A 57,363-nucleotide genomic window follows, 5' to 3' on the forward strand; every position below is an offset into this window, starting at 1 on the left:
GAAACTCGAGATCACCGACCTGACGATCATCCCGGTCTCCGCGCTCAACGGCGACAACATCGCCTCCCGCTCGGAGAACAGCCCCTGGTACGAGGGCCCGTCGCTGCTGCACCACCTCGAGCACGTGCACATCGCCTCCGACCGCAACCTGGTCGACGTGCGCTTCCCGGTGCAGTACGTGATCCGCCCGCAGTCCACCACGGTCACCGACTACCGCGGCTACGCCGGCCAGGTCGCCTCCGGCGTGCTCAAGCCGGGCGACGAGGTGATGGTGCTGCCGTCCGGGCTGACCAGCACGATCGCCGGGATCGACACCGCCGACGGCCCGGTCACCGAGGCGTTCCCGCCGATGTCGGTCACCGTCCGGCTGTCCGACGAGATCGACATCTCCCGCGGCGACATGATCTGCCGGCCGCACAACGCGCCGGCCGTCGCCCAGGACATCGAGGCGATGGTCTGCTGGATGGACGAGACCGCCCCGCTGCGGGTCGGCGGGAAATACGCCATCAAGCACACCACCCGGACCGCCCGTACGGTGGTTCGCGGCCTGCAGTACCGGCTCGACGTGAACACCCTGCACCGGGACGACACCGCCGGCGAGCTTCAGCTCAACGAGATCGGCCGGATCCGGCTGCGCACCACGGTGCCACTGCTCGCCGACGAGTACCGCCGCAACCGCACCACCGGCGGCTTCATCCTGATCGACGAGAGCACCAACCGCACGGTCGGCGCCGGCATGATCATCGAGGCCCAGTAAGAGGCTCAGCAGTCAGTAGGAGGCGGTTCGGCGAGGCGGCCCTGCACGGTCGCCCAGACCACCTTTCCGGTACGCGTGGGGAGCCACCCCCATGCGGCCGCGGCGGCCCGTACCGTCCGCATGCCCAGGCCGCGCTCGTCCAGCGGCCGGCCGGGCCGCGGACGGACCGGCTCGAGCAGCCGCGGCGGCGCGGCCACCCCGTCCGAGACGGTCAGGTGCACGCCGCGGCCGCGCAGGCTGACCTCCACCACGATCGGCGTGCCGGCGTGCTCGACCGCGTTGGTCACCAGCTCGCTGATCACCAGCCGGCTCCGGTGCATCAGGTCCGGCAGGCCCCACGCCAGGCAGGCGTCGCCGATCAGGATGCGGGCCAGGCTCGGCGCGTCCGGGTCGGGCGGCAGGGTCACCGACAGCCGCTCGGTCAGCGGCAGCCGGGCGGCGATCGCCACCCGCGCCTGGCGGACCCGCGCGTACACCGGCATGAACCGCCGGATGCCGAGCCGCTGCATCTTGTCGGCCAGCGGCAGGTGCGGCGGGATGCACAGCGCCATCTGCACGGCGGGCTCCCGGGCCGCGGCGGCGCGCTGGGCCGAGATCCAGATCGGCGCGCTCGCGCTGTGCGGATCACGCAGCCCGGTCAGGTCCACGATCAGCGCCTCGGGGTGCTCGGCCAGGCACTTGTGCAGCTTGGTGGTGACGGCCTGGCCCAGGGAGAGATCCCAGTGGCCGCGGACGGTCACCAGGGCCACCGCGGCGTCCAGGTCGCCCTCGATGCGGACCTCGCGGTCCTCGCCAGCCGGAAACTCTCCGCTTACGGACATGCCGTCACGGTAATCGGGTGGCGGCCCCACGGACGGGTGGCTTAGCTCCCCCGGGTGATCGGCCTTAAGTCCTGCAACGTTGTAAAGTCCTGCCGTGCCGCCCGGCCTGAAGGACGTCGCCGCCCGGGCCGGCGTGTCGATCAAGACGGCGTCCAACGTCGTCAACGGCTACGTGCACGTCGCCCCGGAGACGCGCGCCCGGGTCCAGGCGGCCATCGACGCACTCGGCTATGTGCCCAATCCGGCCGCCCGCCGCCTGCGCGGTGGGGGTTCGGGCGTGATCGCGCTGGCGGTGCCGGAGCTGCGTTCGCCGTACTTCGCGGAGCTGGCCGGCCACGTGGTGGAGACCGCCGCGCCGCGCGGCTGGACCGTGCTGATCGAGCAGACCGGCGGCCGGGGGAACCGGGAACGTGATCTGGTCGCCGGGTTGCGCCGGCACGCGATCGACGGCATCGTCCTCTGCCCGGTCGGCCTGGCCACCGGCGAGCTCACCCGCCGGCACGGCATTCCGGCGGTGCTGCTCGGCGACTGGACCCGTGGGGTCCCGGGTCCTCCGCGCCGTCCGGAAGACCAGGTGCCGGTCGCAGCGCAGGCCCGGCACGGCCCGGTCGACCATGTGGGGATCGACAGCGCCGCGGCGGCGGCCGAGGCGACCCGGCACCTGCTGCGGCTGGGCCGGCGGCGGATCGCGGCCATCGGCGCGTCCGGCCGACCGGACGCGATGCCCCGCCCGCAGCGGCTGGCCGGCTACCGGGCGGCGCTGGCCGGCGCCGGCCTGGTCCCCGACCCGTTGCTCGCGGTGGCGGTCCGCGGCCAGGGCCGATCGCACGGCGCCGCCGCGATCGAGGAACTGCTCGCCCGCGGCGCGGATTTCGACGCGGTGTTCTGCTTCACCGACCTGCTGGCGCTGGGGGCGATGCGCGCCCTGTACGAGCACGGCGTCGACGTGCCCGGCGACGTCGCCGTGATCGGCTTCAGCAACATCGAGGAGGGCCGCTACAGCACGCCCACGCTCAGCACGATCGACCCGGACACCAAGCGGATCGCCGAGATCGCGGTCGACATGCTCGCCGAGCGCCTGACCGGCAACGCGGCCGCCATCGCACCCCGCGAGATCCGCGTCGAGCACCGGCTCCTCGCCCGGGAGAGCACCCTGGGTCGGCCCCAGTTATGAGGAGGGCTCCTCGTCCTCGTCGTGGTCGGTGGCGTCCTCGATGGCGTGCGTGATGGCGCCGGTCAGGTCGCCGGCCGGGACCGCGATGCTCTCGCCGTCGACCTCCTGCGCCGTGCGGTGATCCGGCTCCGGCTCGGGCGCGGTGGCCCCGCCGGCGAAGCCGAACTCGTTGGGCTGGTCGGTTTCCCGCTCGCTCGTCATGAATCCGTGGTTACCCCGGCGGGGGCCGTTTCAAAGCCGTGCGGCGCCCTCGCTGGCGACCGCGATCCAGCAGGTCGGGGCGGTAAAACCGCGGTTGCCGTACGCGTTCTCGACCGCCTCGGTGACGGCCGGCGCGCGGTCGGCGTCGATCAGGGCCAGCACGCAGCCGCCGAAGCCGCCGCCGGTCATCCGGGCCCCGTAGGCGCCCGCCTCGAGCGCCGCCTCCACCGCCACGTCGATCTGCGGCACGGTGATCTCGAAGTCGTCCCGCATCGACGCGTGCGACGCGGTCAGCAGCGGGCCGATCTCGCGCACCCGCCCGCCCTCGAGCAGCGCCACCGTGTCGAGCACCCGCTGGTCCTCGGTGACGATGTGCCGCACGCGGCGGCGCATCACCTCGTCGTCCAGCCGGTCGAGCGCGTCGGCCAGCCCCGCCAGCGGCACGTCGCGCAGCGCCGGCACGCCCAGGATGCGGGCCGCCTCCTCGCACGACTTGCGCCGGGCGCCGTACTCGCCGTCGACGTGCTGGTGCGGGGCGTTGCTGTTGATCACGAGGATGGCCAGGCCCTCGGCGGCCAGGTCGAACGGGATCTGCTTGATCTCGTACGAGCGGCAGTCCAGGAACAGCGCCCGGCCGGCCCGGCAGCGGATCGACGCGGACTGGTCGAGGATGCCGGTGGGCGCGCCGACGTAGACGTTCTCGGCCCGCTGGGCCAGTGCCGGGCGCCGCTCGAGCGGCAGTTCCAGGCCGCCCAGGTCGATCAGCGCGGTCAGCACCGACGACTCGAGGGCGGCCGAGGAGGACAGCCCGGAGCCGACCGGCACCTCGGAGTCGAGCGCTATCCGCGCGCCCGGCACGTCGAAGCCGGCGTCCCGCAGCGCCCAGACGATGCCGGCCACATACGCCGCCCAGCCGGTCACCTCGCCCGGCTCGGTGGCCCCGAAGGAGATGCCCTCGCCCTCGAAGGTGGAGCAGACCGTCCACTCGCCGGCCGGGGCCGGGCCGACCGCGGCGATCGTGCGTTGCGGCAGCGCGAAGGGCAGCACGAAGCCCTCGTTGTAGTCGGTGTGCTCGCCGATCAGGTTGACCCGGCCGGGCGCCGCCCACAGCCCCGCCGGCTCGGCCCCGAACTCCTTGCGGAACAGGTTCAGCGCGCTCATGCGACGTGCGCCCGGTAGAAGGTCCAGGCGTCGCCGATCATCGCCTGCAGGGTCGGCTTCTGCGGGACCCAGCCGAGCTCGGCGCGGGCCTTCGCGGACGAGGCGACCAGGGTGGCCGGGTCGCCCTCGCGGCGCGGCGCGACCTCGGCCGGCAGCTCGGCGCCGGTGACCTCGCGGGCCACCGCCACGACCTCCTTGTTGGAGAAGCCGTTGCCGTTGCCCAGGTTGTAGATGCGGTGCTCGCCGGGGGTGGCCGCGTCCAGCGCCAGCAGGTGCGCCCGGGCCAGGTCCTCGACGTGGATGTAGTCGCGCACGCAGGTGCCGTCCGGGGTCGGGTAGTCGTCGCCGAACAGCTGCAGTTTCGCCCGCTTGCCGGCCGCCACCTGCAGCGCGATCGGAATCAGGTGGGTCTCCGGGTCGTGCCGCTCGCCGATCTCGTGGCCGTCCCGGATGTACGCGCCGGCCACGTTGAAGTAGCGCAGCGACACGGCGGCCAGCTTGTGCGCGTACGCCTCCGAGGTCAGCGCGTGGTCGAAGGTCAGCTTGGTCGCGCCGTACGTGTTGGTCGGTGCCTTCGCCGCCGACTCGGTGATCGGCAGCTCGACCGGGTTGCCGTAGACCGCCGCCGTGGACGAGAAGATCAGCCGCGGCACCCGGGCGGCGCGCACCGCGTCCAGCAGCGCCAGCGACTTGACCACGTTGTCGTGCCAGTACAGCTCCGGCTTGACCATCGACTCGCCGGCCGCGATCAGGCCCGCGAAGTGCAGCACCGCGTCGAAGCCGGCCTCCGGGGTGAGCACGTCCGCGGCGTCGCGGATGTCCTTCTCGACGAAGGTGGCCTCCGGCGCGACCGCCTCGCGGAAGCCGGTGACGAGATTGTCGAGCACGACGACCTCGTGCCCGGCGTCCAGCAGAAGGCGGCTGGTGACGCTGCCGACGTAGCCGGCGCCCCCGGTGACGAGCAGTTTCACGTGGTCTCAGGCCTCTCGGGATCTTTGGCGGGAATCGCGCGGTAGCCTATCTTTCCAGAAGTCTCGCTCGGAATCGATCACGAGTCAACAAGAATGAACATAGACTTTCATGTGATCGCGCTGTGTGCCGTCACGCGGCGTGCGACGGGGGCGTTGGCCATCCAGTGACGACGACTGACAGAATGGCGCTCATGTCCGACCTCGCCCGCCGACCTCGCGTGCTCTCCGGCATCCAGCCGACCGCCGACTCGTTCCATCTCGGCAATTATCTGGGTGCGGTGCGCAACTGGGTGGCGATGCAGGACACCCACGACGCTTTCTACTGCGTGGTCGACCTGCACGCGATCACCATGGGGCACGACCCGATCGCGCTGCGCGCCCGCACCCGCGTCTCGGCCGCCCAGCTGCTCGCCGTCGGGCTCGACCCGGAGCGCTGCACGCTCTTCGTCCAGTCGCACGTGCCCGAGCACGCCCAGCTCGGCTGGGTGCTCAGCTGCATCACCGGCTTCGGCGAGGCCGGCCGCATGGTCCAGTTCAAGGACAAGTCGGCCAAGGCCGCCGACTCGACCACCGTCGGGCTGTTCACGTACCCGATCCTGCAGGCCGCCGACATCCTGCTCTACCAGGCCGACCAGGTCCCGGTGGGGGAGGACCAGCGGCAGCATCTGGAGCTCACCCGCGACCTCGCCCAGCGTTTCAACACCCGGTTCGGACGTACGTTCACGGTCCCCTCGCCGTACATCGTGCGGGACACCGCGAAGATCACCGACCTGCAGGACCCGACGGCCAAGATGTCCAAGTCGGCCTCCTCGCCGAACGGCATCATCGAGCTGCTGGAGGATGCGTCCCGCTCGGCCAAGAAGATCAAGTCGGCGGTCACCGACACCGGGCGCGAGATCCTCTACGACGAGGAGAACAAGCCCGGCGTGAGTAACCTGCTCACCATCTACGCCGCGCTGACCAACCGGGCGATCGACGAACTGCTGGAGATGTACGAGGGCCGCGGCTACGGCGACCTCAAGAAGGACCTCGCCGAGATCGTCGTCGACTTCGTGAAGCCGATCCAGGAGCGGACCCGGGCGTACCTGGAGGACCCGGGCTACCTCGACAAGGTGCTCGCGATCGGCGCCGAGAAGGCGCGCGCGGTCTCCGCCGTGACGCTGGCCGCGGCGTACGAGAACGTGGGTTTCCTCCGCCCGGCCCGCGAGGCCTGAGCCGAGGTGGCCGGGGAGACGACGCGGATCGGGGTGGCGATCGACATCCCGGCGCCCTGGGGCGCCCAGCTCACCCAGCGCCGGGCCGACGCCGGTGACCCGCAGGCCGCCTACACCCCGGCGCACGTCACCCTGCTCGGCCCGACCGAGGTGGCCACCGACGCGCTGCCGGCGATCGAGCGCCACCTGGAGAAGGTGGCCGCCGCCCAGCAGCCGTTCACCATCCATCTGCGCGGGACCGGCACCTTCCGGCCGGTCACCGAGGTGGTCTTCGTGACCCTGGCGGTCGGGATCAGCGAGTGCGAGCTGATGGCCGAGGCGATCACCAGCGCCGACGACATCGACCGGGACGCCCGGTTCCCCTACCACCCGCACGTGACGGTCGCCCAGGACGTGCCGGCCGAGCAGCTGGACGCGGTCTTCGACGACCTGGCCGGCTTCTCCGCGAAGTTCCATGTCACGTCATTCACGCTCTTCTCGCACGGCGGCGAGGGCCCCTGGCGCCCCCGCCGCGACTTCCCCCTGGGTGCCTAAGTTTCCGAAGCTCCGATTTCGGTTACGGTGCGGCCTGTGAACCCGATCGACCGCGCCTATGAGGCCGCGGAGAAGCGCATCATGCGGTTGCGGTTCCGGTCGCGGTATTTCGACCACTTCAGCCGGGCGCTGATCCGGTTCTGGGACGTGCAGGGCGGGCGGCTGGCCGCGGCGATCGCGTACTACGGGTTCTTCGCGATCTTCGCGCTGCTGCTGATCGGGTACTCGATCTTCGGCATCCTGCTCACCAACAACACCGAGCTGTTCAACATCGTCCGCGACTTCCTCGCCCAGAACCTGCCCTTCCTCGACGTGCAGGCGATCCTCTCCAGCGGCAAGACCGTGGGCATCGTGGGCATCATCGGCCTTACCTTCACCGGCATCGGCTGGGTCGAGGCGATCCGCTCCTCGCAGCGGCTCATCTGGCGGGTGCCCGAGCAGCCGGGCTACATCGGCGTACGGCAGACTCTCGACCTGCTCGTGCTGATCGGCCTCATCCTGCTGCTCGCCGCCTCCCAGCTCGCCGTCTACGGCCTGGAGCTGGTGACCGACTGGCTCGCCGACGGGTTCGTCCAGGGACTGATCGAGTGGGTGCTCACCGTCGCGGTCAACATGCTGCTCGCTGCGGCCCTGCTCGCCGCCGTGCCCCGGCTGCGGATGACGCTGCGCCGGATCGCCCCGCCGATGCTGCAGGTGGGCATCGGCATCACGCTGCTCAACACCGTCGGCAAGTCGTTCGTCGGGCTGGTGCAGCGCAATCCCGCCTACGGCCTGGTCACCTCGGCGGTGGGCGTACTGATCTATCTCTACGTCTTCAATCAGCTGCTGTTGTTCGGCGCGGCCTGGGCGGCGACCAGTCCGCACGGCCGCGTGGTGGACCTGTCAGCTGACGATAAAACTGCTCCGGTGGGGCAAAACAGCTGGATTCGGCACAGCCGCCCGGAATGATGTCCCCGTGGGCACTCTCGTGACACTGGACCTGCCGGCCGGCTCGCCGGTGGCCGACCTCCCCTGGGTCATCACGATCGGGTCGCTGGGCGACGAGGAGGACTGGGAACCGGTCGTCTGCGGCCCCTACGAGCGGGCGCACGCCCTCGCCCTCGCCCAGGCCGTGGTGGCCGATGAGGACCTCATGGCGGTGGTCGAGCCGCTGCTGCCCCGGCCGGACGCCGAGGCGATCCGCGACGAGATCGAGCTGGCCCGGGCCGCGGTCGACGAGACCCAGGGCGCCGACGACGGCGTGAGCCTGGATGACTACGAGACCCGGCGGGTACGCCCGGGGCGCGCGCCGACCGAGGCGGAGGTCCGTGCGGGCTGGGCCCGGATCGCCGCCAAGCTCGCCGGTTAACGGCGGCTGATCAGCGCGCGGACGCCGGTCATGTAGGTCGCCTTGTCGGGGAGGCCGGTGAGCATGCGCTGCAGCGCGTACCCGGGGAGCATGCCGTACAGCACGGCCGTGGTCGCGTCGACGTCCGTCTCCGGGGCGAGCTCGCCGTCCTCGACCGCGTGCACGACCAGGGCCCGTATGCTCGAGCGCAGCGCCTCGTAGCGGTCCTTGACGATGGCGCCGATCGTCGGGTCGATCGTCGCCTCGCTCCACACCTGCAGCGCGACCGGAAGGAAGCCGCCCGGGCCCAGCTGCTGATCGATGGCCTCCAGCACCACGGACATCGAGTCGGCCAGCGGCAGACGCCGGCCGGCCACCTCGTCGATGTGCTCCTGAACGGTGCCGACGACGGTGCCCGCGATGGCGACGATGATCTCGTTCTTCGACTTGAAGTACCGGTAGACCGCGCCGACCGACAGGCCGGCCTCCTGGATCAGATCCTGCATCGACGTGTTGTGCAGGCCCTTGCTCAGGAAACAGACCCGGGCCGCGTCCAGGATCTGCTCGCGGCGGGCGATGAGGTGTTCCTCGGAGACGCGTGGCACATCCCTCATGGTAAACGAACGCTCGTTCTCCTATGCTGACCGATAAAAGAACGAGCATTCGTTTTAGGAGAGTCGAGATGCACCGCAAGCCGCTGACCTTGGGCGTGCTCATCGCGATCGCGGTGGTCGCCGGGCAGGCCCTGCTCATTCCGCTGTTCGCCGCGCCGGCCGCCAACCTGGCTCCGCGCGACCTGCCCTTGGCGGTGGCCGGGCCGCCGCAGGTCACCGCCCGGCTCGCGGCCCAGCACCCGGGCGCCTTCAAGATCATCCAGGTGAGCGCTCCGGCCGCGGCCGACACAAAGATCAAAGACCGTGAGGTGTACGGGGCGATCCTGGTCACCGCAGCCGGGCCGGAGGTGCATGTCGCCTCGGCCGGCAGCCCGGTGGTGGCCCAATTGCTGACTCAGGCCGCGGCCGGGCTCGGCACGAACACTCCGGTCCGTGACGTCGTGCCGGTCGATCCGGACGACCCGCGCGGCGCCGGGTTCGGGGCCGGCTTCCTGCCGCTGGCCATCACCAGCCTGCTCGCCGGGGTGCTGGTCTACTTCTTCGTGCCGCGCCGGGGTGCCCGGCTGACCGCGCTGGTCGCCTTCGGCGCGCTGGCCGGCCTGGCCGGGGTCGCCGTCCAGGTCGAGTGGCTGGGCATCCTGCCCGATCACTACCTGGCCGTCGCCGGGTCGCTGGCGCTGTTCACGCTGGCCGTCTCGGCGGCGATGACCGGGCTGGCCGCGCTGGTCGGCCGGGAGGGGCTGGCGCTCGGGGCGGTGGCGATGTTCCTGGTCGGCAACGCGCTCTCCGGCATCGCCGCGGCGCCGGAACTGCTGCCGCGGCCGTGGGGCGCGGTCGGGCAGTGGTTGCCGATCGGGGCCGGCGGCACGTTGCTGCGCTCGGCCGCCTACTTCGACGGGCACGGCGGGTTCTTCGCGGGGACGGTGCTCACGGCGTACGCCATCGGCGGTTTGCTCTTGGTCTTGATCGGTCGCAGCCGGATCGTCCGCAAGACAGAATCGGCGCCGGTCGAGGCCACCCCGGAGCTGATCCCGGCGCATTGAGATAGTTGGCGGATGGTGCTTTCGAAGCGGTGGGCGGTCTTCCTGGCGGGCGTCGGCGTCTGGACCTGGGTGATCTGGCCCCGGTTCGGGCTGGCGATCTGGAAGGACGACCGCTCCTTCGTGGATGGGCGGCCCACCTCGTTCCTGGTGGTGCACGCGGTGCTGATCGCCGCCTCGCTGGCGATCGGCACCACCGTCGGCGTCCTCGGTGTACGGGCCGTTATGGCGAGTCGCCGCCAGACCGAAGAATCGGTGGTTTCTGCCCGTTCCGGGCCGCAAGATTAACGGCATGTTACGCAATTGACCGGTAAATTGCAGGTCAGATCGACCTAAACCGACGTTCAAAACGACTGGCGGTTGCGGCCGTATAACGGTGCGCCAACAGTCCGGGTCAAACGCCCGCCGCCGCCCTGGCCTGCGGCTACGCTCCCCAACTTGAAGACTCACCGACGCGTGTCGGTGTGCGTGGGAAGGAGGGCGTCTTGCGCCCAGTACGTGGGAAGCGGATCCTTGCGGTTCTCGCGGTGGGTGGGCTGGCGCTCACTGCCGCGGCGTGTGGCAAGGCCCCGGAGACCCCCAGCGGTAGCAGCTCCAGCGCGGCCACCGCCGCTGCCTATAAAGCCTGCATGGTCACCGACACCGGCGGCATCGACGACAAGTCGTTCAACGCTTCCGCGTGGGCCGGTATCCAGGCCGCCAAGACCCAGGCGCCCAACGTCGACCCGAGTTACGTGGCGTCGACCGCCGAGGCCGACTACGAGCCCAACCTACGCGGCTTCGTCACCAAGAAGTGCAACTTCATCCTCGCGGTCGGCGGCCTGATGGGCGACGCCCTCAAGAAGGTCGCGACCGACAACGCGAGCTCGCAGTTCGCGATCGTCGACTCGGGCAGCACCGGCGCCAACGTCTACCCGATGCAGTTCGCCACCGACCAGGCCGCGTTCCTCGCCGGCTACCTCGCCGCGGGCTACTCGAAGACCGGCACCGTGGCGACCTTCGGCGGTCTGAAGATCCCGCCGGTCACCGTCTTCATGGACGGCTTCGTCGACGGCGTGGCGTACTACAACAAGCAGAAGAGCAAGAGCGTCAAGGTCCTCGGCTGGGACAAGGCCAAGCAGGCCGGCAGCTTCACCGACGACTTCGCCAGCCCGGCCAAGGGCAAGGCCCTGGCCAACACCTTCGTCGGCCAGGGCGCCGACATCGTCTTCCCGGTCGCCGGCGGCACCGGCCTCGGCGCGGCCGAGGTGGCCCAGGGCTCCAGCGGCAAGGTCTCGATCATCTGGGTCGACCAGGACGGCTGCAAGAGCGCGGCGCAGTACTGCAACGTCTTCCTGACCACGGTCGTCAAGAACATCACCGACGCCGTGCAGAAGGCGGTCGTGACCGGCGCCGGCGGCCAGCCGCTCAGCCCCACCCCGGGCTACCTGGGCACGCTGGAGAACAACGGCGTGCAGCTCGCGCCGTACAACCAGTTCGACAGCAAGGTCGACGCGGGTCTCAAGTCCGAGGTCGAGCAGCTGAAGCAGGACATCATCTCGGGCAAGGTCACGGTCGAGTCGGCCAACGCGCCCAAGTGAGCTGGTCATAGGTAACATCCAGGCCGCCGTCTGACCATGAGATTCTCTCGTGGTCGGCGGCGGCCAGTTGTCATCGGTTGCTTCAGGGCAGGAGATTCCGCTGAGACTAGAACTGCGCGGCATCACCAAGCGCTTCGGCGACCTGGTGGCCAACGACCACATCGACATCACGGTCGAGCCCGGCGAGGTGCACGCCCTGCTCGGCGAGAACGGCGCCGGCAAGTCGACGCTGATGAACCAGCTCTACGGCCTGCTGCAGCCGGACGAGGGCGAGATCCTGGTGGACGGCGAGGCCAAGGTCTTCCGCAGCCCCCGGGACGCCATCGCGGCCGGCATCGGCATGGTCCACCAGCACTTCATGCTGGTCCCGGTCTTCACCGTGGCGGAGAACATCGCGCTCGGCGCCGAGGACGTGCGCGGCGGCCCGCTGGGCATCCTCGACCGCCGGCGCAACCGCCGCGACGTGCTGGAGACCTCCCAGAAGTACGGCCTGCCGGTCGACCCGGACGCGCTGGTGGAAAACCTCCCGGTCGGCGCACAGCAGCGGGTCGAGATCGTCAAGGCGCTGACCCGCGACGTCGACCTGCTCATCCTGGACGAGCCGACCGCGGTGCTCACCCCGCAGGAGACCGACGAACTGCTCGCGGTCATGCGCAGCCTGGCCGAGACCGGCAAGTCGATCGTCTTCATCACCCACAAGCTGCGCGAGGTCAAGGCGATCGCCGACCGGATCACGGTGATCCGGCGCGGTCGCACGGTGGCCACCGCCTCGCCGGACACCTCCGAGGACGAGCTGGCCGCGCTCATGGTCGGCCGCGACGTCAGCCTCGAGGTCAGCAAGGGCCCGGCCGAGCCTGGTCGCGACGTGCTCAAGATCTCCGGCCTGATCGTCGACGACGACCGCGGCGTGCGGGCCGTCGACGGCGTCGACCTGACCGTACGGGCCGGCGAGGTGCTGGGCGTCGCCGGCGTGCAGGGCAACGGCCAGACCGAGCTGGTCGAGGCGATCATCGGACTGCGCGGCATCCGGGCCGGCTCGATGGAGCTGGACAACGAGAGCCTGGCCGGCATGGGTACCAAGAAGATCCTGCATTCCGGCGTCGGCTACATCCCCGAGGACCGCAGCCACGACGGCGTGGTCAAGGAGTTCTCGGTGGCGGAGAACCTGGTGCTCGACATGTACGACCGGCCGCCGTTCGGCAACGCGTTCCGGCTCAACGCCAAGGCGGTCGCCGACAACGCGGGCGAGCGGGTCGGGCAGTTCGACATCCGGACCACGTCCGCCGAGCACGCGGTCAGCACGCTCTCCGGCGGCAACCAGCAGAAGGTCGTGGTCGCCCGGGAGATGTCCCGGCCGCTGCGGCTGATGATCGCCAGCCAGCCGACCCGGGGCGTGGACGTCGGCTCGATCGAGTTCATCCACAACCAGATCATTCACGAGCGGGACAGCGGGACCGCGGTGCTCGTGGTCTCCAGCGAGCTGGACGAGGTGGTCGGCCTCGCCGACCGGATCGCGGTGATGTACCGCGGCCGAATCCTGGCGACCGTCTCGCCCGACATGCCCCGCGAGGAGATCGGTCTGCTGATGGCCGGCATCACCTCCGCACCGCAGGAGGACGCAGAGTGAGCACCGAAGTCGCGGAGAAGCCGGCTCCGCCGAAGCCGAAGCAGGACTCGTTCCTGGCTCTCTTCCTGAAGAACCTGTGGTCGGCGAACACGGTCACGGTCACGGTCCTGTCGATCTTCCTGGCCCTGGTGATCGGCGCGGTGCTGATCGTCATCTCCGACTCCGACGTGCTGTCGAAGTTCTCCTACTTCACCGCCCGGCCCAGCGACGCCCTCAACGCCAGCTGGGATCTGATCAGCTCGGCCTACGCTGACCTGTTCAAGGGCGCGATCCTCGACCCGGCGTCCATCCAGGCCTGGGCCGACGGCACCGGGACGTGGCAGGCGGCGCTCAACCCGATCTCCGAGACCCTGACGTACGCGACCCCGCTGGTCTTCACCGGCCTGTCCGTGGCGATCGCCTTCCGCGGCGGCCTGTTCAACATCGGCGGCCAGGGCCAGGCCGTGATCGGCTGCGTCCTCGGCGCGGTGGCCGGCTTCGCGTTCAGCCTCCCGGCCGGCATCCACCTGATCGTCGCGCTGCTCTTCGGGCTGATCGGCGGCGCGCTCTGGGGCTTCCTGCCCGGCCTGCTCAAGGCCCGGGCCGGCGCGCACGAGGTGATCACGACGATCATGCTCAACTACGTGGCCACGCTGTTCCTGGGCTGGCTGATCCTGCAGAAGGGGGTGCAGGACCCGAACCGCAGCGACGCGATCAGCAAGGCGGTCAAGAGCACGGCCGTGCTGCCGGCGCTGCCCTCGCCGCTGCGGGTGCACCTGGGCATCGTGCTCGCGGTGCTGGTCACCGCCGGGGTCGCCTGGCTGATCAACCGGTCCTCGTTCGGGTTCGAGCTGCGCGCGGTGGGCGTCAACCCGCCGGCCGCGAAGACCGCCGGGATGAGCGTGGCCCGGACGTACACCCTGCTCATGGTCGTCGCCGGCGGCCTGGCCGGGCTGGGCGGCGCGGTCCAGGTGCTCGGCACCGCCGACAAGCTCACCGCCCAGGTGGCCGGCAACATCGGCTTCGACGGCCTGCTGGTCGCGCTGCTCGGCCGGAACAAACCCTGGGGCACCCTGCTCGCCGCGATCCTGTACGGCGCGCTGCGGGCCGGCGGCAACCTGATGCAGGTCGACGTGGGCATCTCGCTCGAACTGGTCACCGTGCTGCAGGCCCTGATCGTCATCTTCATCGCCGCCCCCGCCCTGGTGAAGGCGATCTTCCAGCTCCGCGCCGCCCGTGCCGCACGGCTCGGCGCCTCGTTGGCGAAGGGCTGGTGAGCCGCGTGTCGACGGCAACCGTGGAGGAAACGACCGTGGTCGACGCGCCGGAGCCGTTCTGGATCCGGGAGCGGCGGCTCGGCGCCGGCATCACCGTCATCGGCCTGATCGCGACGTTCGTCTTCGGCTCGCTGGCCGAGTCGAAGACCGCGCGGTTCACGCTGAGCGCGGACGCGAGCGGCGCGGCCATCTCGATCAACGGGCAGGTCGGCGCGATCCTGTTCGGCCTGATCACCGTGGCGCTCGGCGTGGTCATGCTGACCGGCCGGGCCCGCCGCTGGCAGACCCTGCTGCTCAGCCTCGGCATCCTGGCCTTCGTGCTGTCGTTCCTGTGCTGGCAGGTGGCCGGCAAGTTCCTGCCGCTGGTCGACACCCTGGACGGCAGCCTCGAGTACGCGCTGCCGCTCATCCTGGGTGCCCTGGCCGGCGTGCTGGGCGAGCGCTCCGGCGTGGTCAACGTGGCGATCGAGGGCCAGTTCCTGATGGGCGCGTTCGGCGCGGCCCTGGTCGGCACCCTCGCCACCAGCGTCTGGGCCGGCCTGATCAGCGCCATGGTCGGCGGTGTGATCATCGCGGCGATGCTGGCCGTGCTGGCCATCCGCTTCCTGGTCGACCAGGTCGTGGTCGGCATCGTGCTCAACCTGTTCGCGCTCGGCATCACCGGCTTCCTCTACGAGCGGCTGATGCAGCCGAACGCGCTGAAGTACAACCAGCCGCCGAAGATGCCGGAGTGGAAGATCCCCGGGCTCTCCCACATCCCGGTCATCGGCCCGGTGCTGTTCGACGCGAACCTGCTGGTCTGGCTCGCCCTGATCCTGGTCCCGGTGATCCACCTCGCGCTCAAGAACACCCGGTGGGGCCTGCGCACCCGGGCGGTCGGCGAGCACCCCACCGCGGCCGACACGGTCGGCGTGCGGGTGCGCGGCCTGCGGTACGTGAACGTGCTGCTGGGCGGCGTGATCGCGGGGGCCGGCGGGGCGTACTTCACGCTGGTGTCGACCGGCGCGTTCAACAAGAACATGACGGCGGGCGCGGGCTTCATCGCGCTGGCCGCGCTGATCTTCGGGCGGTGGACGCCGTTCGGGGCGCTCGGGGCGGCGCTGTTCTTCGGGTTCGCGCAGAAGCTGGCGTACTACCTGAGCGTGGCCGGCAGCCCGGTGCCCAACCAGTTCCTCAACATGCTTCCGTACATCGCCACGATCATCGCGGTGGCCGGGCTGGTCGGGCGGGTGCGGGCGCCGGCCGCGGACGGTGTGCCGTACGTGAAGAGCTGAGAGGTTTCGATGGGGCAGAATCGCCTCATGGAGATCGACTGGGCTGAGCTGCGGGCCGCCGCCATCGAGGCGATGCGGCACGCGTACGCGCCCTACTCCGACTTTCCGGTCGGCGTGGCGGGCTTGGTGGACGACGGCCGGGTGGTCGTCGGCTGCAACGTGGAGAACGCGTCCTACGGCGTCGGGCTCTGTGCCGAGTGCGGGCTGGTCAGCTCGCTGCACGCGACCGGCGGCGGCCGGCTGGTGGCCATCTCCTGCGTGGACGCCACCGGGGAGCCGCTGATGCCCTGCGGGCGCTGCCGGCAGCTGCTCTACGAGCACGGTGGCCCGGAGTGCCTGGTCGAGGCGGTGCCGGCGCCGCTGCGGGTGCACGACCTGCTGCCGTACGCGTTCGGCCCGGCCGACCTGGAGAAGGTGAACGGGCCCTTCAACGGCCAGGAGGTGCCTTCGGACCTGGCGAAGTGGCGTGGTCGGGGCACCGTGTTCGTGCACCCCGACCTCGCCGGTGGCGCCACGGTCTGGACCGGTTACTGGGAACGGTCCGGCGGCAGCCCGTCCGAAAGCGATGCTGACAAGGGCGTGCTCGAGGAGGGTCCGAACTTCCCCACGGCTGCGGAGGCGGTCGCTTGGGGTCAGGTCCGCACGCCGCGGATCGTCGTGGTGGACGCGTCCGGCGGCCTGGCCTGGGCCGGCGAGGGCGAGCCACCGGAGGGTATTCCCGCGCGCTGGGAGCCGTCCGACCACCCCACCCGCCGCCCAAAAAACGACTGAAGGCAACCAAATGTCAGAATTCGCCGCAGTTGACGTCATCCGGGCCAAGCGGGACGGGCACGTGCTGTCCGACGCGCAGATCGACTGGGTGGTCGACGCGTACACCAAGGGTGTGGTCGCCGACGAGCAGATGTCGGCGCTGGCCATGGCGATCCTGCTGCGCGGCATGACGCCCGCCGAGATCGCCCGCTGGACCGCCGCGATGATCGCCAGCGGCGAACGGCTCGACCTCTCCTCGATCACCCGGCCGACCGCCGACAAGCACTCCACCGGCGGCGTCGGCGACAAGATCACGCTGCCGCTCACCCCGCTGGTGGCGGCCTGCGGCGCGGCCGTCCCGCAGCTGTCCGGGCGGGGGCTCGGCCACACCGGCGGCACCCTGGACAAGCTCGAGTCGATCGCCGGCTGGCAGGCCGCCATCTCCAACGACGCGTTCAAGCGGCAGCTGCAGGAGGTCGGCGCGGTGATCTGCGCGGCCGGCGAGGGCCTCGCGCCGGCCGACCGCAAGCTGTACGCGCTGCGCGATGTCACCGGCACGGTCGAGGCGATCCCGCTGATCGCCAGCTCGATCATGAGCAAGAAGATCGCCGAGGGCACCGGCGCGCTGGTGCTCGACGTGAAGGTCGGCTCCGGCGCCTTCATGAAGGACCTGGCCACCGCCCGGGAGCTGGCGAGCACCATGGTGCGGCTCGGCAAGGACAGCGGGGTCACCACGATCGCGCTGCTCACCGACATGAACACCCCGCTCGGCCTGGCCGTCGGCAACGCGATCGAGGTGGCCGAGTCGGTCGAGGTGCTGGCCGGCGGCGGGCCGGCCGACGTGGTCGAGCTGACCCTGGCGCTGGCCCGGGAGATGCTGGCCGCCGCCGGGATCGACGCCGACCCGGCGAAGGCGCTCGAGTCGGGCGCGGCGATGGACGCCTGGCGGCGGATGATCGCGGCGCAGGGCGGCGACCCGTCCGCGCCGCTGCCGGTGGCACGGGAGAACGAGGTCGTGCGGGCGACGGCCGACGGGGTGGTGACCGCGGTCGACGCGTACGGGATCGGGGTGGCCGCCTGGCGGCTGGGCGCCGGCCGGGCCCGCAAGGAGGACCCGGTCAGCTTCGGCGCCGGGGTGCTGCTCAAGGTCAAGCCGGGGGACCGGGTGCGGGCCGGAGATGTGCTGTTCGAGCTGCGTACGGATGAACAGTCCCGAATTCCCGCGGCGCGCGACCTGGCGGCCGACGCGGTGATTGTCGGAGATGTCGCGCCCGGCCTTACCCCACTGGTGCTCGACCGCATAGCCTGACGCACCATGACGAAGGCCGCACCCGACCCCCGGGCGGTGCGTGAGGCGAGCCTCGACGAGGTCGAGCGGCTCGGCCTCCCGCTGCCCCCGCCGGGCTTCCCGCTGATCTGGGAGCCCGGCGACACGGTCGAGCTGCGCCCGACGGTCGACATCGAGGCCCGGGCGGCGGTGCTGCACGTCGTGGTGGCGCGCTGCTTCGGCATGCCCACCGAGCTCGCGATGGGCTGGCTGCTCGGGTCGCACCTGGTCGATCTGGTCACCCCGCCGGAGTGGCAGTTCGTGATCGGGGCGAAGGGCGACCACCGCTCGTTCGTCCTGCATCACGACGCGGTCTTCGCGCTGGCCTGGCTGCTCGGCCTCAGCCGGCACCTGGATCCGACGGCCCCGCCCGAGGACCGGCTGATGTCCCAGATGCCGGATCTGCCAGCGGGGGAGACCTTCGGCAGTTGGCGGTCGCGGTCGCTGATGTCGCCGCGCGATCCGATCGAGGCGGCCATCCTGCTGGATCTGTATTACTGCCTGGACTGGGCGTTCCAGGAGGCGGACCGGATCGGGCTCCGGCTGCCCGGGGAGATCGACGGCAATGCGATCGGGCAGCGGCGTTGGGCGCTGGAGTGGGCGATCGTCTTTCACGGCCCGTATCACGACAAGCCACCCGAGTGGGAAGAAGTCGACCTCTCGGTATGAACCGGGATATATATGCTTAGCGTGACCTCGGCGCTTACCGTCACGTCGTTTTCCGGCGCGGTAACGCCGTGGTGGGCGCTCGGGGTCATGCCGATCAGCGTTCGGGCCTCGGATGCGGTCAGGTGCAGGGTCTGGCTTAGGGATTTTGTCGCTTTTAGCGCGAAATAGTCGTCCAAGCTGTCCCGAACCCTTTGTGATTTGTCCGGATCAACCCCGATCATCCCGTACGCGGTGACCAGCTCCCGCAGGTGCCCGGCCGTCGGCGTGACCACCAGCAATACCCCGTCCGGCCGCAGCACCCGGCGGAACTCGGCGCCGTTGCGCGGCGCGAACACGTTCAGAATCGCCGCCGCGACCCCGTCCACGATCGGCAACGGCCGCCACAGGTCGGCCAGCACCGCCGCCGCCCTCGGGTGCGCGCGGGCCGCCCGGCGCAGCGCCGGCTTGGACACGTCCAGCCCGACCCCGCTCGATGTTTCGCCCAGCGCCCGGGACAGGTAAAAACCGGTGCCCACGCCCGCGTCGATCAGGAAACCGCTCGGCGCCGCAGCGGCGAGCGCGTCGGCGATGAAGTCGTAGTGCCCGGCGGCCAGGAACGTCTCGCGGTCGGCCACCATCCCGGCCGAGTCGCCGGTGTGCGGGAGGCGGCCGGCGCTGAGATCGGCGTACCCCTGCTTCGCCATGTCGAAGCTGTGGCCACCGGCACAGCGCAGCGTCCGCTCCCGCCGGACCAGTGGCCGCGCGCAGATCGGGCACCGCAGGTACGGCAATGCTCCGTCGATCATTCGTTTTCGACCTCTACGCTCGGCTGATGGCGGCCATCACGCACTCCGACATCCTCAAGGCGCCCAAGGCGCTGCTGCACGACCACCTCGACGGTGGCCTGCGCCCCGAGACCATCCTCGAGCTCGCCGACGCGGTGGGGCACCCGTTGCCGGCCGCCGACGCCGAGGCGCTGCGCAACTGGTTCGTGGCGGCGGCCGACTCCGGCTCGCTGGAACGCTACCTGGAGACGTTCGCGCACACCGTGGCGGTCATGCAGACCGAGGCCGGGCTGCACCGGGTGGCCCGCGAGTGCGCGCTCGACCTGTCCGCCGACGGGGTCGTCTACGCCGAGGTGCGCTACGCCCCCGAGCAGCACCTGGAGAGTGGCCTCTCGCTGGACGCGGTGGTCGACGCGGTGCAGGCCGGGTTCGTCGACGGCTGCGCCGAGGCGGCCGCGCTGGGCCGGCCGATCCGGGTCGGGGTGCTGCTGACCGCGATGCGGCACGCGGCCCGCTCGCAGGAGATCGCCGAGCTGGCGGTGCGCTACCGGGACGCCGGCGTGGTCGGCTTCGACATCGCCGGGGCCGAGGCGGGCTTCCCGCCCACCCGCCATCTGGACGCTTTCGAATACCTGCAGCGGGAGAACTTCCACTTCACCATCCACGCCGGGGAGGCCTTCGGGCTGCCCTCGATCTGGCAGGCCATCCAGTGGTGCGGGGCCGACCGGCTGGGCCACGGGGTCCGTCTGGTCGACGACATCACCGGATCGCCGGCCGCCGGCGACGCGGTGCTCGGCCGGCTGGCGGCCTATGTGCGGGACAAGCGGATTCCGCTGGAATTGTGTCCTTCGTCCAATGTGCAGACCGGCGCGGCCGCCTCGATCGCCGAACACCCGATCGGACTCCTGCACGATCTGCGCTTCCGGGTGACGGTCAACACCGACAACCGGCTGATGAGCGGAACCTCCATGTCGCGGGAGATGACCCTGCTCTGCGAGGCGTTCGGCTGGGGCTGGACCGAGCTGCGCTGGCTGACCATCAACGCGATGAAGTCGGCGTTCATCCCGTTCGACGAGCGGCTGGCGATCATCGATGAGATCATCAAGCCGGCGTACGCCAAACTGCTCGGTTGAGTGCCGCTTCGGTGAGCGTGCTCATCCGTTCGGTCAGAATGGTCCCAACAAAAACTGCAAAATCGGGCATCTCACCTTGCTCTGCGGCCGGGACCGCGCCATCGTTCCTCCTGCCGCGATCCACTACGATCGGGCCCGATCGGCCAGCGCCACCCCCACGCCGTGCCGATCGGAGCGAGTGACTCTGAGAAACGCACACAGATACACGCAGTTACATGGAACCGGCGATCACGGTCCCGGACGGGACAACATCGCATCACACAACGGGTCCGTGTCCGACTGCTCTTTCTCTTTGACACTCGTCGTGATGGAATCTCGGGGGCCCGACGCGGTAGTCGGCCGTGTGCGGCGTCCGGCGATCCGAGGCCGGGCCCGAATCAGGAGGACGGTGACGTGAGCAAGCGCCCCAAGACGGCGACCGGCGTCATGTCGCGTCTCCGTCGGCCGGCCGATCGGCTGCGAGATCTGCCGATCTGGTCGAAGCTAGGCTTGATCATGCTGGTGCCTACCCTGGCGACGATCATCGTCGGCGTCAGCGGCCTGGTGGACCACATCAATACGGCCAGCAACGCGGAGCGCGCACGTAATCTTTCCGCCCTGTCGGAGGCCGCCGGTGGCCTCGTCGACCGTCTGCAGAACGAACGCGCCTACGGCGTGATGATCTGGGAGTACGCCAAGACGCCGGTCGGCCAGGCCGCGACCACCGCGTACCTCAAGGAGAACGCCGCCACCGACCAGGCGAAGGTGCCGTACTCCCAGCAGAAGGCCTCGCTCGACGACGTGCCGCCCAAGGTGGCCACGCTGCTCCTGCGCCTCGACCGCAACCTCGAGGAACTGCCGGCCAAGCGCACCTCCATCGCGAAGGGCAGCCTCTCGTCGGCCGCGGACGTCGAGGACACGTACAACGTCCTCATCAACGACCTGCTGACCGTGCGCGACGTCTCGGCCCAGCTCTCCAGCGACCCCACGCTCGCCGACCACCTGCGCACCGTCGCGGCCGTGGCGCGGGCCAAGGAGTACATCGCCGAGCAGCGCGACATCGGCCACGAGGTGCTGCACGCGGGCGACTTCAACGCGAACCTGCGCCAACAGTTCCTGCTCACCGTCACCGGCTTCCAGCTGGCGTCCGACACGGTCCACTCGATCGGCACCGACTCCGAGGTCCAGCTCTTCGACCGGATCCAGAACGTGCCCGACGGCCGCGCCGCCACCAACCTGACCGTGCAGCTCAAGTCGCTGCAGGGAGCGAACACGCACAACATCCCGTACGACGCTCAGTCGTGGGAAAAGGCGATGATCGGCTACAACAACCTGTTCCGCCAGGTGGAGCAGAAGCTGGACGCCGACGTCGTGGCCCAGGCCACCTCGCTGCGCAACGACGTGAACCGCCGGGTCTTCATCGAGACCAGCGTGCTGCTCGCGATGCTGCTGCTGGCGATCCTGTTCGCCTGGCTCGTCGCCCGGTCGATGGCCCGCTCGCTGCGTGAGCTGCGGCAGGGTGCGCTCTCGGTGGCCCAGTTCGGCCTGCCGCACGCGGTGTCCCGGCTGCGCGACCCGGCCCTGGCCACCTCGCTCACCCCGGCCCAGGTCGCCGACCAGATCGCCGAGCCCCTCCCGGTGCGCAGCCGGGACGAGTTCGGGCAGGTGACCGAGGCGTTCAACGCGGTTCACCTCGAGGCGGTGCGCACCGCGGCCGAACAGGCCGCCCTGCGGGCCTCCGTCGCGACGATGTTCGTCAACCTCGCGCGCCGTTCGCAGATCCTGGTCGACCGGCTCATCGGTCACCTGGACCGCCTGGAGCGCGGCGAGGAAGACCCGGACCGCCTGGCCGAGCTCTTCCAGCTCGACCACCTGGCCACCCGGATGCGTCGTAACGACGAGAACCTCCTCGTCCTCGCCGGCGCCGACTCGACCCGCGTGCAGCGCGAGCCGGCCGCCCTGATCGACGTGCTCCGCGCCGCGCAGTCCGAGGTCGAGCACTACACCCGCATCGAGTTCGGCATGATCGACCGGGACATCGAGGTGGCAGCGCACGCCGTCAACGACATGGTCCACCTGGTCGCCGAGCTCTTCGACAACGCGACCGCGTTCTCCCCGCCCAACTCGACGGTCACCGTCGAGGCCCGGCGGCTCGGCGACGGCGCCCTGCTCTCGGTGGAGGACCGCGGCATCGGCATCAGCCGGGAGCAGCTGCGCGACCTCAACGATCGGCTCGCCAACCCGCCGATGGTGGATGTCGCCGTCTCCCGGATGATGGGCCTGGTCGTGGTCGCCCGGCTGGCGAACCGGCACGCGGTCAAGGTCGAGCTCCGCCCGGCCGACTCCGAGCGCGGCACGGTGGCCGAGGTCGGCCTGCCGATCCAGGTGCTGATCGCCGGCGCGATGGCCGGCCGCAGCGTCCAGCCCGGCGGCTTCGAGAGCCTGCAGCAGGGCGGCCGTCCGGGCCTGCCCGAGCCGCTGGCGCTGGAGAGCGGCCGCGGCGGCTACACCGGTGGCCGCCCGTTCGACCCGAACCCGCCGATGAACAACGGCGGCATGCTCGGCGCCGGCGGCCGGTCGGTGCCGGCCTGGTCCGACCTGACCGGGGCGCCCGCCAACGGCAGCAACGGCCAGGGTGGCTACGGCGGCAGCAACGGCTTCGGCCCGGGCAACGGCCAGGGCGGCTACGGCGGCAGCAACGGCTTCGGCCCGAACGGCTCGACCAACGGCAGCAACGGCAACGGCACGGCGAACGGCTTCTACGGCCCGCGCAGCAACGAGATGATCCCGCCGCTGCCGTCCGGCCCGCAGGGCTTCGCCGGCCCCGACGGCCTGCCGCAGCGCCGCAACGGCGAGCAGCCCCGGCCCGACGGCGACACCGGCTACGGCGGTACCATCCCGCGCCAGCTGCCGTCCAATCCGGAGAGTCAGCGCGGGTTCGTACCGCCGGTGTCGGCCCCGCCGGTGCCGCCGGTCTCCGCGCCGCCGGTGTCCTCCCCGTACGCCCGGCCCACCTCGGTGCCGCCGGCCAACGAGCCGCCGGTCTCCGGGCCGCCGACCACCGGCGCGCCGGTCGCCCCGCCGGCCTGGCCGCCGGTCGCCCCGGAACGGGACCAGACGGCGGCCCCGCACGTGCCGGAAAATCTCGCCGCGGCGCTCGACATGACCGCCGAGATCCCGCGCTACCGGCCGGGCGGCGTCGACCAGCAGCCCGAGGTCGAGCGTCCGAACAACCCGCAGACCGCGCCGATCCCGTCGTCCGCGCCGCCGGCTCGCCCGGTGTCCGGCACGCCGATCTCCGGCGCCTCGCCGATTGACGCCCAGCGGGCGGCCGCGGCGGCCCGGGCGGCCCACGAGATCGCGGCGGCACAGGCCGCCGAGGCGCAGGCCACCGCGGCGGCGCAGATCGCCGCGGCGCAGGCCGCGGCCCGCCAGCGGGACAGCGCGCAGGGCCAGTTCGCCGACGAGACGATGGAACTGCCGATCTTCCGCGAGCTGGAATCGGCCTGGTTCACCACGGCGCACCCGGCCGAGCAGAAGCCGGCCGGTGACGATGTGGCGGCCCAACGCATTCCGACCGGCGAGCCGGCTCGTACGGTCGGCGTCCCGCAGCAGGCCGGATCGCCCGAATCACGCGACCAGGACCCCGCTCCGGTGGGCGTCGGGGCCGCGAACGGCTACGGTACTTCCAATGGGAACGGTTCCAACGGCGGCGGCGTGGCGACCAACCCGTGGCGCACCGCGGCCGACGAGGGCTGGCAGGCCGCCCGTGCGGCTGCCGAGCACACCGTTGACACCACCACCACAGCCGGGCTGCCCAAGCGGACACCGATGGCGCAGCTCGTCCCCGGCGGTGTCGACCGCGGCGGAAATCCCGCCCAGAAACGCACTCCCGAGGGTGTCCGCGGCCTCCTGTCCGCGTACCACCGGGGTGTGCAGCGCGGTCGCACCAAGGAACAATCGACCAACCCGGAGGAGACTCCGGGAGGGCAGCAGTCCTCGCAGGCTGGCAAGGAGCATGAGGCATGACATCTACGCAGGATCTCGGTTGGCTCCTGGCCAACTTCGCCGACCGCGTTCCCGGAGTCGCACATGCGATCGCGGTCTCCGCCGATGGTCTGCTCCTGGCAGCCTCGCGGGACCTTCCGCGTGACCGCGCCGACCAGCTGGCGGCCATCGCCTCCGGCCTGGTCAGCCTCACTCAGGGTGCCGCACGGTGCTTCGAGGGCGGTGCGGTTCTGCAGACGGTCGTCGAGATGGACAACGGGTTCCTCTTCCTGATGTCGATCTCCGACGGTTCGTCGTTCGCGGTCCTCGCGGCGCGCAGCTGTGACGTCGGGCAGGTCGGTTACGAGATGGCTCTTCTCGTTGACCGGGTCGGCGAGGCACTCACTCCGGCCCCGCGGTCCGCCGCCGGGGTACTCGGCTGAACGGGCCGTGTGCCGGCTCAGCCAACGGGGTTCACCGGACCGTTCCGCCGAGGGTTGGTCCACTCGGCGGCTGTCCAAAACAGTTAAGACACATACACTTCTAAGGGTTCGAGGAAGGGGTGAGCGGTGACGATGCCCGAGCGCGATGAGCCGACCGGCGCGCTGGTCAGGCCGTACGCCGTGACCCGCGGTCGGACCCGGCCGAAGCTTGAGATAGCGCTGGAAGCGCTGGTCGAGACAACCGTGCGCGGCCGATCAGGAATGATCCGTGCAGGGCAGGGTGGAAGCGAGCATCAGTACATCGCGGCTATGTGCGACGGCGGCCGTGTGCAGTCGCTCGCCGAAATCGCCGCACGCATGCAACTGCCGCTCGGTGTGGCTCGAGTGATCGTCGCCGACATGGCCTCCGATGGCCTGGTCGCGGTGTACGAGCCCACCTCGCTGGAAGACGAGACCGACGCGGTAGGCACTGAACTGCTGGAAAGGGTGCTGAGTGGACTTCGCAGGCTCTGACATGTCGCACCGTCCCGCGGCTGGCGGGCGCGTTACATCGGCGAAGATTGTCATCGCCGGTGGGTTCGGCGTCGGTAAGACGACGCTGGTCGGGTCGGTCTCGGAGATCACCCCGCTGACCACCGAGGCCATCATGACCTCGGCCGGTGTGGGTGTCGAGGACAACCGGCAGGTGCCGGGCAAGATGACGACCACCGTCGCCATGGACTTCGGCCGTATCAGCATCGACCGTGACCTGATCCTCTACCTCTTCGGCACCCCCGGCCAGACCCGGTTCTGGTTCATGTGGGACGAGCTGGTGCGGGGCGCGATCGGTGCCGTGGTCATGGTGGACACTCGCCGTCTCGCCGACTGCTTCGCCGCCATCGACTTCTTCGAGCACCGTCGCCTGCCGTACCTGGTGGCGATCAACTGCTTCGACGGCATGCAGTACCACAACGCGCAGGACGTTCGCGACGCGCTCGCGATCTCCAGCGACGTGCCGGTGGTGAGCTGCGACGCCCGTAACCGTGAGTCGACGAAGAACGTCCTCATCTCGCTCGTCGAGTATGTGCTGACGATGCGTCGCTCACGCGCCGTAGCGCCCGCGTAGCGAGGGCGACCTCTGCTCGCAGAAAGCGCGAGCCGAAGTCGCCCGCTATATTTCTGCTCCGGGGGCCGAGCTCCCGGAAACCCCGCGCCTGATGGTTGCGCTAACCGGCCCTCTCACTGAGGGTGACGAATGAGTCGCGTTGATGGAAGCCCCGCTCCGACTGGTCGGAGCGGGGCTTCTGCATGCTCGCATCCCGCGGGCGCCCCGGGCGGCCGCCGGAGGGGGCGCTGAGCGGGCGCTTACCGGCCCGGTAGAGGCGTGTGGTGGCCGCGGGTACCAGGGAGACCCGCGGCGTCGATACGGGGCTTGTAGAGGGCTCACGGCCCGGGTGTCGAAGCCCGCGTGGTGGCGCCGTACGCGGCAGGATGGCGGGCATGACGAAGCTGACGGGAAAGCAGATCGCCGCGGAGGGCCTGACCGGCTGGGTGATGCTGGCCAACAGCCTGCGGAGCCGGATCCGCAGCGGGGACTTCGCGACCGGCCTGGCCCTGGCGAACGCGATCGGCCGGGCCGCCGAGGAGATGAATCACCACCCCGACCTCGACCTGCGCTATCCACACCTCGACGTACGACTGTCCAGTCACGACGACAACGGGGTCACCGGGCGGGACGTCCGGCTGGCCCGCACCATCTCCGGCCTGGTCGCCGACGCCGGGCTGACCCAAACCACGTCCGGGGTCAGCGAGCTCGAGCTGGGCCTGGACACGCCGGCGCTCGCCACGGTGCTGCCGTTCTGGGGTGCGGTGCTGGCCATGGAGAGCAGCGGCCAGGACCTGCGTGACCGAGCCGGGACGCTGCCGTCGGTCTGGTTCCAGGAGTCGGGCAGCGAGGAGCCACGCCAGCGCTGGCACCCGGACATCTGGGTCGACCCGGCCGAGGTGCAGCCCCGGATCGACGCGGCGATCGCGGCCGGCGGCTCACTGGTCAGCGACGCGGAGGCGCCGAGCTTCTGGGTGCTGGCCGACCCCGAGGGCAACAAGGTCTGCCTGTGCACCTGGCAGGCGCGATAGCCCCCGTCGGGGCTATCGCCCGCGGAGCGAAGCGGAGCCAGCCAGCTCAGCGATAGCGGACATGGCAGTGGCCGCGGTCCCAGATAGGGTCGCGGCCACTCAGGAAAGAGTCCCTACCGGGAGCCGTAGTTCGCGTTGTTGTTGTTCCGGTACTCGTCGGCGCCCTCGCGGTCGCGGGTGAAATCCCACCCGCCGGCCGACTCGCGACCCGGGCGGCCACCCATCGCGAACCCGCCGATCTCCTGACCCCGGCGCCAGCCACGGAAGTAGCCCGTGGTGTGCGCCGCGATGCTCGCCGCGTCGCGCACGATGCGCAGCGGGCGCTCGTCGCGCAGCGGGGAGCCCGGCACCAGGTTGGCCTGCGGGACCCGCTTCGGCAGCCCGGCCGGGGTCTCCGCCGCGATCTCGGGCGTGGCCGCGCGCTCGGCGGCCCGCCACCCGCTGTCGTTCGGGTTGGCCCAGTCGAGATCGGCCGACGTGTCGGTGTGCCCGGTGAACCAGGCCGAGCGAGCCGCCGCGAAGATCAGCAGGTCGGTGTCGTTGCTGTCGGCCCCGACCGGCGGCGTGGTGCTGCGGTCGAGCGCGGTCAGCTTGGTGCTCGTGGAACTGGTCATGCTCGGCGCGGAGACGCTGCGGCGGACCGTGCCGGTGCGGCCGCGCTCGCCGTCGACCACCCGCAGCGAGGGCGGCTCGCTGATCGGCGGCAGGTCGGTGACCGTCGTCTCCAGGCCGCTGGCGCCCAGCTGGGACTCCACCAGGCGCAGGGCCGGCGGCTCCTTGGGCATGTCCTGCCAGGGCGGCTTGACCCGGCCGGTGTCGGTCGGCGGCGCGCTGATCGAGGCGGCCTCGTCGCCGCTCGGGTTGATGAGCGGCCAGTTCGCCCGGGAGCCGGGCTCGGCCGGCTCGGGTCGCTGGGTCTGCATCGGCAGCGACGAGTAGTCGGTGGCGCTGCCCGGGGCGGCCGGGCTCGACGGCGCGCGGCTGGGCCGCGGCGGGATGACCGTGCGCTGCCGCTCGGCGCGGGCACTGTTGATCGCCGCGTTGGTGAGCGTGGCCCGGAACGGCTGCCCGCTCTCGGCCGGCGACACCGAGGCGGGAGGCAGCGAGCCACCGGACAACGGCACCTCGGCGAACGAGGGTGGCGACGACGCCCCTCCGGCGAACGAGGGTGGCGACGACGGCCCCCCGGCGAATGAGGGCGGCGACGACGGCGACAGCGGTGCCGGGGGCGCCGAGGACGTCGGCCGGGTGGGCGGCAATGACGCCGCCGGGTACGCGGCCGGCGACGACGGCGCCGCGGCCGCGGCGGGCCGCGAGCCGGGCGTGATCGGCGTCATGCCGGGCGGGGGCGGCGGCACCGAGACCGGGCGATTGCTCGGGCCCGGCGCGCGGTTGGGGAACATCGCCGCGGCGGCGGGCGCCGCGGGCGGCGGGGTGACCGGGCGCGGCGCGAGCGGCGGCGGGGCCACCGGGTCGGGCGCGACCGGCGGCGCGTTCATCGGCCGCGGGACGGCGCCGGGGCCGGTGCTGGTCGGCTCGTGGCGGCTGCGCCGACCGGCGGCGGCCGGCGGGACGGAGCGCAGCGCGGCCGCGGCAGCCGCGGCGGCCGCGGCGGCCGGCTCGGCCCGGCGGGTGGTCGGCGTGCTGCGCGAGGCGATCGTGCCGATCAGCGAGGCGCAGGCGGCGTCGCAGGCGCGGACCGCGGCGATCGCCTTGCGGACCGTCTCGGCGGCGGCCGGGGCGAGCGACTTGTTGACCCCACCGCGGCGGGGGGACTCGCTGATCGCGACCTGCAGCGCGGTGACCGCGGCGATGATCTCGTCGTCGGTGCCGGCGCCGGCGCGGATCAGCTCGGCCGCGACCTGCTCGGCGACCTGCTGCGGCTCGGCGCCCTGCGAGGTGAGCCGGCCCGGCTCGGGCAGCGCGTCGAGGACGGAGAGGGCGAGCGCGTGGGACGGATCCGGATAGGCCCGGAGGGCCGCGGGGTAGAGCTCGCGGAGCACCTCACGCAGCGCAACGGCGGCCGCGTTACGGCCCGTCAGCAGCGCCACGTGGGCGGCCAGGACCGGCTTGTAGCTGACCAGCTCGCGGGGGGTGGTCTGGTTGACCGCGGCGATCGCGCCGGCCTGCAGCGCCCGGGCCAGGCCCACGGCACGACGGGCGGCCGGCGGCGCCTGCATCTCCTCGATCGAGTCGTCGTCGGCGAAGCGCTCGGCGAAGTCGTCGGTGGTGTCGTCGTCGGTGACGACCAGTGGCCGGCCCGCCGCGGTGAGCAACGAGGTGACCAGGTGATCGTCGCTGTCGGCGGCCACCGCGGCGTCGGTGAACCCACTCGTCCGTTCCACGAGCAGCATGCCCAGCTCGGCGTAACCGCCGGGGTCGTCGCTGATCTCGTGGACGCCGAGCAGCCGGCCTGCGTCATCAACCACGGCGACGGTCAGCTGCGCGGCTGAGGCCGCACGCACCGAATCATCAGCCGACGCGAGACCGCAGTACACGCGCACGAGCGCCACGGCGTCGTCCTCCTCCCCGGGGATGGGATGCTGTCGTTGGCCAAGCACTGATGGTCCCTGGTTAGGGGTCAGTCGCGCCAGTCCACAGCGGCAGAGATCTTGCCGATTACCGAGCGCCATCCGAGACTTGCCTGTTGTGCCCCGATTTTCTTCAATCGACGGCGACCGAAGAATCCACCCATCCCCCCGCTTTCCGCGGACCGGAGGGCCTCGTCGAGGTCATCGAGCGGCGAGCCGGGCGACAGGGCCAGGATCACCGGGTTGAGCCGAAGAGCATACCCCAGGTCGCGAGCCACCTCGCCGGCCGCGATGAGCAACGGCAGGTCCCACGTATCGTGCCCGCCGCGCAGGTTTTCCACCACGAGGTCGAGCTCGTAGCGGTCGTCCGGCGACGGGTCGATGTCGGTCGACTGTACCCGCTCGGCCAGGGTCGCCCAGCTGTCGAGTTGTGCGAGGTCGTGCGGTGCACCCGATCGAATGAAGGAGACCAGCGACTCGGGGCTCTTGAAGGCGAGCAGGCGGCCCTTGTGACTGAGGAACATGGGCACTTCCTCGTCGGCAGGCTCCGCCTCCTTTTCCTCCTCCTCGAAGTCGGCCGGGTCGGGCTCGTCACCCTTTTCCGCGGCGGCGTCCTCCTCGCCCTCGGCCAGCAGGGCCTGGAACTCCTCGTCGACGATGATCTCTTCCTCGTCGTCGGCGGTGGAGCCGCCCTTGCGGGCGTCGAACAGGTCTTCCTCCTCGACCGTCTCGGTCGGGGTCAGCTCGGACGACATCCGGAAGGCGCGCAGGGTCAGCGCGACACCGGCCGGCAGGGCGATCTCGACCGGCTCGATCCGGACGTCCTCCCAGAGCTCCTGGCCGGAGAGACCGGACTTCTCGTCCACGGGCGTGGACGCCTCGGACTCGTCGGACTGGCTGGCCACGGTGACCTCCGGGATGACATGCGCTCGGCTGGACGGTGATTCTGCCGACACACCCTAATAGGCGTGCCTGTTCAATACCCCTTCGGGTGCCAGACCGTCTTCGTCTCCAGCAAAGCGGTCATCGGCCGCAGGCCCGGGTCGGCCGTGAAGTCGACCTTGCCGCGCGGGCGGAGGACCCGCTTGAGCGTGCCCGAGGCGGTCCGTTCCAGCTCGGCAGCCAGTTCCGGGTCGGTCACGCCGGTCAGGTCGAGCGCGTTGACGTCGTCGTGCGAGGCGAGCCAGGGCGCGGTCTCGGCGGCGTGGCCGGTGAGGATGTTGACCACCCCGCCGGGCACGTCCGAGGTGGCCAGGACCTCGGCCAGGGTGATCGCCACCTGCGGGCCGGCCGCCAGCACCACCACGGTGTTGCCGGTGACGATCGCCGGGGCGACCACACTGACCAGGCCGAGCAGCGACGCCGGGGCGACCACGCCGACCACGCCGGTGGGCTCGGGCGAGGAGATGTTGAAGAACGGGCCGGCCACCGGGTTGGCGTTGCCGGCCAACTGGGCGATCTTGTCGGACCAGCCCGCGTACCAGATCAGGCGGTCGATCGCGGCGTCCACCTCGGCGGCCGGGACGCCCAGGGCGGCGAACTCGGCCCGGCGCGCCTCGACCATCTCGGCTATCCGGTAGACGACCTGGCCGCGGTTGTACGCGGTGGCACCGGCCCACTTGGGCTGGGCCTTGCGGGCCGCCACGACCGCGTCGCGCGCGTCCTTGCGGGAGGCGAGGGCCACGTTGTCGCCGTCCACGAGATAGGTCCGTCCTGACTCGCTGCGCGGGAAGGTCCCGCCGACATACAGCTTGTAGGTCTTACGCACCGAAAGGCGCACGGGAGCCGCCGCGGCGGCCTTGGGCGCCTTGGTGGGTGCTGACTTAGGCAAGGTACGCCTCCAGGCCGTGCCGGCCACCCTCGCGGCCGTAACCGGATTCCTTGTAACCGCCGAACGGCGACGTCGGGTCGAACTTGTTGAACGTGTTGGCCCAGACCACGCCGGCCCGCAACTGGTCGGCGACGGCCAGGATCCGGGAACCCTTCTCGGTCCAGATGCCGGCCGACAACCCGTACGGCGTGTTGTTGGCCTTTTCGATCGCCTCCTCCGGGGTCCGGAAGGTCAGCACCGACAGCACCGGTCCGAAGATCTCTTCGCGGGCGATCCGGTGCGCCTGGGTCACCCCCGTGAAGATGGTCGGGGCGAACCAGAAGCCGCGATCGGGCAGCTCACACGGCGGCGACCAGCGCTCGGCGCCCTCCGAACTGCCAATTTCCGACAATTCGGTAATCCTGGCGAGCTGGGCCGCCGAGTTGATCGCGCCGATGTCGGTGTTCTTGTCCAGCGGGTCGCCCACCCGCAGCGTCGCCATCCGGCGCTTCAGCGAGGTGAGCAGTTCCTCGAAAAGAGACTCCTGCACCAGCAGCCGGGAGCCGGCGCAGCAGACGTGCCCCTGGTTGAAGAAGATGCCGTTGACGATGCCCTCGACCGCCTGGTCGATCGGCGCGTCGTCGAAGACGATGTTGGCCGCCTTGCCGCCCAGCTCGAGCGTGAGCTTCTTGCCGGTGCCGGCCACCGAACGGGCGATCTGCCGGCCCACCTCGGTCGAGCCGGTGAAGGCGACCTTGTCGACATCCGGGTGTTCCACCAGATAGCGGCCCGTGTCGCCGGCGCCCGTGATGATGTTGACGACGCCCGGCGGGAGGTCGGCCTGTCGGCACACGTCGGCGAAGAAGAGCGCCGACAGCGGGGTGGTCTCGGCCGGCTTGAGCACCACCGTGTTGCCCGCGGCGAGCGCCGGCGCGATCTTCCACGCCAGCATGAGCAGCGGGAAGTTCCACGGGATGACCTGGCCGGCCACGCCCAGCGGCTTCGGGTCGGGGCCGAAACCCGCGTACGCCAGCTTGTCGGCCCAGCCCGCGTAGTAGAAGAAGTGCGCGGCGACCAGCGGCAGGTCGACGTCGCGCGACTCCTTGATCGGCTTGCCGTTGTCCAGCGACTCGAGGACGGCCAGCTCGCGGGAGCGCTCCTGGATGATCCGGGCGATCCGGAAGAGGTACTTGGCGCGCTCGGCGCCGGGCAGCGCCGACCAGGGGCCGAAGGCGCGCCGGGCGGCGGCGACCGCGCGATCCACATCCTCCGGCGCGGCCATGGCGACCTCGGCCAGGACTTCCTCGCTGGCCGGGTTGATCGTCTTGAAGGTGCCCTTGCCGTCGGAGAACTGACCGTCGATGAAGAGGCCGTAGGTGGGCTCGATGGTGACGATCGAGCGGGATTCCGGCGCGGGAGCGTAATCGAACATGTGCGGCCTCAGTCCAGCGTGAAGTAGTCCGGACCGGCGTAGTGGCCGGTGGTGAGCTTGGTGTGCTGCATCAGCAGGTCGTTGAGCAGCGAGGAGGCGCCGAAGCGGAACCAGTCGGGGGAGAGCCAGTCGTCGCCGACCGTCTCGTTGATCAGCACCAGGTACTTGATGGCGTCCTTCGTCGTCCGGATGCCGCCGGCCGGCTTGACACCCACCTGACGCCCGTGCTCGGCGCGGAAGTCGCGCACCGCCTCCAGCATGATCAGCGTGACCGGGAGGGTCGCCGCGACCGGGACCTTGCCAGTGGAGGTCTTGATGAAGTCGGCGCCGGCCAGCATCGCCAGCCAGGAGGCGCGGCGGACGTTGTCATACGTGCCGAGCTCGCCGGTCTCCAGGATGACCTTGAGGTGGGCCGCGCCGCACGCCTCCTTGACCGCCACGATCTCGTCGAACACCTTGGCGTAGTCGCCGGCCAGGAACGCGCCCCGGCTGATCACCATGTCGATCTCGTCGGCGCCGGCGGCCACCGCGTCGCGGGTGTCGGCCAGCTTCACGTCCAGCGGGGCCTGCCCGGACGGGAACGCCGTGGCCACGCTGGCCACATGCACCCCGCTGCCGGCCAGCACCGCCGCGGCGGTCGGGACCATCGAGGGGTAGACGCAGACCGCGGCGACCGACGGGCAGCCCGGGTCGGCCGGGTCGGGACGCAGCGCCTTCGCCGAGAGAGCGCGGACCTTGCCCGGGGTGTCGGCGCCCTCGAGGGTGGTCAGGTCGACCATCCGGATCGCCAGGTCGATGGCCTTCGCCTTCGCCGTCGTCTTCACCGATCGGGTGCCGAGCGCGGCCGCCCTGGCCTCGACGCCCACCTTGTCGACCCCGGGAAGCCCGTGCAGGAGGGCCCGCAGGGTGCCGGTCGACGTCGCTGTCGCAGTCATGAAAGGGATTCTACGCGGGGCGTTAACATATGATCTTGATGGACCGGTAGGTTGTCGCCGTGGACGTACTCGTTGTAGATCACCCGCTGGCCCAGACCCGGCTCACCGCGATGCGCAACGCGGAGACCGACTCGGGCGTGTTCCGTGCCTCTCTGCACGAGCTCACCACGATGGTCGTCTATGAGGCGGCCCGCCTGTTCGCCGTCGAGAAGTACCCGATCACCACTCCGGTCGCGCCCGCCGAGGGCATCCGGCTGGCCAACCCGCCGCTGATCGTCCCCGTGCTCCGGGCCGGCCTGGGCATGGCCGACTCGGCGCTGGCCCTGCTTCCCGAGTCGTCGATGGGCTTCGTCGGCCTGGCCCGCGACGAGCACACCTTCGAGCCGCGGGCCTACATGGAGTCGCTGCCCGCCGACCTGGCCGGCCAGCCGGTCCTGGTCCTCGACCCGATGCTGGCCACGGGTGGCTCGCTGCTGCACTGCTGCCGCCTGCTGGTCGAGCGCGGCTGCACCGACGTCATCATCTGCTGCGTGCTGGCCGCCCCCGAGGGCATCGAGCGGCTGGACCAGTCCGGGCTCCCGTTGCGCCTGGTGACCGCCTCGATCGACCAGGGCCTGAACGACAAGGCCTACATCGTCCCCGGCCTGGGCGACGCCGGCGACCGCCAATTCGGCGGCATGCGCCGCTTCTGACTTCCGCGGCCCAAGACCTGGTCGTCTCCCTTTCGCACTTTGGCCGTACGGGTCAGCGGAGTCCCCGGCACACCGGGGACTCGTGTGCATTCGTACGGCCAAAGCGCGAAAGAGAAACGCTCAGGTCTCCATCACGCGGGTTTCGGGGCGCCGAGGGCGGCGGAGATCGCCTTGCCGAGGGTGTAGACGACCAGGGCGACGGCCGGGCGGACGACCGAGTCCTCCAGGTTCGCGGAGCCGGAGAAGCCGGCGCCGGCGGCGATCTCCTCGAGGCGCTGGTGGGCCCGCGCGGACTCCTCGGCCGGCAGGCGGAGCGCCGGCTCCATCCGGCTGGCGACCAGCAGGGTGGCCAGCGCGGCCGTGCGCTCGTCGCAGATGCTCTCGCCGGTCAGTGCCTCGGCCAGGCGGCGGCGGATCTCGGCCTCGAAGGCCGGGTCGGTGGTCGGGTAGCGATGGATGTGGATGTATTCCATCTGGGTCTCGTCGACGTCCTGCACCACGCCGCGGGCCACCAGGTCCTCCAGCACGCGGGTGCGCAGCCGGTGCCGCAGGCGCTGCACCCACTGGCTCGGCGTGTGCGGCTCGTCCGCGGCCGCCTTGGCCAGCACCGAGTCGGCGATCGGCTCGCCGGTCGGGGTCGGGTCGAGGACCTTCAGGTAGCCGTCGGAATACGCTATCCGCCCCGCCAGCGCCAGGTCGACCAGCACGGCCGCGGACATGCCGAGGTCGAGCCCGATGCGGGAGCCGGTCGCCTTGCCGGTCTGGTCGTCGTAGGCGAGGAGGAGCAATTCCTCGGCGAGCGGAATGGTGGTCATGGGACGCAACGATAGTGTCCCGAGTCACGCGGAACGATCGCCAGGTCGGGTCTAAAGGCCCGCCAGGTCGGGCAGAACTCGATCTCGCTGGGCAAACCATGCCAACGTGTCCCGGATGCCGTCGGCGACCGAGTGCTCGGGCCGCCAGCCCAGCAGCTCCGTGGCCCGGGCGCCGCGGGTGTACGCCCCCGCCTGGTCGCCCGGCCGGCGCGGTGACCGCTCGACCGCGACGGGCTCGTCGACCACCCGGTTGAACGCCTCGACCAGCTCGAAGACCGTGGTGCCGGTGCCGCTGCCCAGGTTGATCACGGTGGACCGCCCGCCGGCGGCGAACAGCGAGTCGAAGGCATCGAGCGCGCGCAGGTGGGCGTCGGCGAGATCCCACACGTGGACGTAGTCGCGGATGCCGGAGCCGTCCCGGGTCGGGTAGTCGGTGCCGGTGACCCGGAACGGCACGCCGTGGCGGTACGCCTCGATCAGTTTGCCCAGCGCGTGGCTCGGCGCCGGCATTTGCGGGCCGGTCCGCATCTTCGGGTCGGCGCCGATCGGGTTGAAGTACCGCAGCGAGAGCACCCGCAGCGGGGTGGCCGCGGCGATGTCGGTGAGCATCTGCTCGACCACGAGCTTGGTTCGCGCGTACGGGCTCGAGGCGGCCAGGGCCGAGCTCTCGTCGACGCTGAACTCGTCGTTCGGCTGGTAGATCGACGCCGACGAGCTGAACACCAGGCGGGTGACGCCGCGCGCGATCAGCCGGTCGACCAGCTCGAGCGTCTTGGCCACGTTCTCCCGGTAGTAGTGGATCGGCCAGGTCACCGACTCGGGCACCACGATCAGCGCCGCGCAGTGCACCACGGCCGAGATGTCCGGATGGTCGGCGAAAATCCGGTCGAGAACCGCCTGGTCGGCGATGTCGCCCTGGTAGAACGGCCGGCCCTCGGCGAACTCACGACGACCGGTCACGAGATTGTCCAGGATCACCGGCTGGTGTCCCACGTCGATCAGGCAGGACGCGATCGTGCTCCCGATGAAGCCGGCGCCACCGGCGACGAGGACCTTCACACGGACCCTATCGGGCCGGATGCGCACAATTGTTAGGTGAAAGCGACCCTGGCCACCCTCGGGTACCTCTTCTCCGAGGACGGCAAGAGCATCCTGATGATCCGCCGCGACGCCCGCCCCGACGACATCCACTACGGCTACTACAACGGCCTCGGCGGCAAGCTGGAGCCCGGCGAGGACGTGGCCGCCGGCATGCGCCGCGAGATCCGCGAGGAGGCCGGCCTCGACTGCCACACCCTCGACCTCGCCGGCACCATCTCCTGGCCCGGCTTCGGCAAGGACGGCGGCAACTGGTTCGGCTTCCTGTTCCGCATCCGCTCGTGGAGCGGCACCCCGCTGACCGCCAACCACGAGGGAACCCTGCACTGGATGCCGATATCCGACGTCCTGGCCGGAAACCTCCCGATGTGGGAGTCCGACCGCCACTTCCTCCCGTTGGTCTTCGCCGACGCCCCCGAGACTTTCCACGGCGTCATGCCCTTCACCAACGGCAAAGCTGTCAGCTGGTCCTATTCGACCCTCTAAAAACCCGCGCGAGACCTGGTCGTTTCTCTTTCGCACTTTGGCCGTACGGGTCAGATGAGTCCCCCGTGTGCCGGGGCCGCTGGTTGCAACACCGGCCCCGACTCCGGCTTCCGGGCGGGCCCGGCCCAAGACCTCACGCCGGCCTGACGGTCACACCCCGAGCGCGGCGGCGACCTCCTGGCGGAGGACCTGGAGGGCGGAGGACGCGCGGGTGCGGGCCGTTGCCACGTCGCCGTCGTCGACCGGTTCGACTACCTCCAGGTAGGCCTTGAGCTTGGGTTCCGTGCCGGACGGGCGGATCACTACGCGGGCGGCGGCGGTTCGGATCGTCAGGACGTCGTTTTCCGGCAGCAGGTCGTCGACGGCCGTCACCGGGGCGCCCAGCAGGGCTGCGGGCGGTTCGCGGCGGGCGCGGGCCATCAGGGCGCCGATCTCGGCCAGGTCGTCGACGCGGACCGAGAGCTGGTCGGTCGCGTGCACGCCGAACTCGGCCGCCAACTCGTCCAGCCGGTCGGCGATCGTCTGGCCGGACTCCATCAGCCCGGCCGTGAGCTCGGCGGCGGTCAGCGCCGCGGTGATCCCGTCCTTGTCGCGGACCAGGGACGGCGCGACGCAGTAGCCGAGCGCCTCCTCGTAGCCGAAGGCCAGCTCCTCGGCGGCCCGCACGATCCACTTGAAGCCGGTCAGGGTCTCGGCGTAGGGCACGCCGCGGGCCGCGCACAGCCGGCCCAGCAGCTGCGACGAGACGATCGTCGTCGCGTACGTGCCGGGCACCCCCCGCCGGATCAGGTGGTCGGCGAGCAGTACGCCCAGCTCGTCCCCGCGCAGCGGCCGCCACGAGCCGTCGCCGGCCGGGATCGCCAGCGCGCACCGGTCGGCGTCCGGGTCGTTCGCGATCGCCAGGTCGGCGCGGCACGCCTTGGCCAGCGCGAGCAGCTGGTCCATCGCCCCGGGCTCCTCCGGGTTGGGGAAGGAGACCGTGGGGAACTCCGGGTCGGGCTCGGACTGGTCGGTCACCGGCACCGGCACGCCGAACCCGGCCGTGGCGAACGCGGCGGCCAGCGTGCCGCCCCCGACGCCGTGCAGCGGGGTGTAGACCACGGTCAGGTCGCGCGGCCCGCCGGGGGTCAGCACGGCGGCGGCGCTCTGCACGTACCCCTGCACGATCTTCTCGTCGAGCAGCGTGCCCGGCACGCCCAGCCGGACCCCGGCGATCGGCCCGACCGCGCGGATGGCCGCCTCGATACCGGCGTCGGCCGGCGGCACGATCTGCGCGCCGGCGCCGCCCGGGCCGCCGAGCTGGCGTCCGAGGTAGACCTTGTAGCCGTTGTCCTGGGGCGGGTTGTGGCTGGCGGTGACCATCACGCCGGCCACCGCGTCGAGCGCCCGCACCGCGTAGGCGAGCACCGGGGTGGGCAGCGTCGAGGGCATGACCAGCGCCTCGCGCCCGGCGCCGGTGGCGACCCGCGCGGTGCGCTCGGCGAAGTCCCGGGAGCCGTAGCGGGCGTCGTAGCCGATCACCAGCGGGCCGTCGCCGCCCTGCTCGTCCAGCCAGGCGACCAGCCCGGCCGCCGCCCGGGTGACCACCGCGAGGTTCATCCCGTTCGGCCCGGCCCGCAGGCGGCCGCGCAGGCCGGCCGTGCCGAAGGTCAGCGGGCCGGCGAACCGGTCGCGCAGCTCCTCGGTCGTGCCGGGCAGTCCGTCGATCAGCTCGCGAAGCTCGGCCCGGGTCTGCGGGTCGGGGTCGTCGGCGAGCCAGGCCTCCGCGGTCGCTCTCAGTTCTTCAGGCGCCATCTGGGATTGATAGCACGTGAGGAGAAGTCAGGCGTCGGTGAGGGTGTAAGTCTTGATCATTTCGTCGAAAATCGGCTTGCTGTCGGCGAACTGCGCCTCGCTCGAGGTCACGTAGAACGAGTACGCCTTGCCGCCGGTGACCACCGCGCCCCACAGGCCGTGCCGGCTTTCGTCGCCGGTGCCGCAGGTGTACTCCAGCACCCCGCCGTCCTTGCCGGAGATCGTGGTCTTGTTGAGGCTGACCCGGTTGTACGGCTCCGGGCAGCTGGCCGCGTTCTTCTTCAGGTTCTTCTCGGCGATGCCCAGGAAGCTGGTGGGCGTGCCGGAGCCCTTCTCCACCAGGATGCGGACCTTGCGCTTGGCGTCCGCCGGGTCGACGTAGTCGACGTAGCTGCTGGCCGCCTTGCGGGTCCAGCCCTTCGGCACCTGCACCTGGATGCCCCGGTCGTTGTACTGCTGGGTCGGGAACGAGGGCGTCGTCTGCTGGCTGCCGGTCGCCTTGGCCACCGGCGTGGTCGGCGTCTTGCCGCCCCCGCCCAGGCTGAACAGCAGCACCAGCACGACCACCACGGCGAGCGCGCCGCCGCCGGCGATCAGCTGCTTGTTGCGCGGCCAGCCCTGGACGGTCGCGGCGGCCTTGCCGGCCGCCGCCTTCGCCGTGCCGACGGTCTTGTTGATCATCGCGGCGCGCCGGGCGGCCGGGCTGGCGACCACGGTGTCGCCGAACGGCTCGCGGGCCGCCCGGGCGCCGTTCCACGCCTCGCGCGGCGGCAGCACGTTGGTCGGGTCGGCCGGCTGGCCGGCCGGCATCAGCCCGGTCGGGCTGCCCGCCAGCTGGGTCTCGTCCGGATCGGCGGCCCGCCGCCGCCGGCCGGGCGCCGGGGCGTTGCTCTGCTGCAGCTTGGCCAGGTGGTCGGTGAGCGACTGGCCGGGCGGGAGCATGGCCCGGCCGCCGATCTGACCGCTCGGCTGGGGCGGCAGCGGCTGGGTCTCGACCGGCTGGGCCGGCGGCCGCTGCGCGGGGACCACCGCGTACGGGTCGGTCGCCATGTGCGGCGGGCTGGTGCTGGCCAGCGGGCCGGCCAGCTGCTGCCGGAGCATGGTGCGCGCGGTCTGCACGTCCATCCGGCGGGCCGGGTCCTTCTCCAGCAGGCCCATCAACACCGGGGTGAGCGAGCCGGCCCGCACGGCCGGGGCCGGCGGGTCCTCGACCACCGCGTGCATGGTCTCGATCGGGTCGCCCTTGTCGAACGGCGGACGGCCCTCGACCGCGGTGAACAGCGTGACGCCGAGCGAGAACAGGTCGCTCGGCGGGCCGAAGTCGCTGCCCATCGCCCGCTCGGGGGAGATGAAGTGCGGCGAGCCGAGCACCATGCCGGGCGTGGTCAGCTGCACGTCGGTCGGCATCCGGGCGACGCCGAAGTCGGTCAGCACGCAGCGGCCGTCCGAGCAGATCAGCACGTTGGCCGGCTTGACGTCGCGGTGCAGCACGCCGTGCGCGTGGGCGACCTCGAGGGCGCCGAGCAGGGCGATGCCGATCTTGGCGACCACGCGGGGCGTGACCGGGCCGTCCTCGATCACCATGTCGGCGAGGCTGCGGGCGTCCAGCAGCTCCATCACGATCCACGGCCGGCCGTTCTCGTGCACCACGTCGTAGACCTGCACCACCGCGGGGTGCTGCAGCGCGGCCGCGGCGCGGGCCTCGCGCATGGTGCGTTCATACATCGCGTCGCGGTCGCTGGGGGCCAGGCCAGGCGGGAGGACGACCTCTTTCACGGCCACGTCCCGGCGCAGCAGCGTGTCCGCCGCTCGCCAGACCGTGCCCATGCCGCCGTGCCCCACCGCCGCGCGGAGCGTGTACCGCCCGCCGATGAGCGTGCCCGGGGCTGCGCGTCCGCTGGTGGGAGCCGTGTTGCCGCCGCTCCACGTCGGAATCTGAGTCACTGAGGATGCCACCGAGGGGATGTAGGGGGCTGTCGACCAACCCCGCTATCTTGCCGGTTGGGTACCCCGATTTGAAAGTCGCGACGCCGACGATCCGGTTAACTCGACCGTCCGTGAGCGAGAAACTGCAGCGTGTCGCAATTTTCGGACGCTGTGTGCAAAACTCCTCACCCTCCCGCGCCTGAACGAAGCTTTAGGATCACGGTTGTGAACTCTGAGTCGGGTTTCGAGATCAAACCGGTCTACCGCCCCGGGGACGTGCCGGCCGACACGCCGATCGGCGAGCCGGGCGAGTTCCCGTACACCCGGGGTGTCTACCCGACGATGTACACCAAGCGGCCCTGGACCATGCGGCAGTACGCCGGCTTCGGCACCGCCGCCGAGTCCAACGCCCGCTATCACCAGCTGCTGAAGGCCGGCACGATGGGCCTGTCGGTCGCCTTCGACCTGCCCACCCAGATGGGCTATGACTCGGACGACCCGATCGCGCACGGCGAGGTCGGCAAGGTCGGCGTGGCGATCGACTCGATCGACGACATGCGGCAACTGTTCGACGGCATCCCGCTCGACCAGGTCTCCACCTCGATGACGATCAACGCGCCGGGCTCGGTGTTGCTGCTGCTCTACCAGCTGGTGGCCGAGGAGCACGGGGTGCCGGGCAGCGCCCTGCAGGGCACGATCCAGAACGACATCCTGAAGGAGTACATCGCCCGCGGGACGTACATCTTTCCGCCGAAACCGTCGTTGCGCCTGGTCGCGGACACCTTCGCGTACTGCCGGGCGGAGATCCCGAAGTGGAACACCATCTCCATCTCGGGCTACCACATGGCCGAGGCCGGCGCCTCGCCCGCGCAGGAGATCGCCTTCACCCTGGCCAACGGCATCGAGTACGTCCGGGCCGCGCTCGCCGCCGGCCTGGCCGTCGACGACTTCGCGCCCCGGCTGTCGTTCTTCTTCGTGGCCCGCACCACCCTGCTCGAGGAGATCGCGAAGTTCCGCGCGGCCCGCCGGATGTGGGCCCGGATCATGCGGGAGGACTTCGGGGCGAAGGATCCGAAATCGCTGATGCTGCGGTTCCACACGCAGACCGCCGGCGTGCAGTTGACCGCCCAGCAGCCCGAGGTGAACCTGGTCCGGGTGGCGATCCAGGCGCTCGGCGCGGTGGCCGGCGGCACCCAGTCGCTGCACACCAACGCGTACGACGAGGCCATCGCCCTGCCCACCGAGAAGTCGGCCCGGCTCGCGCTGCGCACCCAGCAGGTGCTCGCCTACGAGTCCGGCCTGACCGGCACGGTCGACCCGTTCGCCGGCTCGTACGCGATCGAGGCGCTGACCGACGAGGTGGAGGCGGCGGCGACCCGGCTGATCGAGCGGGTCTTCGCGTACGGGTCGGCGGTCGACGCGATCGAGCAGGGCTTCCAGAAGGAGGAGATCGAGACGTCGGCGTACCGGATCGCGAACGAGATCGACGCCGGGGAGCGGGTCGTGGTCGGGGTCAACCGATTCACCTCGGAGGCGGAGGAACGGTACGAACCGCTCCGGGTCGACCCGGCGATCGAGGCGGCCCAGGTGGCACGCCTGGCGGAACTGCGGGCGAACCGGGACGGACCGGCCGTCGAGGCCGCGCTGGCGGATTTGGCGAAGGGCGCCCAAGGCGCGGACAACGTCCTACCGTTGATGAAAGAGGCGTTGCGGCTACGTGCCACCGTAGGCGAGGTATGCCACACCCTGCGTGGCGTGTGGGGCGTCTACCAACCGGTGGAGCGTTTCTGAATCGGACTCGTGGTGTGGGTCATCACCTCCCCGGTCCGTTACACGTTGTAGGAGGTGGTGGGCTAGATGCTTCGCCGGGACGACACCCCGAGCATCTCCCACGCCGCCATCGAAGGCTCTTATCAGGGCATTCGTGACCCTACGCAACTCAGCGTGCACGGGAATGACGTTGCACAGCGTCACCGAAATAGGTCTAAGCTGTCGCGCGTCAAGCAAACACGACAAACCTTCGAGAGCGATACGGAAACCGACGTGACTACTACTCTCTCGGCGCCTGAAGAGGCCCCAGAAGAGTGGCCCGGGCCGCTGCCCGGCGCCGAGCCCCTGCCCGGCCGGCTGGACCGCTGGCTCGCCGTACACGGCGCGGAGCTCGTAGCGATTCGTCGGCACATTCACTCCCACCCCGAGCGCTCGCACCACGAGTTCGAGACCGCCGCGCTGATCGCCCGGGAACTGGCCGTGGCCGGCCTGTCGCCGCGGCTGCTGCCCAAGGGCAACGGCGTGATCTGCGACATCGGCGAGGGCGACCGGGTGGTGGCGTTCCGGGCCGACCTGGACGCGTTGCCGCTGGCCGACCTCAAGGACGTGCCGTACCGGTCGACCGTCGACGGGGTGGCGCACGCCTGCGGGCACGACGTACACACGACGGTTCTGCTCGGTCTTGGTCTTGCCCTGGCGCAGCTCGCCGAGCAGGGCAAGCTGCCCGGCAAGGTCCGGCTGATCTTCCAGCCGGCCGAGGAGAGCATCCCGTCCGGCGCGCCCGAGGTGGTCGCGGCCGGCGGGCTCAAGGACGTGGTCGCGATCTACGCGCTGCACTGCTACCCGCAGCTGCCGGCCGGCCTGGTCGGCGTGCGCTCCGGCCCGTTCACCGCGGCCGCGGACATCGTCCAGGTCAAGCTGACCGGTCCCGGCGGCCACACCGCCCGGCCGCACTTGACCGCCGACCTGGTGCACGCGCTGGGCCGGGTGGTGGTCGACGTGCCGGCCCTGGTGGACCGGCGGATCGACCCGCGGGCCGGGGTCTCCATGGTGTGGGGCTCGGTGCACGCCGGCGAGGCGTTCAACGCGATCCCGGCCGAGGGCCGCGCCACCGGTACGGTCCGCATCCTGAGCCGCGAGGCCTGGCGGGAGGCGCCCGAGCTGATCACCCAGCTGATCCGCGACGTGGTCGCCCCGACCGGCGCCGAGGTCGAGGTCACCTACCAGCGCGGCATGCCGCCGGTAATCAACGACCGGATGGCCACCGCGGTCATCGCCGGTGCCGCCGGCGCCGCGCTCGGCGCCGACCGCGTAGTCGAGGCCGAGATCAGCATGGGCGGCGAGGACTTCTCGTTCTACCTCGACCACGTGCCCGGCGCCATGATCCGCCTGGGCACCGGCTTCCCGGGCTCCGACAAGCGCTACGACCTGCACCAGGGCAGCTTCGACGTAGACGAAAGCGCCATCGGCTACGGCGTGCGCGTCTTCGTCCACACCGCGCTCGCGGCCCTGTCGACGGGCGCCTTCTAGCTGCATTCGGTTTCGCGCTTCCACCGTACGAGCGTCAGACGAGCCCCCGGCGTGCCAGGGCCGGTAGCCGCAACAACAGCTCCGACCCCGGCCGCCGGGCGGGCCCGGCTCAAGACGCTAGATCTCGTCGGCGGGTTTCTCCGGGAGAGCCGGCGCCAGCTTGGGCGTGATCCTCGGCTTGTAGCGGCGGTACAGGTAGAACGCAAGCCAGAGGGGCAGGCCGATGACGACCGCCCAGGGCAGCAGGGCGCCGACGACGGTCAGCACTACCTTCAGCGATGCCAGCAGGGCGTGCCAGCCGGCCGTCAGGCCGCCGAGGAAGCCGCCGGGGTTCTCCTCCTTCGGCTTCGGGGCGGGGGCGGTGGGGGCGAGGAAGGTGGCGGTGATGGTGGACAGTGCGGTGAGGTCCGCCAGGTTTCGCTTCTTTGCCTGCAGGGACGCCAGGTCGGACTCCCGGGTGGCCACCTCCTTCTCCAGCATCACCAGGTCGTTCAGCGTCTTGGCCTGGGCCAGCAGCCGCCGCCCACTGTCCACCCTGGCCTGCTGCACCTGGATCCGGGCGTCCAGGTCCACGGTCTGCTCGGTGACATCCTCGGTGTTGATCTCGCGGTGCTCCTCGGTGCCGAGCCGCGAGAGCTGGTTGACGACGGTGGTGAACTTGTCGGCCGGGATGCGGAGCGTCATCGTGGCGGTGTCCGCGCCGCCCTCCCCGGTGGTGCGGTTGTCGGCGCCGATGAAACCGCCGGCCGTCGCGGCGATGCCGGTCGCCTGATCCGCGGCGGCGTTCACGGAATCCTTCACGCGAACCGTGATGCCGCCCCGATAGATGATCGACCGCTGGTCGACGGCGAGATCCGGCGACTGCTGGGCCGGCTGGTCCTTGCCGGTCGCGGGTTGCTGGTCGACCGCTGCGCCGCCCTCGGCCCGCTGCGGCGCGTTCGCCTTGTCCGCCGACATGCCGGACGAGGTCGACGCGCTGTTGCTCCCGGAGCTGCAGCCGGTCAGCAAGGCCCCCGCGACCAGCGCGGCGGCGAAGATGTATGTCGTTCTCCGATGGTTGATGCGCATGTTTTCTCCGATCCCCGTTCGAACGTGCACCTGGGACGTACGGCACAGGTATCCCGGTTCCGGCAGACTGCGTGGTGAGCGGTTACGAATCGGCAGCGGAGGAGTCCCGTGCGCATCACGAAGTACACGCATTCCTGCGTCCGGCTGGCCGGCGACGGAGTGCTGGTCGTCGATCCGGGCGAGTTCAGCGAGCGGTCCGCCCTGGACGGCGCGGACGCCGTACTGATCACCCACGAGCACCCGGACCACCTGGATCTCGCGGCCCTTACCGAGGCCGCCGAGCGCCGCCCGGGCCTGCGCGTCTACGCGCACGAGCAGGTGCTGCCCAAGCTCGCCGCCTTCGGCGACCTCGCGACCGCGGTGGGTCCGGGTGCGAGTTTCGCTGCCGCCGGTTTTGCCGTACGCGCGTTCGGCGGCCAGCACGCCCTGATCCACCCGGACATCCCGCGGATCGCCAACCTGGCCTACCTGATCGGCGACGACGGCACGAACGTCTACCACCCCGGCGACTCGTTCACCATCCCGGAGGACACGGTCGTGGACACGCTGTTCGTCCCGTTGAATGCTCCGTGGATGAAGCTCATGGAGTCGATCGATTTCGTCCGCGCGGTCCGGCCGGCCCGCGCCTTCGCGCTGCACGACGGGCTGCTGAACCCGACCGGCGCGCAGATCTCCGACGGCCACCTGACCCGGCTCTCCGGCACCGCCTACGCGCACGTGGCGCCCGGCACCACGATCTGACGTGCCGAGCGTGACCGACGCCCTGATCCAGCGGCTCTACGAGGAGCCGCCGGACGGTTTCGTGGCGGCCCGGACCGCCGCGATCAACGACGCCAAGCAGGCCGGCGACCGGGAGGCCGCGAAGCGGCTCGCCGCACTGAAGAAGCCGACCGTGGCCGCCTGGGTGGTCAACCTGCTGGCGCTGCGCCGGCCGGACCTGATCGAGGAGCTGGTCGACCTGTCCACCGCCCTGCGCGACGCCCAGCGTGGCCTGGACGGCGACCAGCTGCGCGAGCTGAACGCGCAGCGGCGGAAGGTGGTCTCGGCGCTGGTCGGCGCGGCCCGCAAGCTGGCGACCGAGGCGCTCGCCGCCGACCCCCGGGGCCGCGCCGAGGCGGCCAAGCTGCCGTTGGGCGAGGTGGAGGCGACGCTCACCGCGGCGCTGGCCGAGCCGGCGGTGGCAGCCCAGGTCCGGACCGGGCGGCTGATCCGGGCGGCCGCCTACGCCGGTTTCGGCGAGGTGCCGCGGCCCCGGCTGCGCCTGGTCAGCGACACCGACACCGACGCCGACGAGACCGAGGGCGACGCCGACGAGGGCGAGGTGGTGGAGTTCCCGCAGCAGTCCTCGCGGGATCGGCATGCCGCCGAGCGCCGGCGCCTCTGGGAGCAGCGCCGCCGGGAACTGCGCCGCGAGCTGAGCGCGGCGCAGGCCGCCGAGCGCCGGGCGGACGAGCAGTTGGAGCGGGCCGAGGCGGCCGAGCGGGACGCCGGGCACCGGGTCGAGGACCTGGACGCCGAGCTGGCCGAGCTGGAGCGGCGGCGCACCGAGGCGCAGGCCGACGTGGCCCGGCGCAAACAGGCCCGGCGCGTGGCGGAGCGGGAGACGGCCGCCGCCCGGCGGCAGGTCGGTGACGTACAGGCGGCTCTTGAAGATCTTGAATCGGACGAGCCCGATTGATCCGATTCGCTCGTCCGATCACCGTGAAATATTTCCAGAACGGACGTGGGGGAGCAGAATCACCGCGTGACCCCCGAACAGGCTGCCGCCAACGCCATGAAGGGGCTCGCCACGATCGTCGGTGCCTTCGCCGAGTCACCGCAGACGCTGCGCCGCGCGCGGCTGCTGGGGCTCTCCGGCTGGGCCTACCACGTGTCGGCGCGGGCTGGTGCGCTCGGCGAGGTGAGACCCGAGACGGTGGCCGCGGCCATCGGTTTCATCGCTCCGGAGGCCGTCATCGACGGCTGGGAGTCGACCGCCAAGTCGTCGGCGCCGATGGAGGTGGCCAGCTGGCACCTGCACGAGCTGTGCAAATGGGGCATCGGGCAGATCGGCGGCTTCCCCCGCCTAGTGCGGCTGCTCGAGCTGGCCGGCCAGGTGGTGGACGCGGTCGACCTCGCCGCGCTGCCGCTGTTCGCCGCGTGGCGGGCGATGCCGGTGCCGGACCAGGCGCCGGGCGCGCGGGCGGCGGTGATCCTGCACCTGCTGCACGAGCACCGGCTCGGGGTGCACCTGGTGGCCGTGCGGGCCAGCGGGCTCACCCCGCTGGAGGCGATCATCGCGGGGCCGGAGGGGGAGACGGGGGCGGTCGCGTTCGGCTGGCAGCCGCCGTACCCGTCGGCGGGGCCGATCGTGCGCCGGCTGATGTGGGCCGACTCGGTGGCGGACGCGCTGGCCGGCCAGGCGTACGCGGCGCTGGACCTGGCCGAGCGCATCGAACTGGTCGGCCTGCTGGAGTCGCTGAGCCAACGCCTGGCCCGCTGATCCGCGCCCGTCGATGCGCGGCGGCGAAATTCGGTCGCCCGGGGCGGGCGTTCGTGGTCCGATGCTGGGATGACCGTTGCCGCGACGACCGCGCTGCCCGCGGGCTGGCGCGCGCGCCGGCCGACGCTCGAGGACGTGCCGGCTCTTCTGGCGCTGGTGCATGCCAGCGACATCGCGGCCACCGGCGTGCCCGATTTCACCGCCGACGAGGTGCGCGAGCGGCTGACCGATCCGCATACCGACATGACGGTGGACAGCTGGCTCGCCCTCGACGAGACCGGCGCGATCGCCGGCTGGACGTATCCGCACAACGCGAACGGCGGAGATTCCGACTTCCTCGAGGTCTTCGTGCACCCCGAGCGCGGCCGCCCGGCGATCCGCCCGCTGCTCGACTTGATCATGGGTCGGATGGTCGAGCGGGCCGCCCGATTCGGCCACGAGCGGTATCAGGTGCGGGCCGGCGCGATCCCGACCGAGCGGCCCTACATCGAGGCGCTCACGGAGGCCGGCTTCGTCTTCTACCGCCAGCACGCCCGCATGCGGATGCCGCTCGACGACGTGTCGCCCACCCCGCCCGAGCCGCCGGCCGGCGCGGTCGTGCGGCCGGTCCGCGGCGACGACGAGGACGACCTGCGCGCCGTGCACGCGGTGATCGAGGAGGCGTTCCGGGACACCGATCATCTGGCCGTCGACTACGAGACCTGGCGCGCCCAGGTGGCCAAGGAGCCGACGGTCTCGTTCGACGAGTGGTTCGTCGCCGAGGTGGACGGCCGGGTCGTCGGGGCGTTGCAGTCGTCCGACTCGGGGATCGACGACAACGAGGGCTGGGTGAAACGGCTCGCGGTGCTCCGGGCGTACCGGAAGAGGGGTTTGGGCGAAGCCTTGCTGCGCCGGGCGTTCGCGGTCTACCGGGCGAAGGGCCGAGCGCATGCCGGCCTCGGCGTCGACCTGGAAAACCCGACCAGGGCGGTCCGGCTCTATCTCGCGGTCGGCATGACGCCGCTCTACCAGGCGAACGTCTACCGCACCTACGTGACGGCCCAGCCGGCGGCGAGCGCGCCCGCCGGCTGAGACGTCAGATCTCCGGGGACGAGGTGGCGCTCGGGCGGCGGCGCAGGTCTTCGACGTAGTCGTCCGGGGCGCCGGCCTTCTCGGCGGCGTTGGCGATCTCGGAGAGATACCACGCCGTGGGCAGGCCGCCCTCGTAGCCGTCGTAGACGTAGACCCACGCCGGGAACTCGCCCTCCAGCGTCAGGACACGCACGGTGAGCTTCTGGTACGCCCCCGCCGTCACCCCCTCGACCTCGTCGAGTTGTGACGCATCCCACGGGTGCACGTCGTAGAGCGAGACGAAGACGCGGTCGCCGGGCGACTCGACGATCGTGGTGACCGCGCCCTCCCAGCCCATTTCCCCCTCACCGGCGAAGGTGAGGCGCCAGCCTTCGATCCACCCCACGCCGATCATGGGCGAGTGCGGACAGTAGGCCCGCATGCGGGCCGGGTCGAGGTTTGAGCCATACGCGGCGTAATGACGCACGGCGATGACGATAGCCCGATACCGCCTTGGTGGAGAATAAAAGAGTGCGTGTCGGCACAGTCGCGTTGTTACGGAGGGGAACGTCGTGAGTCGGATCGTGATCATCGGTGGGGGACCGGGCGGGTATGAGGCGGCCCTGGTCGCTGCCCAGCTCGACGCGGAGGTGACCCTCGTCGAGGCCGACGGCCCGGGCGGCGCATGCGTGCTGACCGACTGCGTTCCGTCGAAGACTTTCATCGCGAGTTCCGAGGTCATGACCGGTTACCGGCACAATGACCGGTTCGGCATCCGCTCGGCCGGGCTGGACGGCGTCACGGTCGACGCGGTGGCGGTGAACAACCGGGTCAAGAAGCTGGCGCTGGCCCAGTCCGCCGACATCCAGGCCAAGCTGGTCAAGGCGGGCGTCGACGTGATCCACGGCCGGGCGCTGCTCGGCGAGGACACTCTCGGCCATACCCACCAGGTGCTGGTGATGCCGCATCAGGGAGGGCCTTCAGTCCGGTCAGGGGCGGGGGCGGGGCGGTCGGATGGGGCCATGTATTCGATCGAGGCCGACACGGTGCTGCTGGCGACAGGCGCCACGCCGCGCGTGCTGCCCACTGCCAAGCCGGACGGCGTGCGCGTCCTCGACTGGCGGCAGGTGTACGACCTCACCGAGCTGCCCGAACACTTGATCGTGATCGGGTCCGGCGTGACCGGCGCCGAGTTCGCCAGCGCGTACCTGGCGATGGGCACCAGGGTGACCCTGGTCTCCAGCCGCGAACGGGTGATGCCGCACGAGGACGCCGACGCGGCGATGGCGATCGAGCGGGTGTTCCGCGAGCGCGGCATGACGATCCTCAACCAGTCCCGGGCCGAGTCGGTGGTGAACACCGGCGAGGGCGTGCTGGTCACCCTCGCCGACGGCCGTACGGTCGAGGGCTCGCACGCGCTGATGGCGGTCGGCGCGATCCCGAACACGGCGAAGCTGGGCCTGCGGGAGTACGGCGTCGACGTCGGCACCGGCGGCTACCTGACGGTCGACCGGGTCTCCCGCACCAACGTGCCGGGCATCTACGGCGCCGGCGACTGCACCGGCGTGCTGCCGCTGGCCAGCGTCGCCGCCATGCAGGGCCGGATTGCGATCTGGCACGCGATGGGCGAGGCGGTGGCGCCGCTGCGGCTGCGTACCGTCTCGGCGAACGTCTTCACCGACCCCGAGCTGGCCACCGTCGGCGTCACGCAGAACGACGTGGACGCCAACCGGGTGCCGGCCCGCCAGGTGATGCTGCCGCTGACCGGCAACGCCCGGGCGAAGATGGCCGACCTGCACGACGGCTTCGTGAAGCTCTTCTGCCGCCCAGCGACCGGTCAGATCGTCGGCGGCGTGGTGGTGGCGCCGAAGGCGAGCGAGCTGATCCTGCCGATCACGATGGCGATCGAGAACAACCTGACCGTGGACCAGCTGGCCCACACGATCACTATCTACCCGTCGCTGTCGGGGTCGATCGCGGAAGCCGCCCGTCAGCTGATGCAGCACGAGCTGCAATGACCTCGGCCTCGGCGGCCACCTCAGCCCCGCCGAGCGCAAAGGCGAGCCGGGCGCCCGCAGCTCTGCCGTTTCCGGCGCCCGGTCCGACGGGCGGCGCGGAGAACCCGGGCCCCGCCAGCGCCGGCCCGCTTTCGGCCTCTTTGCGGCCGCCGAAGAGGGCGAGGAGCCAGCCGGCCGTGCCGAAGACGAGCGCTGCGGTGGCGGCGATCAGGAAGAGCCGCCACGCCGACTGGGTGACGGCCGTCCCGCCGACGTGACCGACCAGGCCGCCGTAGCCTGCCCAGCAGATCGCGGCGGCCGCGTCGTAGAGCACGAAGAGGCGCGCCGGATAGCCGGTGCGGCCGGCCTGGAAACCGGCGGCCATCCGGCCGCCGGGGACGAACCGGCAGAGCAGCAGCACGAGCGGCCCCGGGCGGCGCAGCCCCCGGGTGAAGCGGACCGCCGCCTTGCGGGTCTTGGACTGCTCGCGGGGCGCGTCGTCGTGCCCCGGGGCGTAACGGGCCCGCAGCGCGGCGAGCCGGCCCCGGCCCACGTGGCCGGTGGAGCGGCCGAGCAGGAACGCGATCGTGTCGCCGGCGAACATGCCGGCCGCGCCGATCGCGATCACCATCGGCAGGCTGAGATCGCCGTAGACGGTCAGCGCGCCGGATGTGATCATGATCGCCTGGGTGGGTACCACCGGGATCATCGCGTCGACGGTCAGGAAGCCGAACAACGCCAGATAGGCCCAGAGCGGGGTGGCCACCATCGTCAACAATGCGGTCATCGGCTGGCCACCTCCCCCCGTCGGCTCTCGCCACATTCTTTAGCGAAGCACCTGAGACTGCGCTGTGTTCGGGCTGCGCCCCTGATCAGAGCGCTGCTGTGGGGATAACGACCACGGCGGCAGGAGTGAACCTGCGCCGGTTATTTCCCCCGATTTCATCCCAGCGCGCGGCGCGAGTTTTTCGCTCGCCTCCCGCGGGCGTACCGTTTGGGTGCCGGAGACGCCGGGTCCCCCGTTCTCGGTGTCTAGGCTGTGGGCCGTCGGTAGGTCCCGTATCGACGGCCCACCACCAATCTCTGTTTCGAGCGTTACAGGCCTGCAATCAGCGGCGCATAGTGTCCGCTCATGGCGGATCTTTTCGAGGAGTACCGCCTCGGCCCCGGCTGGGACGAGATGTTCAGCGAGCTCGGCATGCCCCGGGCGAGCTACGAGGCGCTGCATGCCACGCTCCAGCCGTTGTCCAGCGCCGAGCTGGGCACCCGGGCCGAGGTGCTGGCCCGGGCGTTCCTGGACCAGGGCATCACGTTCGCGCTCAAGGGCGTCGAGCGGCCCTTCCCGCTGGACATCGTGCCGCGGATCATCGCCGCGGCCGAGTGGCGGTCGGTGGAGCTCGGCGTGGCCCAGCGGATCCGCGCGCTCGAGGCGTTCCTGGCCGACGTGTACGGGGCCGGCCAGGTGCTCGCCGACGGTGTGGTGCCCCGGCGGATCATCGCGACCAGCGCGCACTTCCTGCGGGCCGCGGCCGGGATCAACCCGCCCAACGGCGTACGCATCCATGTTTCCGGGGTTGATCTCATCCGGGACGAGCAGGGCACTTTTCGGGTGCTCGAGGACAACGTGCGCATCCCGTCCGGGGTGAGCTACGTGATGGAGAACCGGCGGGCGATGGCCCAGGTGCTGCCCGAGGTGTTCGCCGCGACCCGGATCCTGCCGGTGGAGAGCTACCCGGCGATGCTGCTGCGGGCGTTGCGGGCGGCCGCGCCGGTCGGGGTGAGCGACCCGACCGTGGTGGTGCTCAGCCCGGGCGTCTACAACTCGGCGTACTTCGAGCACGCGCTGATCGCCCGGGAGATGGGCGTCGAGCTGGTCGAGGGGCGCGACCTGGTCTGCGTCGGCAACGACGTGGCGATGCGGACGACGGCCGGCGAGCAGCGGGTGGATGTCATCTACCGGCGGATCGACGACGACTTCCTCGACCCGGTGCACTTCCGGGCCGACTCGGTGATCGGGGTGGCCGGCCTGCTGAACGCGGCGCGGGCCGGGCGGGTGACGATTGCGAACGCGGTGGGCAACGGGGTCGCGGACGACAAGCTGCTCTACACGTACGTGCCGGATCTGATCCGCTACTACCTCAACGAGGAGCCGCTGCTCCCCAATGTGGACACCTACCGGCTGGACGAGCCGGGCGTGCTGGAGGAGGTGCTTCCGCAGTTGGACTCGCTGGTGCTCAAGCCGGTGGACGGGGCCGGCGGCGCGGGCATCGTGATCGGGTCGCAGGCTTCCGCGGAGGAGCTGCACGCCGTACGCGCAAAGGTCCTGGAAAATCCGCGCGGATGGATCGCCCAGCGTGAGGTGAAGCTCTCGATGGTGCCGACGCTGATCGGCAATCGGCTTCGCGGCCGGCATGTCGACCTGCGGCCGTTCGCGGTCAACGACGGCCAGCGGATCTGGGTGCTGCCCGGCGGGCTGACCCGGGTCGCGCTGCCGGAGGGCGCGCTGGTGGTCAACTCCAGCCAGGGCGGCGGCTCGAAGGACACCTGGGTGCTGGCCGGCGACGACGACGTGGTGCCGTTCGAGATGCCGCATCTGCCGACCACGCCGGCGCCGCTCCCGCCGGCCGCCAGCCCCGATCTCGGCCCGGGCGCCACGGGCGGCGAGGAGCAACAGCAACAACAGCAGCAGGGGAGGGCGTCGTGCTGAGCCGCATCGCCGAGTCGCTCTACTGGATCGGCCGCTACGTCGAGCGCGCCGAGGACACCGCCCGGATCCTCGACGTGCACTTGCAGCGGATGCTCGCCGACCCGTGGACACAGGAGGACGCGGCCTGCCGCTCGCTGCTCGGCGTGATGGGCATGCCGATCGTCGACGGGCCGTTCACCTCGGCCCGGGTGATCGGGCTGCTCGGCGTGGACGACAGCAACCCCTCCTCGGTGGTCGGCGCGCTGGCCGCGGCCCGGGAGAACGCGCGCGGCGCCCGCGAGACCGTCTCCTCGGAGATGTGGGAGTGCCTGAACGCGACCTGGCACGGGCTGCCGAACGCCCGCCGGCGGGTCGAGCAGCAGGGCGTGCACGCGTTCTTCCGCTGGGTGCGGGAGCGCTGCGCGGTGATGGCCGGGCTCACCGACGCCACCATGAGCCGGGACGAGGGCTGGCTGTTCCTGGTGCTGGGCCGCAGCGTCGAGCGGGTCGACATGACCGCGCGGCTGCTCCGTACCCACGAGAGAGCGGGCGGGAGCATTCCCTCCTGGATGACTCTGTTGCGCTCCAGCGGGGCTTGGGAGACCTTCTTGCGTACGTATCGGGGTGCGCTCGACGATCGGCACGCGGCCGAGTTCCTGCTGCTCGACCGCTTGTTCCCGCGGTCCGTCTTCGCCGCGCTCTCCGCCGCCGAGGGCTGTCTGTCCGATCTGGAGCCCGATCCGGGCCGGGCCGGCGTGGCCACCGACGCGCAGCGCATCGTCGGCCGGGCCCGCACCAACCTCGAGTTCCGTGGCGCCGACGAGCTGATCGGCGAGATGGCGACGGTGCTGGCCAGCCTGGAGAAGACGTGTTCGCAGGTCAACGACGCGGTCTCCCGGCGTTACTTCCGGCAGACCTCGGCGGTCAACTGGGTGCGGGGAGCGGTTGCATGATTTTCAGCTTTGTTTTTCGGCGCGTTTCGGAAGGCAGACCGTGACGGTGGATTCCTGGCGGCTGCGCATTCAGCACCAGACCGGCTTCGACTACGCCGGGCCGGTGTCGTCGTCGTACAACGAGGCCCGGATGTGGCCGCGCAACGAGACCCGGCAGGCGGTGCTCGACGCCCGGGTCGAGGTCTGGCCGCCGGCCCGCACGTACCGGTACGAGGACTACTGGGGAACCGTGGTCACCGCCTTCGACGTGCACGCCCAGCACGAGGCGCTCACGGTCACCGCGACGTCCACCGTGGAGACTTTGCCGCCCGGCGATCTGATCCCGGCCGGCGAGGGGACGGGCTGGGCGGCGCTGGACCGGCCGGAGGCGATCGACCGCTGGTACGAGCTGCTGCTGCCCAGCAAGCGCACCGGCCTCGACGACGAACTGCGCGGCATCGTCGCGGACATCAAGGCCGCGCACGCCACCCCGCACGCGGCCGCCCTCGCGGTCTGCGAGTTCGTCCGCGGCGAGGTGACCTACCAGACCGGCGCGACCGGGGTGCAGAGCGACGCGTTGCACGCGTGGGCCCAGCGCAAGGGCGTCTGCCAGGACATCAGCCATCTGACCGTGGGCATGCTGCGGGAGATGGGGCTGCCGGCCCGGTACGTGTCCGGCTACCTGCACCCGGCGCCGTCGGCCGGGATCGGGGACAGCGTCGTCGGCCAGAGCCACGCCTGGGTGGAGTGGTGGGTCGGCCGGTGGACGGCGTTCGACCCGACCAACGGGGTGTCGGTCGGCGAGCGCCACGTCGTGGTCGGGCGCGGGCGGGAGTACGGGGACGTGCCGCCGCTCAAGGGGGTCTACGCCGGGCCGAAGAGCACCGGGCAGGGCGTCGAGGTGACCATCACTCGCCTACGCTGAGGGTCGTGCCCGCCCTGACCTCGCCCACCGCCGACGTTCAAGCCTCGTTCCTGCGCGCCATGGCGGAGCATCGGGCGGAGGGTCGTGGCCGGCCGTCCGACCAGTCCAATGTGGGCCTCTATCTGCGTGTGTACGGCGAGGTCTGGCAGGACAAATCGGAGTTCTCGCGGTTCGTCGACGATCTGCTGGCGCAGGAGCTGGAGGAGACGCCGCGCCCGGCCGTCTTCGTTCCGACGACGTCCCTGTGGTGGGTCGAGGGCGACGAGTATCTGGGCCGGCTGGGCATCCGGCATCGGCTCGCGCCCGGCCGCACCGGCGAGCGGAACGGCCACATCGGGTACGACGTCCGCCCGTCCGCCCGGCGGAAGGGGCACGCGACGGCGATGCTCGCGGCGTCCCTGCCGATCGCGGCCAAGCTGGGCCTGCCCCGGGTGCTGATCACCTGCGACGACGACAACGTGGCCTCGCGCCGCACGATCGAGCGCAACGGCGGCGTCCTGCACGACCGGCTCGACGAGAAGCTCCGCTTCTGGCTGCCCACCTCCTGAATCTTTCCATTGGCAAGTTAACATGGCTCGATGGCCTACCATCACGGCGATCTGCGCCGGGCATTGCTGGCGGCGGCCGAGGAGGCGATCGCCGAGAACGGCGTGGCCACGCTGAGCATGCGCGACCTGGCCCGCCGGGCCGGCGTCTCGCACACCGCGCCGACCCATCACTTCCGCGACAAGGCGGGGCTGCTCACCGCGTTCGCGATCGAGGGCTTCGAGCAGCTGGCCAAGGCGCTGGCCACCTCCCGGCTGGCCAGCAACAGCATCGTCGAGCTGGGGGTGACCTACATCCGGTTCGCGGTGAACCGGCGGGCGATGTTCGAGGTGATGTTCCGCACCGATCTCTACCACCCGGACGACCCCGATCTGCTGGCTGCCCGGGCGAAGGCGGCCGACGCCCTCTACGCCGCCGTGCTGGACCTGCCCGACGGTGCTGCGGCTCGGGCCGCGAAACCCGGCGCCGCCGAGACCGCGCCGCCCGAGGTGCGCACCGCCGGCTTGGCGGCGTGGTCGATGGCGCACGGATTCGCCACGCTGTGGCTGACCGGCGCCTTCCCGGACCGCGACGTCGACCCGGCCGAAGCGGCCCGCCAGGTGTTCGCCGAGCTGCACCGCGAGAAGGCGACCTGACCTCAGTCGATCGTGCAGATGGTGGTGCCGGCCGTGACGGTGGCGCCAACCTCGACCGACAGGCCGGCGACCGTGCCCGATTTGTGGGCCTGGAGGGGCTGCTCCATCTTCATCGCCTCGACGACGACGATGGTGTCGCCCTCCTGCACCTCGTCGCCGTCGGAGACCGCGACCTTGACGATCGTGCCCTGCATCGGGGCGGTCAGCGCCGCCGCGCCGGCCCCCGCCGCGCTCGCCGTCGTACCGCCGCCCGACCGGCGCGCACCGGGCCGGGCGGCCGGTGCGGAACCCGTACCGGCCAATAGGTTTTTGGGCAGGCTCACCTCGAGTCGCTTGCCGCCCACCTCGACCACGACGGTCTCGCGCTCGGCCGGCGCGGCAGCCGCCGCGGGCGCGGTGAACGGCGCGACCCCGCCGGCCCACTCGGTCTCGATCCATCGCGTGTGGACGGTGAACGGCGCGGCCGTGAACGCCTCGTCGCGCACCACCGCGCGGTGGAACGGCAGCACGGTGGCGATGCCCTCGACCACGGTCTCGTCGAGAACCCGGCGGGAGCGCTCGAGCGTCTCCTCGCGGGTCGCGCCCACCACGATGATCTTCGCGAGGAGGGAGTCGAAGTTGCCGCCGATCACGCTGCCCGCCTCGACCCCCGCGTCGACCCGCACGCCCGGGCCCATCGGCCAGGTCAGCGACGTGACCGTGCCGGGCGCCGGGAGGAAGTTACGGCCCGGGTCCTCCCCGTTGATACGGAACTCGATCGCGTGGCCGCGGGGCGTCGGGTCTTCGGTGAGGGCCAGCGCCTCGCCGTCGGCGATCCGGAACTGCTCGCGGACCAGGTCGAGGCCGGCCGTCTCCTCGCTGACCGGGTGCTCGACCTGAAGCCGGGTGTTGACCTCCAGGAACGAGATGGTGCCGTCCTGGCCGACCAGGTATTCCACCGTGCCGGCGCCGTGGTAGCCGGCCTCGCGGCAGATCGCCTTGGCACTCGAGTGGATCTGGGCGCGCTGCGCCTCGCTGAGGAACGGGGCCGGCGCCTCCTCCACCAGCTTCTGATGGCGGCGCTGCAGCGAGCAGTCGCGGGTGCCGACCACCACGACGTTGCCGTGCGTGTCGGCGAGGACCTGCGCCTCGACGTGCCGGGGGCGGTCGAGATAGCGCTCGACGAAGCACTCGCCCCGCCCGAACGCGGCGACCGCCTCGCGGGTGGCGCTCTCGAACAGCGCCGGGATCTCCTCGATGGTGCGGGCCACCTTCAGCCCCCGGCCGCCGCCGCCGAAGGCCGCCTTGATCGCCACCGGCAGCCCGTGCTCGCGGGCGAAGGCGACGATCTCGTCGGCGCCGGCCACCGGCTCGGGCGTGCCGGCCACCAGCGGCGCGCCCGCACGCTGGGCGATGTGCCGGGCGGTGACCTTGTCGCCGAGGTCGCGGATCGCCTGCGGGGTCGGCCCGACCCAGGTCAGGCCGGCGTCGAGCACGGCCTGGGCGAACTCGGCGTTCTCGGAGAG

At 71.2% G+C, this 57,363-nt stretch carries 54 protein-coding genes (2 of these 54 only partly in view); 35 read left to right on the plus strand and 19 right to left on the minus strand.

Annotated elements, in window-relative coordinates:
- On the plus strand, positions 1-757 hold the 3' portion of the coding sequence (locus IH26_RS0140970) for a sulfate adenylyltransferase subunit 1 (protein ID WP_030441680.1). Its footprint begins 530 nt before the window's first position; 757 of the gene's 1,287 nt are visible here — the last part of the coding sequence; its start codon lies beyond the left edge, outside the window; the stop codon is at positions 755-757.
- Positions 758-762: 5 nt separating this feature from the next.
- On the opposite strand, the gene IH26_RS0140975 is transcribed toward IH26_RS0140970, so the two are convergent.
- Positions 763-1,578: an ATP-binding protein gene (locus IH26_RS0140975; RefSeq protein WP_051809412.1), complete on the minus strand. Its 816-nt coding sequence runs from the start codon at positions 1,576-1,578 to the stop codon at positions 763-765.
- 94 nt (positions 1,579-1,672) lie between these two features.
- Here IH26_RS0140975 and IH26_RS0140980 point away from each other — a divergent pair, with 94 nt between their 5' ends.
- Entirely contained in the window at positions 1,673-2,752 is a 1,080-nt protein-coding gene (locus IH26_RS0140980) for a LacI family DNA-binding transcriptional regulator (RefSeq protein ID WP_030441682.1), read from the plus strand.
- Here the strand turns inward: IH26_RS0140980 and IH26_RS0140985 are convergent.
- From IH26_RS0140985 to galE (IH26_RS0140995), 3 genes are read right to left on the minus strand one after another with little or no spacing between them, the layout of a single operon-like run.
- Positions 2,747-2,953 (minus strand): hypothetical protein, encoded by a 207-nt coding sequence (locus IH26_RS0140985; RefSeq protein WP_030441683.1) that lies wholly within the window; start codon positions 2,951-2,953, stop codon positions 2,747-2,749. The two genes, IH26_RS0140980 and IH26_RS0140985, sit on opposite strands and share 6 nt — an antisense overlap.
- A gap of 30 nt (positions 2,954-2,983) precedes the next feature.
- Positions 2,984-4,114 (minus strand): galactokinase, encoded by a 1,131-nt coding sequence (gene galK / locus IH26_RS0140990; RefSeq protein WP_030441684.1) that lies wholly within the window; start codon positions 4,112-4,114, stop codon positions 2,984-2,986.
- Positions 4,111-5,085 (minus strand): UDP-glucose 4-epimerase GalE, encoded by a 975-nt coding sequence (galE, locus tag IH26_RS0140995; protein WP_030441685.1) that lies wholly within the window; start codon positions 5,083-5,085, stop codon positions 4,111-4,113. The genes galK and galE (IH26_RS0140995) overlap by 4 nt, the downstream gene beginning before the upstream one ends.
- Before the next feature lie 191 nt (positions 5,086-5,276).
- On the opposite strand from galE (IH26_RS0140995), the gene trpS reads away from it, so the two are divergent.
- The 4 genes from trpS to IH26_RS0141015 are packed head-to-tail and all read left to right on the plus strand — an operon-like array spanning position 5,277 to position 8,181.
- Positions 5,277-6,299: a tryptophan--tRNA ligase gene (trpS, locus tag IH26_RS0141000; RefSeq protein ID WP_030441686.1), complete on the plus strand. Its 1,023-nt coding sequence runs from the start codon at positions 5,277-5,279 to the stop codon at positions 6,297-6,299.
- 6 nt (positions 6,300-6,305) lie between these two features.
- Positions 6,306-6,833, plus strand: coding sequence for a 2'-5' RNA ligase family protein (locus IH26_RS0141005; protein ID WP_034217042.1), 528 nt, complete (start codon positions 6,306-6,308; stop codon positions 6,831-6,833).
- Between the two features lie 36 nt (positions 6,834-6,869).
- Complete coding sequence (locus IH26_RS0141010) at positions 6,870-7,781, plus strand: YihY/virulence factor BrkB family protein (RefSeq protein ID WP_030441688.1); 912 nt, start codon at positions 6,870-6,872, stop codon at positions 7,779-7,781.
- A gap of 7 nt (positions 7,782-7,788) precedes the next feature.
- A complete protein-coding gene (locus IH26_RS0141015; protein ID WP_030441689.1) occupies positions 7,789-8,181 on the plus strand; it encodes a hypothetical protein in 393 nt (130 codons plus the stop codon).
- Here the strand turns inward: IH26_RS0141015 and IH26_RS0141020 are convergent.
- Positions 8,178-8,765 (minus strand): TetR/AcrR family transcriptional regulator, encoded by a 588-nt coding sequence (locus IH26_RS0141020; protein WP_030441690.1) that lies wholly within the window; start codon positions 8,763-8,765, stop codon positions 8,178-8,180. The genes IH26_RS0141015 and IH26_RS0141020 overlap by 4 nt on opposite strands.
- Before the next feature lie 77 nt (positions 8,766-8,842).
- Between IH26_RS0141020 and IH26_RS0141025 the strand changes: the two genes are divergently transcribed.
- The 9 genes from IH26_RS0141025 (at position 8,843) to IH26_RS0141065 (ending at position 18,297) form a co-directional block, all read left to right on the plus strand.
- Positions 8,843-9,817: a hypothetical protein gene (locus IH26_RS0141025; RefSeq protein ID WP_030441691.1), complete on the plus strand. Its 975-nt coding sequence runs from the start codon at positions 8,843-8,845 to the stop codon at positions 9,815-9,817.
- 12 nt (positions 9,818-9,829) lie between these two features.
- Entirely contained in the window at positions 9,830-10,102 is a 273-nt protein-coding gene (locus tag IH26_RS0141030; protein WP_030441692.1) for an SCO4848 family membrane protein, read from the plus strand.
- Positions 10,103-10,299: 197 nt separating this feature from the next.
- The gene (locus tag IH26_RS0141035) at positions 10,300-11,394 is read left to right on the plus strand and encodes a BMP family lipoprotein (RefSeq protein ID WP_030441693.1); all 1,095 of its coding nucleotides are present in this window, start codon (positions 10,300-10,302) and stop codon (positions 11,392-11,394) included.
- A 49-nt stretch (positions 11,395-11,443) separates the two neighbouring features.
- Positions 11,444-13,021: an ABC transporter ATP-binding protein gene (locus tag IH26_RS0141040; RefSeq protein WP_051809416.1), complete on the plus strand. Its 1,578-nt coding sequence runs from the start codon at positions 11,444-11,446 to the stop codon at positions 13,019-13,021.
- Positions 13,018-14,277 carry an ABC transporter permease gene (locus IH26_RS0141045; RefSeq protein ID WP_030441695.1) on the plus strand — a complete coding sequence of 420 codons (1,260 nt, stop codon included), beginning with the start codon at positions 13,018-13,020 and terminating at the stop codon, positions 14,275-14,277. Before IH26_RS0141040 ends, IH26_RS0141045 begins: the two co-directional genes overlap by 4 nt.
- 5 nt (positions 14,278-14,282) lie before the next feature.
- Positions 14,283-15,551, plus strand: coding sequence for an ABC transporter permease (locus IH26_RS0141050; protein WP_030441696.1), 1,269 nt, complete (start codon positions 14,283-14,285; stop codon positions 15,549-15,551).
- Positions 15,552-15,578: 27 nt separating this feature from the next.
- On the plus strand, positions 15,579-16,322 hold the full coding sequence (locus tag IH26_RS0141055; RefSeq protein ID WP_051809418.1) for a cytidine deaminase: 744 nt from the start codon (positions 15,579-15,581) through the stop codon (positions 16,320-16,322).
- 10 nt (positions 16,323-16,332) lie between these two features.
- Entirely contained in the window at positions 16,333-17,610 is a 1,278-nt protein-coding gene (locus tag IH26_RS0141060) for a thymidine phosphorylase (RefSeq protein ID WP_030441698.1), read from the plus strand.
- 6 nt (positions 17,611-17,616) lie between these two features.
- Positions 17,617-18,297, plus strand: coding sequence for a DUF4272 domain-containing protein (locus tag IH26_RS0141065; protein WP_030441699.1), 681 nt, complete (start codon positions 17,617-17,619; stop codon positions 18,295-18,297).
- On the opposite strand, the gene IH26_RS0141070 is transcribed toward IH26_RS0141065, so the two are convergent.
- Entirely contained in the window at positions 18,252-19,082 is an 831-nt protein-coding gene (locus tag IH26_RS0141070) for a putative RNA methyltransferase (protein WP_051809420.1), read from the minus strand. The two genes, IH26_RS0141065 and IH26_RS0141070, sit on opposite strands and share 46 nt — an antisense overlap.
- Positions 19,083-19,108: 26 nt before the next feature.
- Between IH26_RS0141070 and IH26_RS0141075 the strand changes: the two genes are divergently transcribed.
- From IH26_RS0141075 to IH26_RS0141100, 6 genes are all read left to right on the plus strand, one after another.
- The gene (locus IH26_RS0141075; protein ID WP_030441701.1) at positions 19,109-20,194 is read left to right on the plus strand and encodes an adenosine deaminase; all 1,086 of its coding nucleotides are present in this window, start codon (positions 19,109-19,111) and stop codon (positions 20,192-20,194) included.
- A 393-nt stretch (positions 20,195-20,587) separates the two neighbouring features.
- Positions 20,588-24,202 (plus strand): sensor histidine kinase, encoded by a 3,615-nt coding sequence (locus IH26_RS0141080; RefSeq protein WP_030441702.1) that lies wholly within the window; start codon positions 20,588-20,590, stop codon positions 24,200-24,202.
- Entirely contained in the window at positions 24,199-24,603 is a 405-nt protein-coding gene (locus IH26_RS0141085) for a roadblock/LC7 domain-containing protein (protein ID WP_014447580.1), read from the plus strand. The genes IH26_RS0141080 and IH26_RS0141085 overlap by 4 nt, the downstream gene beginning before the upstream one ends.
- 132 nt (positions 24,604-24,735) lie before the next feature.
- Positions 24,736-25,116 carry a DUF742 domain-containing protein gene (locus IH26_RS0141090; RefSeq protein WP_030441703.1) on the plus strand — a complete coding sequence of 127 codons (381 nt, stop codon included), beginning with the start codon at positions 24,736-24,738 and terminating at the stop codon, positions 25,114-25,116.
- Position 25,117: 1 nt separating this feature from the next.
- A complete protein-coding gene (locus IH26_RS0141095) occupies positions 25,118-25,708 on the plus strand; it encodes a GTP-binding protein (RefSeq protein ID WP_030441704.1) in 591 nt (196 codons plus the stop codon).
- A gap of 374 nt (positions 25,709-26,082) precedes the next feature.
- Positions 26,083-26,718, plus strand: coding sequence for a 4a-hydroxytetrahydrobiopterin dehydratase (locus tag IH26_RS0141100; RefSeq protein ID WP_030441705.1), 636 nt, complete (start codon positions 26,083-26,085; stop codon positions 26,716-26,718).
- Between the two features lie 113 nt (positions 26,719-26,831).
- On the opposite strand, the gene IH26_RS0141105 is transcribed toward IH26_RS0141100, so the two are convergent.
- From IH26_RS0141105 to deoC, 5 genes are all read right to left on the minus strand, one after another.
- Entirely contained in the window at positions 26,832-29,255 is a 2,424-nt protein-coding gene (locus tag IH26_RS0141105) for a hypothetical protein (protein WP_030441706.1), read from the minus strand.
- A gap of 44 nt (positions 29,256-29,299) precedes the next feature.
- Complete coding sequence (locus IH26_RS0141110; protein WP_030441707.1) at positions 29,300-30,154, minus strand: hypothetical protein; 855 nt, start codon at positions 30,152-30,154, stop codon at positions 29,300-29,302.
- Between the two features lie 71 nt (positions 30,155-30,225).
- Positions 30,226-31,080, minus strand: a complete 855-nt coding sequence (locus IH26_RS0141115; RefSeq protein WP_425394445.1) for an aldehyde dehydrogenase family protein — start codon at positions 31,078-31,080, stop codon at positions 30,226-30,228.
- Positions 31,073-32,491: an aldehyde dehydrogenase family protein gene (locus IH26_RS0141120; RefSeq protein WP_030441709.1), complete on the minus strand. Its 1,419-nt coding sequence runs from the start codon at positions 32,489-32,491 to the stop codon at positions 31,073-31,075. The genes IH26_RS0141115 and IH26_RS0141120 overlap by 8 nt, the downstream gene beginning before the upstream one ends.
- Positions 32,492-32,499: 8 nt before the next feature.
- A complete protein-coding gene (deoC, locus tag IH26_RS0141125) occupies positions 32,500-33,426 on the minus strand; it encodes a deoxyribose-phosphate aldolase (RefSeq protein WP_030441710.1) in 927 nt (308 codons plus the stop codon).
- Between the two features lie 59 nt (positions 33,427-33,485).
- On the opposite strand from deoC, the gene upp reads away from it, so the two are divergent.
- On the plus strand, positions 33,486-34,118 hold the full coding sequence (gene upp / locus IH26_RS0141130; RefSeq protein ID WP_030441711.1) for a uracil phosphoribosyltransferase: 633 nt from the start codon (positions 33,486-33,488) through the stop codon (positions 34,116-34,118).
- 131 nt (positions 34,119-34,249) lie between these two features.
- Here the strand turns inward: upp and IH26_RS0141135 are convergent, their stop codons facing one another.
- Entirely contained in the window at positions 34,250-34,933 is a 684-nt protein-coding gene (locus IH26_RS0141135) for a GOLPH3/VPS74 family protein (RefSeq protein WP_030441712.1), read from the minus strand.
- Positions 34,934-34,984: 51 nt separating this feature from the next.
- Complete coding sequence (gene galE / locus IH26_RS0141140) at positions 34,985-35,992, minus strand: UDP-glucose 4-epimerase GalE (protein WP_030441713.1); 1,008 nt, start codon at positions 35,990-35,992, stop codon at positions 34,985-34,987.
- A gap of 36 nt (positions 35,993-36,028) precedes the next feature.
- Here galE (IH26_RS0141140) and IH26_RS0141145 point away from each other — a divergent pair, with 36 nt between their 5' ends.
- Entirely contained in the window at positions 36,029-36,517 is a 489-nt protein-coding gene (locus tag IH26_RS0141145) for an NUDIX hydrolase (protein ID WP_030441714.1), read from the plus strand.
- A 150-nt stretch (positions 36,518-36,667) separates the two neighbouring features.
- Here IH26_RS0141145 and IH26_RS0141150 read toward each other — a convergent pair whose 3' ends face one another.
- Both IH26_RS0141150 and IH26_RS0141155 read right to left on the minus strand, forming a co-directional pair.
- A complete protein-coding gene (locus IH26_RS0141150) occupies positions 36,668-38,311 on the minus strand; it encodes a phospho-sugar mutase (protein ID WP_030441715.1) in 1,644 nt (547 codons plus the stop codon).
- A gap of 27 nt (positions 38,312-38,338) precedes the next feature.
- Positions 38,339-40,255, minus strand: a complete 1,917-nt coding sequence (locus IH26_RS0141155) for a serine/threonine-protein kinase (protein ID WP_030441716.1) — start codon at positions 40,253-40,255, stop codon at positions 38,339-38,341.
- A 207-nt stretch (positions 40,256-40,462) separates the two neighbouring features.
- Between IH26_RS0141155 and IH26_RS0141160 the strand changes: the two genes are divergently transcribed.
- Together IH26_RS0141160 and IH26_RS0141165 are read left to right on the plus strand one after the other, a co-directional pair.
- The gene (locus IH26_RS0141160; RefSeq protein ID WP_030441717.1) at positions 40,463-42,028 is read left to right on the plus strand and encodes an acyl-CoA mutase large subunit family protein; all 1,566 of its coding nucleotides are present in this window, start codon (positions 40,463-40,465) and stop codon (positions 42,026-42,028) included.
- Positions 42,029-42,280: 252 nt separating this feature from the next.
- Positions 42,281-43,537 (plus strand): amidohydrolase, encoded by a 1,257-nt coding sequence (locus tag IH26_RS0141165; RefSeq protein ID WP_030441718.1) that lies wholly within the window; start codon positions 42,281-42,283, stop codon positions 43,535-43,537.
- Between the two features lie 117 nt (positions 43,538-43,654).
- Here IH26_RS0141165 and IH26_RS0141170 read toward each other — a convergent pair whose 3' ends face one another.
- Positions 43,655-44,605 carry a DUF4349 domain-containing protein gene (locus IH26_RS0141170; RefSeq protein ID WP_051809422.1) on the minus strand — a complete coding sequence of 317 codons (951 nt, stop codon included), beginning with the start codon at positions 44,603-44,605 and terminating at the stop codon, positions 43,655-43,657.
- 108 nt (positions 44,606-44,713) lie between these two features.
- Here IH26_RS0141170 and IH26_RS0141175 point away from each other — a divergent pair, with 108 nt between their 5' ends.
- From IH26_RS0141175 to IH26_RS0141190, 4 genes are all read left to right on the plus strand, one after another.
- A complete protein-coding gene (locus tag IH26_RS0141175; protein WP_030441720.1) occupies positions 44,714-45,346 on the plus strand; it encodes an MBL fold metallo-hydrolase in 633 nt (210 codons plus the stop codon).
- A gap of 1 nt (position 45,347) precedes the next feature.
- A complete protein-coding gene (locus IH26_RS0141180; protein ID WP_030441721.1) occupies positions 45,348-46,283 on the plus strand; it encodes a hypothetical protein in 936 nt (311 codons plus the stop codon).
- Positions 46,284-46,349: 66 nt separating this feature from the next.
- Complete coding sequence (locus IH26_RS0141185; protein ID WP_030441722.1) at positions 46,350-47,087, plus strand: SCO6745 family protein; 738 nt, start codon at positions 46,350-46,352, stop codon at positions 47,085-47,087.
- Positions 47,088-47,156: 69 nt separating this feature from the next.
- A complete protein-coding gene (locus IH26_RS0141190; RefSeq protein ID WP_030441723.1) occupies positions 47,157-48,158 on the plus strand; it encodes a GNAT family N-acetyltransferase in 1,002 nt (333 codons plus the stop codon).
- 4 nt (positions 48,159-48,162) lie between these two features.
- Here IH26_RS0141190 and IH26_RS0141195 read toward each other — a convergent pair whose 3' ends face one another.
- The gene (locus IH26_RS0141195; RefSeq protein ID WP_030441724.1) at positions 48,163-48,624 is read right to left on the minus strand and encodes a gamma-glutamylcyclotransferase; all 462 of its coding nucleotides are present in this window, start codon (positions 48,622-48,624) and stop codon (positions 48,163-48,165) included.
- Between the two features lie 85 nt (positions 48,625-48,709).
- Here IH26_RS0141195 and IH26_RS0141200 point away from each other — a divergent pair, with 85 nt between their 5' ends.
- On the plus strand, positions 48,710-50,155 hold the full coding sequence (locus IH26_RS0141200; RefSeq protein WP_030441725.1) for an NAD(P)H-quinone dehydrogenase: 1,446 nt from the start codon (positions 48,710-48,712) through the stop codon (positions 50,153-50,155).
- Here IH26_RS0141200 and IH26_RS0141205 read toward each other — a convergent pair.
- On the minus strand, positions 50,085-50,921 hold the full coding sequence (locus tag IH26_RS0141205; protein ID WP_030441726.1) for a VTT domain-containing protein: 837 nt from the start codon (positions 50,919-50,921) through the stop codon (positions 50,085-50,087). The two genes, IH26_RS0141200 and IH26_RS0141205, sit on opposite strands and share 71 nt — an antisense overlap.
- Before the next feature lie 345 nt (positions 50,922-51,266).
- Between IH26_RS0141205 and IH26_RS0141210 the strand changes: the two genes are divergently transcribed.
- Genes IH26_RS0141210 through IH26_RS0141230 form a run of 5 tightly spaced genes read left to right on the plus strand, consistent with a single transcriptional unit; the run spans position 51,267 to position 55,858 of the window.
- Positions 51,267-52,841: a circularly permuted type 2 ATP-grasp protein gene (locus tag IH26_RS0141210; RefSeq protein ID WP_030441727.1), complete on the plus strand. Its 1,575-nt coding sequence runs from the start codon at positions 51,267-51,269 to the stop codon at positions 52,839-52,841.
- Positions 52,835-53,773 carry an alpha-E domain-containing protein gene (locus IH26_RS0141215; protein WP_030441728.1) on the plus strand — a complete coding sequence of 313 codons (939 nt, stop codon included), beginning with the start codon at positions 52,835-52,837 and terminating at the stop codon, positions 53,771-53,773. Before IH26_RS0141210 ends, IH26_RS0141215 begins: the two co-directional genes overlap by 7 nt.
- Positions 53,774-53,813: 40 nt before the next feature.
- A complete protein-coding gene (locus IH26_RS0141220; protein WP_245665910.1) occupies positions 53,814-54,677 on the plus strand; it encodes a transglutaminase family protein in 864 nt (287 codons plus the stop codon).
- 5 nt (positions 54,678-54,682) lie between these two features.
- Entirely contained in the window at positions 54,683-55,225 is a 543-nt protein-coding gene (locus IH26_RS0141225) for a GNAT family N-acetyltransferase (RefSeq protein ID WP_030441730.1), read from the plus strand.
- 30 nt (positions 55,226-55,255) lie between these two features.
- Positions 55,256-55,858 carry a TetR/AcrR family transcriptional regulator gene (locus IH26_RS0141230; protein WP_030441731.1) on the plus strand — a complete coding sequence of 201 codons (603 nt, stop codon included), beginning with the start codon at positions 55,256-55,258 and terminating at the stop codon, positions 55,856-55,858.
- Between the two features lie 2 nt (positions 55,859-55,860).
- Here IH26_RS0141230 and IH26_RS0141235 read toward each other — a convergent pair whose 3' ends face one another.
- Positions 55,861-57,363, minus strand: partial view of an acetyl/propionyl/methylcrotonyl-CoA carboxylase subunit alpha gene (locus IH26_RS0141235; RefSeq protein ID WP_030441732.1) — the 3' portion only. Its footprint extends 249 nt past the window's final position; only the last 1,503 of its 1,752 coding nucleotides appear in the window; the start codon falls outside the window, past its right edge — the gene reads right to left on this strand; it ends in the stop codon at positions 55,861-55,863.

The organism is Actinoplanes subtropicus (genome assembly GCF_000721705.1).
Lineage (GTDB): Bacteria > Actinomycetota > Actinomycetes > Mycobacteriales > Micromonosporaceae > Actinoplanes > Actinoplanes subtropicus.

What these genes read in the sequence shown, in the direction of transcription:
- IH26_RS0140975 (WP_051809412.1), bottom strand. Translation starts at nt 1,578, where the DNA reads ATGTCCGTAAGCGGAGAGTTTCCGGCTGGCGAGGACCGCGAGGTCCGC.
- IH26_RS0140985 (WP_030441683.1), bottom strand. Translation starts at nt 2,953, where the DNA reads ATGACGAGCGAGCGGGAAACCGACCAGCCCAACGAGTTCGGCTTCGCC.
- galK (WP_030441684.1), bottom strand. Translation starts at nt 4,114, where the DNA reads ATGAGCGCGCTGAACCTGTTCCGCAAGGAGTTCGGGGCCGAGCCGGCG.
- trpS (WP_030441686.1), top strand. Translation starts at nt 5,277, where the DNA reads ATGTCCGACCTCGCCCGCCGACCTCGCGTGCTCTCCGGCATCCAGCCG.
- IH26_RS0141025 (WP_030441691.1), top strand. Translation starts at nt 8,843, where the DNA reads ATGCACCGCAAGCCGCTGACCTTGGGCGTGCTCATCGCGATCGCGGTG.
- IH26_RS0141030 (WP_030441692.1), top strand. Translation starts at nt 9,830, where the DNA reads ATGGTGCTTTCGAAGCGGTGGGCGGTCTTCCTGGCGGGCGTCGGCGTC.
- IH26_RS0141055 (WP_051809418.1), top strand. Translation starts at nt 15,579, where the DNA reads ATGGAGATCGACTGGGCTGAGCTGCGGGCCGCCGCCATCGAGGCGATG.
- IH26_RS0141060 (WP_030441698.1), top strand. Translation starts at nt 16,333, where the DNA reads ATGTCAGAATTCGCCGCAGTTGACGTCATCCGGGCCAAGCGGGACGGG.
- IH26_RS0141065 (WP_030441699.1), top strand. Translation starts at nt 17,617, where the DNA reads ATGACGAAGGCCGCACCCGACCCCCGGGCGGTGCGTGAGGCGAGCCTC.
- IH26_RS0141070 (WP_051809420.1), bottom strand. Translation starts at nt 19,082, where the DNA reads ATGATCGACGGAGCATTGCCGTACCTGCGGTGCCCGATCTGCGCGCGG.
- IH26_RS0141075 (WP_030441701.1), top strand. Translation starts at nt 19,109, where the DNA reads ATGGCGGCCATCACGCACTCCGACATCCTCAAGGCGCCCAAGGCGCTG.
- IH26_RS0141085 (WP_014447580.1), top strand. Translation starts at nt 24,199, where the DNA reads ATGACATCTACGCAGGATCTCGGTTGGCTCCTGGCCAACTTCGCCGAC.
- IH26_RS0141090 (WP_030441703.1), top strand. Translation starts at nt 24,736, where the DNA reads ATGCCCGAGCGCGATGAGCCGACCGGCGCGCTGGTCAGGCCGTACGCC.
- IH26_RS0141095 (WP_030441704.1), top strand. Translation starts at nt 25,118, where the DNA reads ATGTCGCACCGTCCCGCGGCTGGCGGGCGCGTTACATCGGCGAAGATT.
- IH26_RS0141100 (WP_030441705.1), top strand. Translation starts at nt 26,083, where the DNA reads ATGACGAAGCTGACGGGAAAGCAGATCGCCGCGGAGGGCCTGACCGGC.
- IH26_RS0141120 (WP_030441709.1), bottom strand. Translation starts at nt 32,491, where the DNA reads ATGTTCGATTACGCTCCCGCGCCGGAATCCCGCTCGATCGTCACCATC.
- deoC (WP_030441710.1), bottom strand. Translation starts at nt 33,426, where the DNA reads ATGACTGCGACAGCGACGTCGACCGGCACCCTGCGGGCCCTCCTGCAC.
- IH26_RS0141135 (WP_030441712.1), bottom strand. Translation starts at nt 34,933, where the DNA reads ATGACCACCATTCCGCTCGCCGAGGAATTGCTCCTCCTCGCCTACGAC.
- IH26_RS0141150 (WP_030441715.1), bottom strand. Translation starts at nt 38,311, where the DNA reads ATGGCGCCTGAAGAACTGAGAGCGACCGCGGAGGCCTGGCTCGCCGAC.
- IH26_RS0141170 (WP_051809422.1), bottom strand. Translation starts at nt 44,605, where the DNA reads ATGCGCATCAACCATCGGAGAACGACATACATCTTCGCCGCCGCGCTG.
- IH26_RS0141190 (WP_030441723.1), top strand. Translation starts at nt 47,157, where the DNA reads ATGACCGTTGCCGCGACGACCGCGCTGCCCGCGGGCTGGCGCGCGCGC.
- IH26_RS0141205 (WP_030441726.1), bottom strand. Translation starts at nt 50,921, where the DNA reads ATGACCGCATTGTTGACGATGGTGGCCACCCCGCTCTGGGCCTATCTG.
- IH26_RS0141210 (WP_030441727.1), top strand. Translation starts at nt 51,267, where the DNA reads ATGGCGGATCTTTTCGAGGAGTACCGCCTCGGCCCCGGCTGGGACGAG.
- IH26_RS0141230 (WP_030441731.1), top strand. Translation starts at nt 55,256, where the DNA reads ATGGCCTACCATCACGGCGATCTGCGCCGGGCATTGCTGGCGGCGGCC.